The organism is Rhodococcus sp. H29-C3 (assembly GCF_030063405.1).
Classification (GTDB): domain Bacteria; phylum Actinomycetota; class Actinomycetes; order Mycobacteriales; family Mycobacteriaceae; genus Rhodococcoides.
The window spans coordinates 57,672-110,163 of the sequence record NZ_JASITC010000012.1 but is presented as its reverse complement, the minus strand read 5'-3'; the positions used below and the strand labels follow the sequence as shown (position 1 = coordinate 110,163).

Sequence of the window (52,492 nt, the reverse complement as noted above, 5' to 3'; positions counted from 1 at the left end):
CGGGCCCGAGCCCTGGTCGTACCCCCCCCCCCCCCCCCCCCCCCCCGGGGCGATCAGGAAGGTGGCGGGGGACGCCCCCCCTGCTCCCCGCCACCGAGCTCCATAACGTTCCCGATCCGATGAGGCCGCAGGCCACTCGCCACGCCCCGATACTGTGACACCGTGGATTCACACAGTCACGGTCATGGGCACGGACACAGCAACGCACCGGCACCGCTCGGACCCGTCGCCGCACGAATAGTCGTGGGGCTTCTCGTCGCGATCGGAATATGCGTGATCGGCGGTGCAGTTGCACTGTGGCCGAGCCAGCAGAACGTCGACATTCCGCTCCCGTTCAATACCTCCGGTGGTCGCGCGGTCCAAAGCGAAGCGGGCACGATTGTGTCGCAGGACATCGGCCCCTGCGGTAGCGCTTCTTCCGGACGCGTATTCACCGGCAACCCGACGCCACCTGCGAGCGCAGGATACGACTGCCAACGCAGCATCGTCACGATCGACTCGGGACCGAATGCGGGCACGCGCACCCTGATCGAAATCGCCCCGGGCCCCGGCCAACCAGACCTGCGTACCGGGGAAAGCATTCGGCTGGTCCGGCAGACCGATCCCACCGGAACCACCCAGTATTCGTTCAACGACTACGCCCGCGGATTTCCACTCGCCGTCATCGTCGGTGTGTTCGCCGTCGTCATCTGCGTCGTTGCGAGATGGCGCGGATTTCGTGCGCTGCTGGGATTGGTCGTGGCGTTCGGCGTGCTGGTCGGATTCATGCTCCCCGCACTTCTCGACGGCGCACCTGCGATTCCCGTCGCCTTGGTCTCCGGTGCTGTCATTCTGTACGGCGTTCTCTACCTTGCGCACGGCGTCAACCTGCGGACGAGTTCCGCCCTCCTCGGCACTCTCATGTCGATGGCGTTGGCTGCAGTGTTGTCCTATGTCGCGATTCGGATGACCCACCTGACAGGGCTGTCGGAAGAACAGAACACCGACGTTCAGGCCTACATCCAACAAGTCAGCATCACCGGGCTACTACTCGCGGGGTTCATCATCGGATCGCTCGGTGTCCTCAACGACGTGACGATCACCCAGGCGTCGACTGCGTTCGAGATCGCCTCGGCGGATGCAACGACGACGCGACGGCAGATCTTCTCTTCCGCGATGCGCGTGGGGCGTGACCATATCGCAAGCACCGTCTACACCCTGGTGCTGGCGTATGCCGGTGGGGCGCTTCCACTTCTGCTGCTGTTCAGCGTTACCGGCCGCTCCATCCAGGATGTTCTGACCGGTGACGCCGTGGCCATCGAGATCGTTCGATCTTCGGTCGGCGGTATCGCGCTGGCGCTGTCCGTTCCGCTGACTACTGCCATCGCCGCCATGCTCGCCCGGCCGGGCGGACCGCCGGAGCCGCCGGAGACGCCTGCGAAGAAGGCAGGCAGGCACTCTCGCTAGGACAGTCGGCAAGTCATGCGAAGGCTGCCGCGACGCTCTCCGACAACAGATCACCGTGGTGCGTGCTGAGCCCGTTGCGCAAGCCTGCGTCCGCCTCGCATGCCTTTTCCCAATCCTTGTCCGCGAGCGCGCAGACGTAGGGCAGCGTCGCGTTGGTCAACGCGTACGTCGACGTCCGCGGTACGGCGCCCGGCATGTTCGCGACGCAGTAGAACACCGACTCGTGTACCCGGTAGGTCGGGTCGGCGTGCGTAGTGGGAACCGAATTCTCGAAGCAGCCGCCCTGGTCGATGGCGATGTCGACGAGCACCGAACCATGCTTCATACGCTGAACGAGACTGTCGGAGACCAACATCGGTGCTCTCGCCCCCGGTACCAGTACCGCCCCGATCACCATGTCTGCTGCAAGAACGGCCTGCTCGAGCTCGAAGGCGCTGGACGCGACCGTCTTGACGCTGCCGTGGTACAGATCGTCGATGGCACGTAGCGCCTTGACGTCGAGATCGAGCACCGTGACGTCGGCGTGCATACCGTGGGCGATGGCGACGGCGTTCCTTCCCGACACGCCTGCACCGATGACGACGACGTTCGCCGGACGCACTCCGGGCACTCCCCCCATGAGAACGCCGCGGCCTCCACCGCTGGCCATCAAATGGTAGGCACCTGCCTGCGGTGCAAGCCTTCCCGCAACCTCGCTCATCGGCGCCAGCAGTGGGAGTGATCCGTTCGGGGCAGTGACGGTCTCGTAGGCGATTGCGGTGGTGCCCGATGCGAGCAATGCGTCCGTGCAGGGCTTCGAGGCAGCCAGATGCAGAAAGGTGAACAGGACCTGATCACGCCGGAGCAGTGCGTACTCCTCGGCGATCGGCTCCTTGACTTTGAGCAGCAGGTCGGCAGCGTCCCATACCTTGGCAGCCTCGGCGAATATCTGTGCGCCTGCTGCTTTGAAGTCGGTGTCGCAGAAGGACGAACCGACGCCTGCTTCGGATTCGACGATGACTTCGTGTCCGTGCGAGACCAATTCGTGTACGCCCGCCGGGGTGATGGCCACCCGGTACTCGTTGTTCTTGATCTCGCGAGGAATTCCGATCTTCATGGTGGCCTCCTGAATAATGATTCGACGGATTGCCACAATTGTGAATTATAAAGAGAAAGATGACCAACGGATGTGAACATAATTCTGTAGATTGGGCAGATGGGATCGGATAATTCAGCGCATGGCGGGCATGTGGGGCGTGTACCGAACGATGTTCGGCACACGGCAGATGCTCGAAAGGCAACACTCGACGACATCGACCACATCCTCATCGACGTACTTCGGCACAACGCCCGCACGCCCAACAATGCACTTGCGGCGGCAGCGGGTATTGCACCATCGACCGCCCTGGGACGGGTGCGTTCCCTCGTCGAGCGCGGAGTCATTCGCGGGTTCCATGCAGAAATCGATCCCGAAGCGCTCGGGCAGGGCATCCAGGCCATGATCTCGGTCCGACTACAGGCGGATGCCCGACGAAGAATCAACGAATTCGGTGAGCAGGTCGCCGCGCTAGCGGAGACGCTGAACATCTACTTCATCGCGGGCGCAGACGACTTTCTGATCCACGTATCGACGGTAGACACCGCGGCACTACGCAACTTCGTCGTGGACAACCTCAGCGCCCATCCAGCCGTCGCCGCCACCGAGACCATTCTGATCTTCGAGCACATTCGCCCGCGGAATCCGGTTGCCTGAAACTTCGATCAGGGAGCGGGCGGGAAGAGCGGGGGCAAGGTAGGCAGCGTGAAGTCCGGCAAGCCGGGGATCAGGGGCGGTGGAGGCGGAGGTGGCGGTGCGACCTCCGGCTCGGACGATTGCTCCGTCGTTTGATCCTCGGTAACTTGTTGGCGCGTCGGTTCGACAACCTCGGGTTCGGGTTCGACGACCGGAGCTTCCGGAACGGTCTCCACGGGCGGTGGCGGCGGAAGCGGAGCCGGAATCACTGGAGGTGCTGCCGGAGGTGACGTCCCTGCCACGCTCGAGGTGGCCGGCGGTTGCGTCACCGCGGTCTCGACAACAGCGGGTGCGTCCGGACGCGTCACGACGAATCCCGATACGGCGATCACCGCTGCAGCGGCAACCCCGAATACGGACCACGCCCGAATTCGACGTCGTCGACGCACGTCTTCGTCTTCACCGTCGTCTTCTTCGTAGTCCGCGTCCAGCCAGTAGACCTTTTCGAGCGCGAAGTGTTTAGGGGCGGGCGAAGCCGATTCGACTTCCCTCGCATCCGGCACAGCAGTAACGGCAGGCGCGGCAACGATAGGAGCTACAGCCGGGGCTGTCGGCGGATAGAACGGCCGCGCACCCGTATCTGCAGCGGGTAGATTCTTTCGCGCGTTCGCTGTGGTCGGAGTCGTTTCGACAGGTCGAGGCGCGACGAAGCCGGCGGCGGGCGCAGGGTCGGATTCCGGTCGGACCGGCGCTGCAGGAGCGGGGCGCGCCGGCATCGTCCGGGGCTGCACATTCTGCGGGTACTCCGTCGGCCGCGCCGAGAGTGCTGCGCCACGGGCCGAAACAGTTTCCGGCTCGTTCGGAGTGATTGCCGGCAAATGCAAAGATGGGCCGACGCGTTCACGAACGAGCGGAATGCGCGACCCGCCGCCGATGAGAACGACGGCGTCGATCGGGACGTTTGCGTCGATGAGAACACTGCGTGCGAACTCGATGGCCTGATCGATGTGATCAGCGATCAATGCCTCGAAGTTTTCCCGCGAGAGCAGGATCATGCCGCTTTCGTCGGGCAGGCAGACCGCGTCATTGCTCGACAGCCGTTCCTTGGCCACACGACACCGGCGCTCGAACAGGTCCATGTCGGCGGCATCGCTCGGCTTACCGAGGCGTGCGAGCTGATTGTCACGAAGGAATTCGTCGATGAGATCTCCACTGAACGCACTGGAGCGTTGCGTGACGACGACTCGACGGGCGGCCAGGTTCACGACGCTGACGTTCAGACCCGAACTTCCCAGGTCGAACAATGCGACGGTCGAGAAGCCCGCGGCTTCACCACTGACGACGAGGTACTCGAGAACCGCCTCGACCTCGGGCACGAGGCGGTAGTTCTGCAGGTGCTGATTCTCCAGAGCGCGGTGCAGCGTGTCTGCTTGGTGGGCGTCCCGGTATGCGACGCCGGTCGTCATCGACGGTTCGGACTCGGCGGCCAGCGCGCTGATGGACTCGGCGGCCAGGTACTCGACGTGATCGTCGATCGTGTCGATGACTTGATTGTGGAAGAACAACTGTTGAGGGGCTTCGAGCAAACGGGTCGACGAGACGCGAGCATTGGCCGTCTCGTTGCGTGGCTGAGCCATACGCACGGCGTGGGCGCCCATGGACACCCCCAACAACACAGTCATCTCTCTTGCCTCGCTTCGCGATAGACGGTCGGACTCCGATACTCGCCCGAGGGGCCACGCTACCGGGTGTGTGTCCGAAGTGCGGCGCTACCCCGTCAGCGCTGGGGTCAGTTCACATCCGAGCCGTCTTCGACCACGTAACCGTCGTCGTAGTAGAAACCGTCCTCGGTGTATTCGATGCTGCCGGTATCCGGATCGACGCCTGGTTCGACAGGATCGAAGGTGTCCACCGCCTCTGGCGAAGGCTCCGGCTCGGGCGTCGGGATCGGTTCCGGCAGCGCGGGCACACTCTCCGCGAGAGAGGAATTTCCGGCGGGAATCGAACCGGGATCGACTCCGATCCCGGGAGGAGGCGGTGTATTGCCTCGTACCGCGACGATTGCCCAGACCAGCAGGACCACCGCGGCTACTGCCCCCAACCAGGAGGCGTCCCTTATCGACCACTGAATACGACGGGGCGTTGGTGGCGCGGGATCCGATGCCGGTGGGGTCTCGTTCGACCCAACCCAGCGGGGGGTCGCAACAGGGGTCGTCTCCCCAGGTGCCATCCATCCGAGGGGCTTGTCCACAGGTGCCGCCACTACCGGGGCGAGCGCCACCGGAACTGTCCGTATCGGCGCTGTCTCCATCGCCGCCAGTGCCGTTTCCGCATCTGGAGTCGGCAACTGCGTCGAGGGTTCCGCCACGGTGGACTCAGAAACCGCGGTGGGTTCCGGAACCACGGCGGGCTCGGGAACTATGGCGGGCTCGGGAACTATGGCGGGAGGTGTGCTCGCGTCGTGCTCTTCCAGCAGCGTCGCGAGAGTCATCGTGGGAGCGCTCGGTGCGGCTTCGAGCGCTGCACCTTCCGCTATGACCGACATCGGAGAATCCGGAACGACGAGGTCGACGACCCATTCGTGTTCGACGAGTGACTGCACGATCGGCATGTGCGAACCGCCACCGATGAGCAACACCGCATCCGGAGGCGACGGGGCCGCCCAAGCGAGCGTCTGAAGGATCAGCGGGGCTGCGACGTCGTCGAATTCGTTGCGAGTGATCAGCACCGGCCCGTTGTTCGGAGCCCGGACACCCGCAGCCGTGCTGAGCATCTCTTTGAGGTCGCGGAAGAACACGCGGTATTCACGTTCACCTTCCGGGCCGTCTGCGGGGGGAAGGATCTTCTTGGCCATGACGATTTTCTCGACTACCCGGTCGAGTGCGTCACCCGAAAGGATCGGAGTGCGTCGAGTTCGGGTGACGTCGCCTGCCGCTACGTCCAACGTGAGCGCGGTCGTACCGCTCGTTCCGAGGTCGAGCACCAGCAATGCACGGGCAGCCGCGAGCTTTCCGATCGAGCGCGCGTAGGCCAGCACCGCCGAACCCTCGTCGACCATTCGAATGGTGGAGGTTTCACTACTGTCGAGCGAGTCCAGGAGCGAGGCCACTACGTCCGAATCGCGCCCGGTGAGTACGACGTCGTCGAACGGTCCGCAGTCGGCAAGCTTGCCGTTCAGGAGCCAATGGGCTCCCTCGGCGTCTATCGAATCCTCGATGCGGCGCCCGTCTCTGAGGTAAGAGATCCGGACGACACTCGGCTCCACGGCTACGCCGCAGGCTCCACTCACCGGCACTGAGTTCCTTCATTGATTGGCCCGACGAAGCCCTCACTGTACTTCTTCACCCCGCCCACCTCGAGCGCATACGGGCGGGACAAGGCCCCACGCAGCCGTGATGCTCATCTCGATTGAAATCCGAATCCCCGGGAACCCGCTGGTAGGAAACCGATCCGAGAGCAGGCGAACGATTCAAGCCGACGCTTCAAAACAATCTACTATATTGTTTGGGAAGGTCTGGGGAGACAGCTGGGTTGCAAACGTAGGCGTGTTGCAAACCCGCAGTCAGTACGAGGCCATCCGGTCTCGGCAAGTCACGAGATTCAGTGGAGGTTCGTATGGAGACACTCAGTGCTGCAGATGTGGCCAGGATTCGAGAAGTTCTGGACAAATTCGGAAAGCTTCCACTTCCGGCTTCGAACATCGAGGGCTCGGCCGATCTGTACGACAGCGGTCTCACCTCGCATGCCAGCGTCAACGTAATGATCGCTCTCGAGGACGAGTTCGACATCGAATTCCCCGATGCAATGCTGCAGAAGGCCACGTTCGCCAGCATCGAGTCCATCGCCACAGCCGTCGCACAGCTCACGGACTGAGCGCGATGACCACCGCTTACCGGGACACCGTCGACACCTCGACCATGTCCGAGGTACTCACCACGGTGCGTGCGTTCGCCGATGAGGTCGACCGCGACGCGCGATTCCCGACCGAGTCCATGGAGGCGATTCGCCAGGCCGGTCTCCTCGAAGCCGGCATTCCCGTGAACTTCGGTGGCGGCGGCCTTTCCCTCACCCAACTCGCGCACATTGCACGCGCACTGGGCGCAGAGTGCGCATCCTCGGCGATGATCTTCGTGATGCATCAGTCCCAGATACTGAGCATCGTCCGGCACGGGAAGTCCGACGCCATGGAATCGCTGCTGCGTCGACTCGTTCTCGAACGCCCGTTGGTGGCTTCGGCGACCACCGAGATCAACATCGGGGGCGATGTCCGAACCAGCGGATGCGCGGTCGAATACGACGGCGATCGGATCAGGTTGTCGAAAACCGCTCCGGTGATCTCCTATGGCGAATACGCACAGTTCATCCTCGCGACGGCTCGCCGCTCGGCGGACAGCCCTCCGAGCGATCAGGTGTTGGTCGTCTGCGAAAAGCCGAACGTCGTGCTCGAACGCACCGGAGACTGGGACACCCTCGGGTTCCGTGGAACGTGCAGCCCCGGATTCCAACTCGAAGCAACCGCCACGACATCGAGCATCCTGAGTGACAGCTACGGCGATATCTCCGCGCAGACGATGCTGCCTGCCGCCCATGTGCTCTGGAGTGCCGCATGGCTGGGCATCGCGGATGCGGCAGTCGCCAAGTCGCGCAAGTCCGTTCGCAAGGCCGCCAGTCGCACGCCGGGAGTGACCCCGCCGAGTGCACTTCGGCTCGCCGAGCTGTATGTCGTGCACGAGCAACTCGTCGATGCGGTATTCGGCGCGGCAGCAAAGTACGAGGCCATCGCTGACTCCCCCGGAGATCTCGGTGCCATCGGATTCGCGGTGCGGATCAACAACCTCAAGGTGACCGCGTCGTCACTCGTCATCGACATCGTCGGCAAAGCGTTGCAGATCTGCGGCATTTCCGGCTACCGGCAGGACTCCGACATGAGCATCGGCCGTCACCTGCGGGACGCGCACGGCTCCGCCATCATGGTCAGCAACGAACGCATTCTCGGGCACAACTCCCAACTTGCGCTCGTCTACAAAGGTAACTGATGACTGCACACGTCAACCCCACCGAGATTTCCGAACTCGATTCGGCGCGAGCACGATTCCGCGAGGAACTCGTTGCCGCCGAACTCCTCGTACCCAGCTCGGTGGAGGGTCTCTACGGCCGCTCGGGTGAGTTCGAGGACATCATCGACAGAATCGACCAGGTCGTCGACGCCGCGGGACGGTCCGAGCACGGATTCTCGGCTCCGCGATTCCGCTTCCCCCCGGTTTTTCCGCGGGAAGCATTCGAGCGCACCGACTACATCGCCTCGTTTCCCAACCTGACCGGCGCCATCAACACCTTCGACGGTGACAACAAGGCCCATGCCTCGTTGCTCGCGGACCGTGCCGAAGGCAAGGACTGGGATCACCACCTCGAATCCGCAGGCACCATGCTCGTTTCGGCCGCATGCCACCCGTCGTACTCGATGATGACGGGCGTACTTCCGGAAGAGGGCCGGTTGCTCGACATCTACGGTTACTGCTTCCGGCACGAGCCGGCGGTGGATCCCGCACGGATGCAAGCATTTCGGATGCACGAGTTCGTTCGTGTCGGCACCCCGGAGGAGGCCATCGCACATCGCGAACGCTGGGTGGTGCGAGGCATGGAGGTGCTTGCCGATCTCGGCCTCGAAGCCGAAGCCGTCATCGCCAACGACCCGTTCTTCGGACGCGCAGGCCGCATGCTGGCCGCGAACCAACGTAACGAGAATCTCAAGACCGAACTGGTCGTCAAACTCTACGGAGACCTCGACGACGGTACTGCTGTGGTCTCGTGCAATTGCCATCGTGACCATTTCGGTCACACGTTCGGAATTTCCACGGTCGACGGCGAACCCGCACACAGCGCGTGCGTCGGCTTCGGTATGGAGCGCATCGCACTGGCGATGTTGCGCACCCACGGCCTCGACAGCCGAAAGTGGCCCGCTTCCATTTCCCGCTGAGCGAACGACAACTTACAACGAGGGGATCGTCCTGTGAGCACCCGAAGTACGGCAGAGCGGAACACGGACACCTCTCATGTCGACGTGAATCCGCATACCGCCGGCGGAAAGTACTCGACCTGGTTCGGCCCCGAATCGGAAAGCTTGTTCGGAACGGTGCATGTACCCGAGGGGGGGCGTGCACGGGGCGGTGTAATCCTTTGTCCGCCATTGGGTAAGGAACAAGTCGACTCCTACCGCGGCTTGACGTTGCTTGCTCAGAAGCTGTGCGATTCGGGGCTGCTCGTACTTCGATTCGACTACTTCGGCACCGGCGATTCCGCCGGCGATCAGGATTCGGAACACATCGTCTCGCAGTGGATCCGCAGCATCGTCACTGCCGCCGGGTTCGTGCGCTCGAGCGGGGTCGACGCGGTGGCGCTCGTCGGATTGCGCGCGGGCGCACTACTGGGTGCTGCGGCGGTCTCGCAGCTCGGCCCCCTGACCGCAGTTGCCCTGTGGGACCCGGTCGTTCGTGGTCGGTCCTACTTACGCGAGCAGCGTGCCCTGTATTCGGTCGGTGTCACGCAGGACTCCGGGGAGGACGCTCGGGTGTCGATCATCGGTGCCGTGTTGCACCCGAATGTTGTCTCGGACCTCGCGGCTCTCGATATCTCCACGCTCGAACCGATCGACTGCCCTGTCCTTGTCGCCACCCGCCCGGAACGCGCTGACGTCAAGCCCATCCGGACCCTGGTCCAGAAGCAGAACGCCGAAGAGCACACGCTGTCCGATCACGAACTGTTTCTCGAACCTTCGGATTTCGAGGTGGTCATGCCCACCTCGGACATCACCTATCTGGCTCGGTGGCTCTCGGACCGTTTCGACGGCAGTGATGCACCGGTATCCGTGCCACTGCGTGATCACGCCGAGTTCGGCAACGGCGAACGTACCGTGGTCGAGTCGGCACAATCCCTCGGACCGAACGCCCTGTTCGCCATCAGGACCACCTCACCGTCGTGCGCGATGGGCGGACCGACCCTCGTTCTCTACCCCACCGCGAACGAACACCGAGTCGGACCTGTTCGTCTGTGGGTCGAGTTAGCCCGATACCTTGCGGCCGAGGGTGTTTCGGTTCTTCGATTCGATCGCCGCGGCACCGGCGAAAGCGGGCCGGTGTCGGACAACGAAATCACCGAGCTCTACAGCGAAGAGGGCAACGAGGATGCAGTGACGGCAGTGCAGCAAGCAGGCGCCGGACCGCGCAACGTCGTGGTGTCCGGGATGTGCTCGGGTTCTTGGTACTCCAGCTATGCGGCAACCGAACTCGGCGTGAATTCCGCGGTCCTGTTGAACACCCTCGACTGGACCACCAAACGACTCGAGTTCGTCAAACGTTCCTCGATGGTGCATGAGGACAAGGGCTTTGTCGCGTCCGCATTGGATCGCCTGCACCATGTGGGCGTGCGGGTGAAGAACGGCCTGCAGCCTACGATGCCGTATCGCGTGTGGCTGTGGCTCGGTTTACGCGGTCTCATCCAGGTGCCGGAGATTTCTCTACGCAGGTTGGAGTCGGAGAACGTACGAACCACTGTCCTTCTCTCTCCGAAGGACAGTGCATGGTTCGTGGACAATCGCGGCCCGGAGGGAATGCGCCGGCTGCGTAAGCAATCCGACCCCCGATCCGGCTCGACGACGGTCAAGTCCTTCGAGGCCGGCGATCACTCGCTGTACAGCCGCGATTTGCGGGAGACGGTTCGCCGAGAACTCGTCGACGCGGTGAACGAGGCCTTCGACATGGAGATCGGCTTGCCTGCGCCCCCTGTACCCGTGCGGTGGCGGCCTCTGTGAAGCACCGCGCACCGAAGATCGCACCACCGCGACACCACAATCTCGAGCAGCTCGAGTGGTATCCACTCGAACCGGTTCGTTGGGACATGGGCCTCATGTCTCACACGATGCCGATCCAGAAGGTAAGCCCTGCCCAGATCCCCTATCGTGGCGAGACACCGGGCTCGGCCGTCCTGCAGGTACCCGACGAGACTTCGAACGGCAAAAGTTCCGACCGCAACCTGGCACTGAATTCTTTGGCGTTGATGCTGTCCACCGTCATCACCGGTGGCCTCGGGTTGCTGTTCTGGGCTGCAGCGGGCCGCTTGTACCCGGTGGCCGAAGTCGGCAGCGCCTCCGCGGTGATCACCTCCGCGGTGATGCTCTCGACCTTGTCCAACCTGAGCCTCGGGTCGATGTACGAGCGGTTTCTGCCCGATTCCGGTCGACTGGCAAGATCTTTCGTCGTGCGCGGTTACCTGACGATCACTGCGTTCGCGTTCATCCTCGGGTGCGTGTTCCTGCTCGTCGCGCCGGTCGACAAGATGTTCACCAGCACCGCCGAAATCGTCACTTTCCCACTGTTCGTTGCGGTACTCGCGGTGTTCGCGCTGCAAGATCAGACGTCGTCCGGCCTCGGAGTCGCACGCTGGGCAGCGGCGAAGAACGTCTTTCATGCCGTCGTGAAATTCGGTCTGCTTCTTGCGTTGTTCGCGACGGCTCGGAGCACGTCGATCATCGCGGCGTGGGCCATCCCCGCGGTCATCGCGTCCGTCGTCGTTCTTCGCCACATCCTGCGGGCCCTGCGAACCGAGCCGCGTTATCAGTTGGAGCCCAATCTTCCGCCGCGTCGAGAGCTGTGGTCGTACTTCGGATCCGCCTACGGCATCACCGCACTCGGTTCATTGGCTCCGCTGCTGATCCCGATGATCGTCGTAGCCACGTTGGGCACCGAGAGCAACGCGTACTTCTCGTTGACCTGGTCGATCGTCAGTGCCTTGTACATCCTGATCAGTGTCCTCGTCGGCCCGTTCGTCGCCGAGGTCGCAGCACACCCGGATCAGTTCTCGCGATTGACCAAACGTTTCATGACGATGGTCGCCGTCGTGGCGTTGGGTGGTTCGTTCTTTCTCGCGTTCATTGCACCGTTCGGGTTGGGGATCGTGGGGGCGGAGTACCGCGAGAACGGCACGATCATCGTCCAACTTGCTGCGTTCACCATTCCGCTCTCGGTCGTGGGATCGCTCTACGACGGCCTTGCGCGTGTCCAACGAAAGATGCGGCTGGCTGTCGTGGTGCAGGTGATCGCGACGTCGATCATCATCATCGGTTCGCTGAGCTTGTCGTCCTCACTCGGCATCGCCGCTGTCGGCTGGGCATACCTGGCGGCCGAGGGGTTCGGCGCACTCGTGTTGATAGTGCCGCTGATTCGATGGATCAGGCTGTTGGCGCATCGTGACGGCCCGCCTCCCCCGGAAGATCCTCTTCCTCCAGCCCCGCCCGGGCCACGCCCGTATCCGACGGGCATGGCCGAACTGCCTCCGCAGTTCGCGAACGGTGATTACGCCCGCGAGTACAGCACCAGCGGTGCGCATCACATCGATTCCAGGCCTCGCATCTTCGACCCAGGTCGTATCCATGCCCCCTATCGTCGGCCTGCGCCGGAGAGGGGCGCGCCGTGAGCCGAAATGCGATCACGTACAAGGCAACGGCCCTGGACATGTTGCGGTCGGATTCTCGACTGATCGGTGGGCTCGGGCCCGCCGATTTCGGTGGCATCGAACGTGTCCGAGCGCGGCTACGCAAGCTGGCCTCGGCGGGCCCTGCTGCCCGACTGGGCCTGCGGGTCACGCCGTCGACGCAGCAGTGGGCCTACGAACCCGACGCAGTCTGCGCCGAGATGGAATCCGCGCCGCCGATCACGGCGGCGGGTATCGCCGATGCCCTCGTCGAACTCTCGTCGACAGCGTCCGCCGACGTCCCTTTGCGAGGCCGCCTTGCCGGTGAGTACCTCCTGCTGGATCTCTCGCATGGATTGAGCGATGCGTTGCTTCCTGTGGAGCTCTACGCCTACCTGGCCGATCCTTCCGACGATCCCCCGCTCCCCACCTGGGCGACGGCACCCGTTGTGAAAAGCCCTCTGCCACGGGCGTTCAGCAGCTGGGCTGTTCGCAATCCATGCAAGGTCGGTGCTGTTCTGTACGGACGGTTACGTTCCGTACGCCGTGATTCGACGTCGACCACGGCGACCACGGCGACCACGGCGACGACACTCGAGGCGACCACTACGGTACCGGGACGCATCCCATGGACTCGATCACCCGCTGTGGCAATGGCGACGTCACGGGCAGGCGCTCCGACGGCACTTCGCAGCTGGCGTGATCGCAACGCACCAGACTTGTCGGTGGCGTCGATGCTGTGCGGTTCGGTCGCGAATGCGATTGCTGCACAAGGAATCTCCGTTGCACAGTCGCTGACCTTCCTGTTCGATTGTCGTCGCTATCTGCCGAAGAGCGATCTGGTGCTGGGGAACTTTGCGGTCGGGATCGACTTTCCTGGGCTCGATCCCGCATCCCCACATGCCGTACACGGTGCCGTTGCCCACGCGATCGACAACGGACGTCCACTCGCGGGAGGGGCATTGAGCGCGCTGTCGTATCTGCGGACCCGATCGGTGTTACCCGCCATCGCGGTCGATTCCGCTCCGGTGAACGCCGACGCGCGGTTGACGTTCTCCGACCTCGGGCGCGTACGGCAGTTGGACGGCATCGCATGGACCGCCGAACCCGAGGAAAGCCAGTTCTATCCGCTCAGCGAGCCGGCGCTCCCCGATTCCATCGTGATCACCTCCATGCACTTCCGCGATACCTTCCAGGTATCGGCGTCGTTCCACGGCAATGTCTTCGACGTCGAGACCGTCCAGTCCGCCTTGGACGTCGCATTGTCCGATCCCATCGCTATGCTCAGCGGCCAGGAGTGACCACCATGAGTACGCAGCTTCGACAAGTCCGCGCCGCGCTGCAGGGCAAGCCGACGACGGGTCCCGACGCATCGTTGTGGGCGAGGATCGGTTATTGGGCAGGCCTGGCGGTGCTGCAGATTCTTCTCGTCGAATTCGTCGTTGCCGCATCCTGGCGCGGGCTCTACAGCTACCGCACCAGCTTCGTCAGTGAACTCGGTGTCGCGTTCTGCGGGCCGACCGGCAATTGGCCGTGTAGCTCGCTGTATCCGTTGATGAACGTGTCCATCGCACTGTTCGGTCTCTCCCTCGTCGTCGCCGCGACGGCATGGATGGTCACCGGTGTCGTCGACGTTCGCGGCGGGATTCTCCTGTGCGTGGCCGGGTTCGGCGGCATTCTTGCCGGGGTAGTCAATCAGGGCCTGAACTACGGCGTGCACTCGTTCGGCGCGACCGTGTTCTTCGTCGTGGGAAGCCTCGGGCTGATCGTCGCCGGTGGTCACCGCTCGCTCCGCCGCACGATCGGTATCACTGTGACGACTCTCGGCGGGATCGCACTCACCGCGACGTTGTTGTACATCGGTGGTCACAGTGTCGGAATCGGGATCGGCGCCGTCGAGCGAATCGTCGTCTATTCCATCCTTGCCGGGACAGTGATTTTGGCGGTAGCGCATCGCTCGACGGCTCGCCGCATGAAGATCGTGGCCTCCGCTACCACCTCGAATCCCCTCGGAGAACGATGACGCAACGTGTGGACCCGAAGACCATCGAAGTTTCCCGGCTCCCGTCACCGGGCTCGATTCCGCCGCCGAAGAGCAAGCTCTGGTCTCGTCTGCTGAGCGCTGCGGTAGTTGCGGCAACGGTGGCAGTGTCGGGCACGATCGCCTATCGCGAACTGTGGGCGCAGCCGAGCGAGGACAAGGAAGGTTCCACGGCGAGCGGAAACGGCAGCGAGTTCACCGTCTACGACCAGTTCGACGCCGCTCGCGGTAGCGCTCTCGACCCGAGCAAATGGAGTTACGACACCGGCCGAACCGGATGGGGAAACAACGAGAAACAGGACTACACCGACTCGACGGACAACTCGGCTCAGGACGGATCAGGCAACCTCGACATCTCCGCGTTGGACACCGCCGGCGGCTACACCTCGGCGCGGGTTACGACGAAGGACACATTCGAGTTCACCTACGGTCGCGTCGAAGCTCGCATCAAAATGCCTGCGGGCCAGGGACTGCATCCGGCGTTCTGGCTGCTGGGCACCGACATCGATTCCGTCGGATGGCCGATCGCGGGCGAAATCGACGTCATCGAGACTCTCAATGCCGCCGACAACTACCACTCCGGCATCCATGCCCCGCAGGCCGACAGCCTGAACAGCCAGAAGTCGGGCACGTCGGGAATTCCGATCGAACCGCTGTCCGAGGACTTTCACACTTACTGGGTCGAACGGTCGCCGGGCAAAGTCGTCACGGGCATGGACGAGACCATTCTCTCCACGATCACACCCGCCGATCTGACCGGCGGTGACGAATACTGGGTGTTCGACAAGCCGTTCTATCTCCTGTTCAACGTTGCGGTCGCAGGAGACTGGCCGGGACCGACCACTGCACAGACGAAGTTCCCCGCCACGATGTCCATCGACTGGGTTCGTTACCGAACCGACTGAAGCTCTCCGGCACCACCATGGCTGTATCGAAAGGATCTACCCCGTGTTGAACCCCGCACTCGAAAGATTGCAGTCACCGGAATGGGACGGCGCACTCTGGATCGGCGACGTCGACATCGAGCACGAACTGCCCGAGTCCCTGTCCCTGTCGGATGCGGAGGGGTATTCACGTGCACGGCTCCTCGTTCGGCACGGCATGGACCCGATGGGCTTCGTCGAACTTCCGATCGTGGACGGCTGCGTCTGCGTCGACACTCTCATCGACCGCGTGCGCACACTCGACGTCGTCGATCCCGGAGAATCTCCCACTGCCGAATCGCCTCTGCACCCGCTCGCGCCTGCTGTCTCCATCGTGATCTGCACGCGCGATCGGATCGATCATCTGCGTGGGGCGTTGGCCTCGGTGCTGGCGGTGGACTACCCGGACTTCGAGGTCGTCGTCGTCGACAATGCGTCGCCGACGAATGCCACCGTCGACTACGTTCGATCGCTGGCAGATCCACGGGTTCGTGTCGTGTCCGAGCCCATCGCAGGGTTGTCCCGTGCACGAAATACCGGTCTGCGTGCCGCTCGCCACTCCATAGTGGCGTTCACCGACGACGACGTGGCCGTCGACTCGTTGTGGCTTCGGAGCATTGCCCGCGGCTTCCGACGCGGCGATCGGGTGACGTGCGTATCGGGGATCGTCCCGAGCGGGGAGATTCGAACTCACGCGCAGGCCTATTTCGATCGCCGTGTCGGCTGGGCCAGTTCGGTGACCCCTCGGATCTACGACCTCGCGCATCCGCCTGCGGACGTTCCGCTGTTCCCGTTCCAGGTCGGTATGTACGGCACGGGCGCGAATTTCGCCGTCTCCCGCGACCGCATGTTCGATCTCGGTGGATTCGACGAAGCATTGGGCGTCGGATCCCCGACCAACGGCGGTGAGGACCTCGATATGTTTTTCCGCGTGCTCATGGCAGGGGACCAATTGGTCTACGAGCCTGCGTCGATCGTGTGGCATCGTCATCGCGCGGATTCGGACGCGCTCGCGGTCCAAGCTCGCGGGTACGGACTCGGTTTGGGCGCATGGTTGATGACGGTGGCGACGGATCGACGGTCCGCAACTCTCGCGGCACGCGTCGCTGCGCGAAGGCTGGGCAGCGCCGTTCGCTTGTCGGTGAAGATGAGCAAAGTCGCTTCTCCCCCGGACGATCTCGCCGCGGATTTGCCCGACGGAATAGGCCGGATGGAGCTTCTGTCCATCGCGAAGGGCCCAGGTGCATTGCGTCGGAGTCGACGCGAAGGCCGGGTCCGTACACCGTTGTCGGAGGTGAGCCGTGTCCCTGTCCTCGACTGATGTCCGCGACGTCGCCCGTCAAGTGTCGACGTCTCCGCGGCCCGGTATCCGGTTCGCCGACCTAGCAGTTCTTGCCGCCGCCGCGGCGTTGCTGGCGATGGTGCCGCTACCCTCCCCGATTCGTGCTGCACTTCTCGCGGTGACCGTGTTCACCGGGCCCGGATCGGCGATCCTGAGCTGGATCTATATTCCACCGCGGGCTCGACTTGCTGCCGTTCCCATCCTGAGTCTCGCGTCCTTCGTTCTCCTCACGTCGGCCGCTATGTGGGGTTACCAGTGGTCACCTCGTTGGATCACCACGATCGTGGCCTTGGCGCAACTCGGATCCTCGGCGCTGTGGTATCGCAGGCACAGTGAATGGCCGGATATGCAGGGGTGGCGAGAGTGGGCTCGGCAGAGTTTCTCGCGTCAGTCGATCCGCCGGCGCGTACAGAGTGCTGCCGAGATCGTGTGGGATCGAGAATTCCTCCGCCGCAACGTCGCCGGCCTGTTACTTGCGCTGGCCGTCGTGCTGTGGCTGCCCGCTCTGCCGGGGCTCGAAAGCGCCGGCTATTCACAGTTCGGGCTTCTGTCTGCCGGCACCGGCCCCATCTTGGTCATCTGTATGGCCCTGGTGGTCGTCGCCTTTCTGACGGCGGTTCGCCGTCATCAGCTGCGTATCGCTGTCGCTGCGATCGGTGTGGCCATTCTCGTGCAGCGCGTGACGGTGACGCTCGTGACCGATGCTCCGGTGTACGAGTGGACGTACAAGCACGTCGCAGTCACCGAATACATTCTGGCGTTCGGGGCGTTGCCGCCCAATGGAATCGACATCTACTCCCAGTGGCCGAGTTTCTTCGTGGTCACGGCGTGGTTCGCTCAGGTCAGTAACCTCGAAATCCTCTCCCTCGCACACGTCTTCGCACCGATGATTCACGTCCTCACTGCGGTGTTCGTCTATTCGCTCGCCCGGGTTCTGAAGCTCCGGCGACGCGTCGCGATCACCGCGGCGATGATCGCGGAATTGGTGAACTGGGTCGGCCAGGACTACTACGCCCCACAGGCACTCGGTTTCGTTCTGGCCGTGGGCTTTCTGGTACTACTGCTCGCTTCGACGCAACTGCGTGTTGCAGGGTTCCTTGCCATCATCCCGTTCGCGGCGTTGGTACCCACGCATCAACTGACCCCGTACTGGCTGTTCGCAGTCACCGGCGTCCTGCTCGTCACACGGCGGGCCAAGCCGTGGTGGCTCATGTTTCCGCTGGCCATCATTCTTCTGGGGTATCTCTATCCCCGGTTGTCCATCGTCGCCCCGTACGGGCTGCTGTCCGGTTTCGATCCGGTGGAGAACGCAGCGAGCAACGTTCAGGCGCCGGGAATCCTGGGCAAGCAGGTGACCTCCCTGGTGTGCCGGGCCTTGTCTGCGGGTGTATTCGCGCTGGCGATGGCATCGATCGTGTACGCCTGGCGAACCAAGAAGACGTTCTGGGCGCCGATGGTCATGGCTTTCGGCTCGATCGCACTGCTCGCCGGGCAGAGCTACGGCGGCGAAGCTATCTTCCGCGTCTACCTGTACGCCATTCCCGGCTGTGCGTTGCTCATCGCCCCGATGCTGCTCGCCGCCCTCGACATGGAACCCTCAGAGGCCCGTTCCACCCTGGGCAGAGTAGGCACCCGCGCCGCACTGGCAGCTGCGGTTCTGGGAACCGTCGGCGCAGCGACCTTCGGGTTGCAGGGTTACTTCGGCTTGTGGCCGTTGATCATCGAGAATCGCGCGCAGGTCGACCAGACGCGAGATCTGGTCGCGCAAGCGCCCGCAGGCTCGACGTTCACCCTGCTCTATCCCGCCGGCTACCCGATCAGGTCGACGGCAAAGTACGTCGAACAGGCCGAGGCGAACGAGTTGTTCGACGCGCCCCTGAACTATTACGGCCCCGAGTACATGCTCGAGTTCCCCACGGCCGAGCAACTCCAAGCCTTCGACTGGGACGCGTCACAGCGCGACACGCCGTCGTACGTGATTTTGACCCGTCAATCGCTCGAGTCGATGAAGTACTACGGGTTCATGCAGGAGGGTGCTGCGGAGACGTTCGAGCGTTGGTTGAGGTCGAATCCTGCCTGGTCGTTGCGGTCGCAGGACGCTGACACTCTCGTATTCGAGCGGCCAGTAGTTTAAACATTCAATTGGTATGAGCAACGTCTCACAAACAGCATCGCGGATTGTTTACGTGCAGCTTGACAATCACAAAGCATCTTTTAAGGTATATACAGGCTGAAAACAGGATGTCGCGTTCGAAATATCGAACACGCACTCGTCCAGTCTGTGGGATCCGCCGGGGGTCGCGCCGCAGATGTTCCAAGCCTAAGTCGGTCATCGCACTAATACCTGTTTGGAATGGAAATGAACTCCATGAACCCGCGCATCAGCATCGTCATCCCCACTCTCAACGAGGCTGCCAATCTGCGGCATGTCCTGCCGCTACTTTCGCATGACTACGAACTCGTGTTGGTCGACGGCGGTTCCGTCGACGGGACCATCGATGCCGCTCGTGAGATTCGCGGAGACATCCGCATCATCAAGCAGACCCGCAAGGGCAAGGGCAATGCCCTTGCTTGCGGATTCGAAGCCGCAACCGGGGACATCATCGTGATGTTCGATGCCGACGGCTCGGCCAATGCAGACGAGATCCCACGCTTCGTCGACGCACTCCTCGCCGGAGCCGATTTCGCGAAGGGCAGCCGCTTCACCGCGGGCGGTGGAAGCCACGACATCACTCCTCTGCGTCGCGCCGGTAACGGTGGCCTCCACTTGGTCGCGAACACGCTCTTCGGCACCAAGTTTTCCGATTTGTGCTACGGCTACAACGCCTTCTGGCGTGATCTGGTGCCGGTGCTGGACCTTCCGGCACTCGAGCAGGAGCACGCCGAGGGCGAGATGCTCTGGGGTGATGGCTTCGAGATCGAGACCATCATCAATTGCCGTTTCGCCGAGGCCGACGTTCGCATCCAGGAAGTGCCGAGCATCGAGCTCGCGCGGATCTACGGCCAGTCCAACCTCCGCACGTTCTCCGATGGGTTCCGCGTACTCCGCACGCTGTTCACCGAACGCCTACGTGCACGCCGGCTTGCCAAGCAGTCCATCCCGCGTCCGGGCCGCAGCACCAACGATGCGCGTACCGACATGGATCTGGAGTTCGAGGCGTTCGAGGTCTTCGAAGAATTGAATTCGATTCCGCTACACAAGAAATCGGCGTGAGCGAGCTCACCTCGTCGGTCGTCATCTGCGCCTACACGCTCGATCGCTGGGACGATCTCAGTGCGGCAGTCGATGCCGTGTTGGGTCAGTCCACGGCTGCGACGGAACTACTTGTCGTCATCGACCACAACGAGCAATTGTTCGAGCGTGCCCGAGCGGAGTTTCTGCCTCGTAGTTCGGCCGTGAATGTTGTCGAGAACTCGCATCCGCGTGGCTTGTCCGGGGCCCGCAATACCTCGTTGGACCTCGCCTCAGGTGACATCGTGGTGTTCCTCGATGACGACGCAGCACCACGCTCGACCGAGTGGATCGCGTCGATTTCTGCGCATTACGCGGACCCCACCGTCTACGCGGTGGGAGGGTCGGCGCACCCGGTCTGGCCCAGTTCCCGCCCGGCCTTCCTGCCGACCGCGGTCGCGGGAGAACCGGGTGAACTGGATTGGATCGTGGGCTGTACCTATCGGGGCCAGCCCACGACTACCTCGACGGTTCGTAACCTCATGGGCGCCAATATGTCTTTCCGCCGCGCGCCGATCGTAGAGCTGGGCGGCTTCATCTCCGGGATCGGCCGTATCGGGCGTGTTCCGTTGGGTTGCGAAGAAACCGAGCTGTGCATCAGGCTCCGTCAGACTCACCCCGAAGCGCAGATCCTTTTCGACCCGTCGATCGCCGTCGACCACAACGTCAGCGCCGACCGGACGCGGCCTCGGTATCTTCTCTCGCGGAGCTATGCCGAGGGGGTCTCCAAAGCTGCCATCGCTCGGCTCATCGGCCCCGGGGACGCCTTGTCTTCCGAGCGGTCGTACACGGCCAAAATTTTGCCGCGTGCAGTCGGACGCGAAACCGCTGCGGCGGCACACGGAAACCCCGCCCGCTTGTGGGGCGCCCTCGCTGTCGTCACCAGCCTCGGTGCAGCCGGATTCGGTTATGCACGTGGACGATTGAGCCGTATCTCCGGTTAACGGATCTGCGCTCGCTTCACCGAATTGAGCGCGCGCACGTGCCCTGCCGGCTTCGGTCCCCTGCCGGTCAGGGTCACCGTTCGGCTCGCCCCTGCAGCGAGGTGAAACCACGAGTCACTGGTGTCGAATCCGCCGACGTCGATGCATACGTACTGTGCAGTCGAGTCCGTCGACACGGTCAGCGACCACCGACCTGGCTCCACAGGTTCGACCCGCGCGGACAGACCCACATCGTTCTGGCGAACTTGCGTATCACCGATGAGGTGAGTGGCCTCGGCGACTCGAACGCCGGCGAGGTCGTCCAGCTCCACCACGACCGAGGAGAACGTCTGGGTGCCGAATCGATACGCATAATTGACGTCGGCGAACGTCCCGATGACCCGGTCCAGTGCAAGCGTCGTCGAACTGTGTCCCGCGAGTTCGATCGACTGCTCATAGGGCTCGCCGATTCGGCCCGTCGCGCCGTGCAGTGACACGCGAAGAATTCCCAGCAGTGGTTCCGCCGTATCGTCGACCATCTCGATGCTCAGACCGTCGAGACCGTCGTCGACGAGGAACACCCCGATCGGGCTACTGATACGCGCCAGGCTGTACCACGGCGCCTTCGGGTCTCCCGCGGAGTCGAGTAGTCCCCAACCGGCACCCGGAACCAGGTCGCGAAGCGTCAGCACCAATGCACCGCCGCACTCGGATTCGGTTCTGCGCCAATGCGAATAGGATTCGGTGACGGCTTCACACACTGCTGCTCGTCCGTAGTCGAGATAGAGTTCGGCGTCGGTTCGACGGACGAGGTGAGGATCGACCGCGAAAATGTTTCGAACGTAGTGATCTCGGACATCCTCGAAGTCCCAGGACGATCCGCGGTCGCGTGGCACCGCGGACTTCCACTCAGGATGATGACCGGCAACATTGGCGGAGCCGAACATTCGATCCACCGCTCGCCGCTCCGGCGGTATCGAGAACGCCAAGCATTCCGCCGCGAAACGTACACGCGCCGTGCGTACGTCGGCGATCGGTCGCAGATAACCTCCGACACCGAAGTAGTGCGCGATACCGTCACCGACATGGGTGTGCAGTTCACCGGACGTCGACGACGGACTGGACACGACATAGGCGGTGCCGGTGAGGCAGCTCTCGAGAATCTCGGGAATCACATTGTCCAGCAACGGCATCTGCCGATCGGCAGCGGCGATCCCCATCATCGTGGGCTGTTGCTGCGTCTCACTGCCACCACTGACGACGGCCAGAGCCGGGTTACCTCCGATCATCGCGAACAGTGCTTCGAGTTCGCGTTCGACGACCTCGACGAACTCAGGGTCCTGCGGCGGATCAGTGGTGGCGAACATGGCATCCTGCCACACCAAAATGCCCAATTCGCCACAGAGGGACCAGAATTGAGGTTGCTCGTACACCATCGTGCCGACAATGCGGATCATGTTCAGCCCCGCGTCGCGCATACGCAGCAACTCGGCGCGCATGACGTCTTCCTCGACCCACAGGCGTGTCGGATCGAGAGGAGTCCAACAACCGCCGCGAGCGAAGACCTGAACACCGTTGACGCTCAGCTCCACCGACCGTCCGTGCCGAAGCAACTCGGTTCGACGAAAGCCGACCATTGCACTGTGCACACGATCCTCGTCTACGGTCACCGACACGGGATACTGGACGGGCTCACCGTGCGTGTGCGGCCACCAGAGGCTGATATCCGGAATGGTCAAGGACACATCGAAATCCGCGGAATCGACGGCGTAGGAGAACCGCTGGTCGCCGATGTCGAGGGTTACGGTCGACACCGTCTCGTCGAGATCTGCGCGTACTCGCAGCACCCCGTTCTTCCCCTCGACCGTGGTGTGGAACCGACAGTGTCGCGCACGGGATCGTGGCCGTAGCGTCACCGGGCGCCACAAGCCGATCGGGGAAGGAACCGGTCCGTACACGGGGGCGCGGCCGAGCAGGGTGGTGCGTTCGTGCCGCAGGCCCTGCTTGTCCACCAGCGAGGACCGCCAGCGTCCTCGTGACTTTCTACTGCCGAGGACGACGTCCATCGACTCGACCCGCACCGCGATATCGACGACCGGGGAACCGGCCGGGATGTCGAGGGTAGTCGGTACGAACATGGATCGAACCTGAGCGGCCTCCGCGCCGTCGACCCAGATCGTTGCCCTCGTCGCGATGCCCTCGAACGTCAGCGTCGTGGCGATACCACTGGGCACGGACACCGAGGTGGTGAACCACCAGTCGAACGCGTCGAGATCCGGCTGGTCCACAACCGAGGCAACGGTGCCAGGCACGAGGGCAACAGTCCGTTCGGCGTCCTCTGCGAGCTCACCAGGATGCAGACACGATCCTGGTTCGGTCGCAGTCAGGTGCCACTCGGCGCCGTCCAGAAAGTCCTCGAGATCTCTGCTCACCCAGTTATCTTCCACTCACAGAGCGAGCGAGAGAACATCCATCGCCGCACTCCAACTCGCGGTCATCTCCGCGAGTGGCTCTTCGAGTGACACCGCACGCCCGCGCGCGGCGCGGGCCATCCGGAACTGAACAGCTTTTGCGCCCTGAGCCACCTGCAGAAAATGAGGCACGGCCGCGCCGATGCCGTCCACACCCCGAGCCTGGAGGTACCCGCAGAGATCTGCGGCGAGTTCAGCGCTCGCCCCGCACTGGCGAAGCAAACCGAACGACCACAGATGGAAGGCGTCGGGGCCGGACCGCTGCACCAGTGGGATATCGGCGATGACGCGTCGAGCAAGCGCGTCGACGGGGTTGCTCGACGGCCTCCGCGCGAAGTGCGCACGCGCGAGGTCGAGATCGCGGTCACCTACACCGCTCGCAATGGTGTTGCGGCCGAGTCCGATCTGCTCGACGTACGGAAGCAGGACCTCGGGATGCGGAGTGGGGGCGAGATTGAAGACGCCGTCGAAATCTGCGCCCGAAAGCTCGAAGTAACCGCGGTTGTGGAAGTAGCCGAGCACCTTCTCGGTTTCGTCCAGCGAGTTCGGAACGATGGTGGTCTTGGTGTGGTTGTTGCGGTAGCTGGTGCCCGAGGTGTCGGGCAACCAGAAGCCGTCGACCTCCACGGTGACGAGTACACCGTCCTCGAGCCCTTCGCGGATGTGGTCGAGGACCGGACGCCACACGTTCATCTCATGCACGTCGACGCCGTAGAGCATGCGGAGGTCCTCGGACTGCATCTTGACGAAGTCCCACTGCCGACCGTCGCAGCCGGCGCTCAACACGAATGCCAACGCGGGGATCGGATCGGCGCCCAGCGAATGCAGGAGTTCGATCCACAGATCGACATAGCAGTTGGTTTCGGTCCATACCCGGTCGTGGGAGTGGATGGAATGCGTCTCGTACGTCGAGGGGTTCAGGCTCAGCAGGCGTAGTTCGGTGGATGACCGGTGACCTGTTTCGGAAGTGCCGGCGCCCTCCGACGCGACCGCGTCGGCGTACCTGGAGATGACCGAACTGTCTGATGCCACTGTTGCCCCCTGCCGAATGCCTGGATTGCCTGGATTGAGGGCTCAATAGTAAATGGTCGGTCTGTTTAGCGTCCAATTAAAGACTGTATAATTATTTGAGGCGCTGAATCTGGCGTTCGGCCTGACCGATGAGGCGTGACACGACGGGCCGTCGGAAACGGTTGCAATCACACAGCGAGCAGTCGCTTCCCTTGCGGTAATGCTGATGCGCAGTCCGCTGATGACTACACTTGCATACCGCGTCTGAGCTGGCCATAAGCGTGAGTGTAGTCAACATTTCAGTCAACTATTGCCGCGTGCGGCTCATAAGACCGGAGGCGCCACAGTGCGACGCGTTCTACGTGGGTCGGCACTTGTCATTGCATGGGCAATCTTGGTGTGCAGCGTCGCGTTGCTGACCGTTCGCCAGCTGGGAGTGACGCAGATCACACTGGTGGCGCTCGTGGTCGGAGCCCCCTACCTCGCGGTCTTCGCCGCCGTGGCAGCGATCCTGTTCGCCGTGACGCACTCGCGCATCGGCCTGGTCACCGCAGTGACGCTGGTGATAATTCTCGTCGGCGTCCAGGTCCCCCGGTTCATCGCAGACACCGCGACCGCCACCGGGCAGGACATCACTGTCCTGACGGTCAATGTCGCACACGGTGACGCTGATGCTGCAGCTATCGTCGACGAGGTCCGTACGAGCAATGCCGACCTTCTCTCAGTGCAAGAACTCACCCCCGCCGAGGTCGACGACCTCACCCGCGCCGGGATCGACGATCTGCTGCAGTACAGCTTCACCGCCGCTCTCCCCGTCTCGGACGGCACCGGCATGTGGAGCAGGACTCCTCTCACCGACGGCACAAGACTGTCCGACTTCGGGTTCGTACCGGTCCAGGCGAACACCGTCATCGACGGCGTCGCGCTGACCGTGGTGGCGTTTCACGCCATGTCGCCTGCCACACCTCGCGACACCGTGCAGTGGGCCGAGGACCTCGACCGCATGCGCGCCTTGATGGAGTCCTACCCGGGGACAGTGCTGGTGGCCGGGGACTTCAACGCCACGGGCGACCACCGACAGTTCCGCGATCTGGCGAGCGCAGGCTTCGTCGACGCCGCCGAACGGGCGGGTTCGGGATTGTTCCGCACCTTCCCGTCGGACCGTCCGCTGGCACAGCTCGACCACGTGGTGACGAGCGATACGGTCGATGCATTCGAGGTGCACCCTGTACCGATCCCCGATTCCGACCACCTCGCGGTGTCCGCGCGACTTCGACTGCCAGGGCGCGTGAACTAGAACCGCGGCAGCTCGAACACCGGCGGCGGGGGTAGTTGAAACTGTGGAAGCTTCAAGCCCGGCAGACCCGGGATCAGAGGCGGAGGTTCGGGTGCCGGCTCCGGAGCCGGAGCGGGCGTCGGGTCTTCGTACTGCGGTGCCTCGTAGGTCTCGACCGTTTCCGGCGCCGGAATCACCGGCTGGGGTGTCGGCCGGGGCACCGTGGTTGTGGACGGCGCGGGGCGTGTCGTCGACGGCAGGGTCGTCGTAGGTTCGACGTTGTCCGCGGGCGCACTCGTCGAGTTGTCGGAATTGCCGTACCCGAGAGTGAGACCCAGTGCGGCAATGACTGCCAACCCGCCCGCAACGAGCGCCGCGCCACGAACCTTTCGGGTGGACGTCGCAGGTCTGTCGACGGGCTCCGGGCTCAGCCATTCGGGGGCACCGGTGAGCGCCAAAGACGACGCGGCCTCGGTGGCCAGGTTCTCCACCGGCGTCGCGAGCAGGGCGGCGCCCTTGGCTGCGACCGACTCGGGATCACGAGGCGTCACTACCGGCAGTCCGGTCCACGATCTGATGATGGTCTCGACCAACGGAATGCGAGCGCCGCCGCCGATCAGGAACACGGCATCGACGTACTGCGGTGACCGAGTGAGCACATCCCGAAGCAACCGTGCCGAGTACTCGATGGGAACCGTGACGAGCGCCTCGAACGCTTCTCGGGAGATGAGGATGACGCCGCTGTCGCCGGGGAGGCAGACTGCGCCGTTGGCGGACAGTTGTTCTTTCGCGATACGGCACCGGCTGGTGAACTCCGCGATACCGAGTGCTGGGGGTGGCTCCGCCCCGCGCCTGGAGAGTTGGTTGTCGCAGATGAGCCGATCGAAGTCGTCACCGCTGATGTCGGTAGTTCGTTCGGCCAGCAGCACTTCACCGCTCGCGCGATCGATCACGCTGATGGTCAGACCCGAGCTTCCCAGGTCGTACAGCCCGATCGTGCCGAAGTTGGCCAGCTCCCCCGACGCTTCCAGATAGGCCAGAGCTGCCCTGGCCTCGGGGACCAGTCGGTAGTTGTAGAGACGCTGATTCGCCATCGCCTGCTGAATCTCACCGAACTGCTGCTGGTCGCGGTAGGCGACGCCGGTCGCCTCGACTTCAGGGCATCCGTTGCGCTGCGAGAGGACCACACCGATCGACTCGGCGGCTACATCTTCCGCACGGTCCTGCCAGTAAGCATCGACCGTGTCACTGTAGAAATCGAGCCCTTGTCTGCCAGTCTGCCTGCCGGCCGAGTACGGCCGCAGGTCGGGACGAGCCATCCGGACGGCACTCGACCCCACCGAAACACCGAGAACCTCAGTCATGACCTGCCTCACTTGGATGCGCACGTATCGAGCGCACGCCACTGGGACTCGCCGCAGAAAGAGATATAACGATCCACTCCCGGTGCCCCCACTCGGCAATACTGTAGCGCGGCCATTGCCCGATGGCGATCGCCGTAACGTAGACCGCGTGCATATCCTCTTCGTTTGTACAGGCAACATCTGCCGCTCCCCCACCGCCGAACGTCTGGCCGTGGCGTATGCCGCCGAAAGGGGGTTGACGTTGACCGCCTCCAGCGCCGGCACCCACGGGCTGACCGGTCACCCGATGGACCAGTCCGCGGCCACCGTGCTGCGTCAACTGGGCGGGGACGAGGAGGGCTTCGTTGCGCGACGCATCTCGCCTCGAATAGCGGAGGAAGCGGACCTCATCCTCACCATGACAAGCCGCCACCGCGACGCCGTGCTGGCCATCGCGCCTCGTAGGTTGCGCCGGACTTTCACGTTGCTCGAGGCTGCAGAACTGGTGCGATCTTCCGAAGCCACCTCGCTCGACCAGATCGCCGACGCCCGTGCGAAACACTCGGTACCGACCTTGGACATCGAGGATCCGTACAAGCGGGCGCACGAAATGTACGAAGAAATCGGACAACAGATAGCCGATACTCTGCCCGAAATACTTCGGTTGGTATGACTCGCGGTCCGTTTGAATCCCACTCGAAGGGCCTACTTGACCACTGGATACGCATTACCGGTCAAACGTACGGTCCGGTATTTTTCCAGTAGGAAATTCTCCATCGCATGATGCAAGATGTGACACATGCCGATGTATCAGGTCAGAACCGAGGACGAAGTACTCGCCGAAGCCGAGCTTCCGACCGACAGCAAAGCGATGACGTGGGCCGTCCGCATGACGACCGTGCACCGTAAGACCCTTCGCGGGCGGCGATGGCAAGGTCACCGTCTCGTCGGCAGCGTATGGGAGCACCGGTTCGGTGGAGGCCGCAGGACCGCAGCACGCGGCGATGCCACTGCCGGCTGAGCGCCACTCTCTCCTTCTGCGGTAGCGTTCGCAGGTCATTTCCGCGGTAACTTGGCCGGCGGGAATCGGAGTGAGGGTTGATCTACATGCGCGACAAAGTCATCGCGGTATCGGCGGTGGCAATCGCGGGTGTCGCAATAGCCGTCGGACTGACTATCGGAGCGGTGGGTGGAGCGTTCACCGATACGACCACCACGGTGCAACCCCCGGCCCTGCGATCGGATTTGAGCTCCGCTGCGCGCGCCGCCCCGCCCACCGGCATCACCGTCCCGCCGTCGCCGACGTGGAAGGTGGCGGTTCCCACGACGCCCAAGCCCACCACTACGCCCAAGCCCACCACTACGCTGAAGCCCACCACGACTCCCCCAGCAACCACGACTTCAGAGACGACGACGTCAGCCGCGGCCAAGGACAAGACGACTGGGGACAAGAAGACACCCGGGGTGAGCACCACCGAATCGCCGTCGACGAGGGCGACTCGCACGAAAGCCGAGATCACGCCGACGCGCTGAGGAGCTCCGCCTTGGCCTCAGGCGGGCGTGAATCCGATTTCCGATATCTCGGACGCAAATCCGGATGTGTCGGGCGCAAGCTCGGCCACCCACACCAACACGGCGCGTGAGCCCGGAACCACCTCGGTGGGGATGGTCGTCACGCCGCGGCCCGATACAGCGGACCCGAGGACGCGCGTCGAGCTCAGCGTGCCGTTCGGTTCCGGTGGCGTCCGGATCTCGACGGTCGTCCCGGCCACCGGGGTCGAAATCCAGACCGCGTCGAAATCCACCTGATAAGCGAAGTTGACCAGAAGACCGATTCCATTGTTGGTCGTGCCGAAGGGGCTTCGGTAGTTGTCCGTGGACCATGCGGTCGCCGGATTCGCGTCGATGGCCAGTTGTGCATCACCCGGGTTATCGGGGCTGCGCACCGCGGACCACACCTCGGCGCCGGCCGGCAGAATCGGTGCCGGCGGCGGCTTGATCGGCATCGCCGACGGCAGTTCCGGTGCCGCCGCGACGTTGGATACGTCGCCGAGGTTGTTCCCCAATATCGTGGTGGACAGTAACCACCCCAGCAGGCCGAATGCCCCGACCGCTGCGCCTGCGGCGAGCACCCACGTCAATTTTCGGCGCGGCCCTACGGCATCCGCGTCGGGTGGCGCCTCGGTCGGTGGTGCGAAGGGGCTGCGAGACCCGAGCTCCTCGATCACGGCAACGTACGGCGTCATCTCCAGGACGTCGAACTGTCCTTGTCTTCCTCGACCGTGTGCGCGCGCGTTCTCGATGAATCTTCCGATGGCGTCGGGCCTCGGGTCATGGGACTGGATTGTTGCGATCCGGAACAGTGATAGGGAAAAGTCACGACCGGATGTCAGGTCCTTGGCACGCCAGCGGGCGCCCCAGCCGATGGACGGGCGACGCTGCAGCAATCGATACCGGTCCGCAACCACGGCACCGGGCACCTGCGAAGCATTCACTTGCGCCTCCACCCTCGGACTATGTCCCGATGGGGCGATTGTGCTACTTCACAATGTGCATGTCACGGTATTGGCCGAAGTCGGGTAGTGCGACTCCGGTCAAACATATACAGGTGCGTCCCAGGCAAGGCGGACTGTGGTGCCGTCGTGATCGGACGTCACGGCCGTGGTGTCGGCGAGCGCATGCATCAGGGGGACGCCCCGTCCGCGGGTGGCATCGGGCGCATGGACTGCCCACTCACCGTGGTCGCAGATGACCACTTCGATGGAGCCTGTCGCCGGGACGAACTGCGCATGCATGTCCAGTGTCCCCGGTCCAGCAGCTCCGGCATACGCATGCTCGACGCTATTGGCCAGCGCCTCGTAGGTAGCCAACACCACGTCGTAGACACGGTTGGGATCCACTTCGAGGCCGGTCAGCCATTGGCTCAGCGCGATCCGGAGTGCAGACGCTCGATCTGCCTCGGCAGCTTCCCCGTCGAAGTCCAGATGCACGGCGTGATCGAGTGGCGGACTGGAGTTCGGTTCGGTGGCAGGAGGGACCGTCGGGTCGCTCCCACCGAACACAATTGCCATCATTGCTCCGTCATACCCAAAGCGTCAGGATTTACCCACCTGAAGCGCATCCAACGCCTCCTCCACCGTCGCAAATATTCCGAATAGCTGATCGAGCCCGACCAGCGTCAGTGGCCGGCCCGTGGCTGGGCCGTCCGCGACCACGGCAAACCCCGCGGTGTCACCGAGTTTCTGATGTGTGGAGGCCAGCAGCGACATTCCTGCAGAAGCAAGGAATCCGACGTTGGAGAGATCGATGACGAGGGCCGTCGGTTGCTTCCCGCACACCAGCTCGACCGATTCGGTCAGCTGCGGTGCGGTCGCCAAATCGAGCTCACCGGAGACCGTCACGATGGCAGCGGTACCGCGCCACTGAACAGCCACGTCGAAATGTTGAGGGCCGAGCCCTGACTCGTCAAGCGTCACAGTCGACAAACATACCCGAGGGATGCAAGTTCCCTCACCTGGTGTGATTCTCGACGCCGGATACCCTCTCACCTGGCTTCGCTGCCGATTCGCACTAGGCTGAATCGCGATGAGCTACGACAGAATCCCCGCCACCGTCGCGGTCGCCGTCGGCGGTGGGCTCGGGGCGGTGGTCCGCTACGAAATCTGGGATCGGCGCGAGTCCGCGCGATGGCTTCTACTGAGCACGTTTTCGATCAACGTGGTCGGGTGCCTACTCCTCGGCGCCGCGTTGGGATACCTGTCGGGCCGCGCAGCACCGATCTTGCGGCCCCTCGTCATCGGGACGTCCTGCGGTTTCACCACCTTCAGCTTCTATGCGCTGCAGGGAGTCACACATGACAATGCCTGGAATTCGGTCGTCTACATCGTGGTGACGCCCATCGCGGCCGTTGCAGCGCTCGGTATCGGCGCACTCATCACTCGACCCCACGAGTCCGTCAGGTGACCGTCCTCCTCGTCGCCATCGGTGGCGCGTGCGGCGCACTCACGCACTACGTGCTCACCGACTCGGTCACCGATAGTCGACGGGTCCTCCTGCTGACGATGGTCTCCTGCGGAGTGCTCGGGTTCGTCGTGGCCGCGTCGCCCCCGCAGTGGGCCCTCGGCCTCGCTGCCTTCGGTTTCCTCGCCTCGTTGGCGCCGATGTCCTCGGTTGCCCTGTTGACGGTCGGATATGCCCGTCGACGACGGTTTCGAGTGGCGGCACTTTTTCTCACCGCCACTGTCGTAGGTGGGATTGCCTGCGCGATGCTCGGGTACCTACTGTGGCAGTCCGGTGTCACGCTCTACAGCAAACTCTGACTCGCTCAGACGTTCTCGCATCCACCCTGCACGCCGGCTTTCACAAAGCCTGCGAGCTGATACAGGTAGGTGTATTCCCACCGCACGAGCGAAAAGTCATAGGTGCGTGGGACCGGACGCATGGTGACCTCGCCGTCGAAGCACTGCCCGAAGATGAATCGAGCGCGCGGCAGATGGTAACGCCAGCTCACGACGATGACGTGCTTCCAGCCTCGTTCCTGCGCAAGCTGTTGGGTGAAGATCGCTTCCCCACGAGTCGTGCTGGGGACAGGATCGACACACAGCACGGTGTACTCGGCCGTCTTCTTGTCGCAGTACTTCTTCATGACCGGATCCTTGGCACCGTACGGATCCGACAGCACAACGGTGTCGGCAACACCTTGCTCGGCCAGGGACACGCCGTACGCCTCTCGGCCGTCGTGCTCACCGCCCAGGACGATGATCGCGTCGGCAGAGGTCACCGGGTCGATCGCGGCCCTCGTGAACGTCAGGTAGCCGCCGAATCCGATCAGCGAGACAAGTAGAACCGGAAGCATGATGGCAACAATGGCCAAGGGGCTCCGACGAATCACACGTCGAGCCTAATCAGCGAGCCCGACCGGTGCATTTTCAGCGACCAACGTCACCCTGTGGGTCGGCCACGTCAGCAGGCCAACCGACCGCTTGAATGGACCATTCAAGTGGTTGGGCGCCCATCTCCCCGCTTGAATGGACCACCGAAAACATCAGATCGTATGAATGTCACATTGAAGCGATGGGTGGGCCGCCACAAACCCGAGCTCGCCGCATGAATGGACCATTCACGCACCGATCGGCCGCCGATAACGGCGGCCGATCGGTGCGAATAGCTTACTGGCTCGGCTGCGGCAGGTTGCAGTCCGTGACCTTCGGGTTGACGCCTGCGTAGTTGAGCGGGCCTGCGACGACGGTGAGAGCGATCGTGCCGACACCTGCGCAGTTCTCGGGCGCACTGGAGACATATCCGCGTTGGAATACTGCGATACCTCCGACCACAAGCCATACAAGGACGATCAGAGTGACGAACCGCATGATGAAACCCTCCCGTAGCCGACCTTCGGCTACCGCGCATGGAGCGTATACCCCAGCCCTCGGGCCCCAAACCCTCTGCGCTGCCGGGTAAAACTATCTGGCGCAGATCAGCCCGCGACACGAGTGGCGGCGATCGACCCGGCCGGCGAACTCAACGTCACGGTGTCTTCGCCGAGTGTCCATACCGGTGTGGAGTCGAGGAATTCCTGCAGCCAGCGGTCCTGCTCCATGAGCGCATCGTCGCATGCCATCATCGTCGATCCCATCGGACCGTTCGACGCCTCGGCACCGGGTCCGTCGATCACCCCGGCCTCGTTGTTCAGGGCTCCGAAGAATGTGTTGCATCCAGCATTGAATGCGACGGCATCGCCGGTGGTCGCGATCGAGATCTTCATCGAGGTGCCTGGCACGAGCGCATATCCGCTCACCTCGGTCGCCTCGAACTCCTCGAACGTAACCGCGTCGGTATCCGGTTGCGCTCCAGCACTTTCCGAAGTAGTTGCCGAAGCACTCACCAACCCTGTCGCCGACGAGTCGTTGCCCTGACCACATGCCGATATATACGTACCTGCGGCAAACACGAGCGCGATCATCACGCTGTTACGCATTACGACGCCGACTCGAACGAATGTCATCGATGCACTCCCTGGCAGATGCGACGGGCCGGATACTCGTCCGCAAGCACTGTACTGGGATCCGCGCCGGACGAGCACAGCGTCCGTCCGGTTCAATGCAACGGTTTGAGCACCCGACTCGGCACCCAATGCGTGACCGTCTCGCTACGATCCTTCGACATCAGCTCGTAGGTGACTCTGCCGATCCAGTCGCCGTCGACGGTCATCGACCATTCCGTCAAGTCTCCGGGCACCACTTTTCTGACCTCGAACCCTTCCGCGTTGTAGTTGCCGTGATGGTGCGGTGGCTGCGGATAGAGAATCGCCAGGTCGATCAAAACCTTGACCGACGGGGTGAGTACCTCGAAAGGTCGACGCGAATGTGCACCTCCTCTCGATCTACGCGCAACCATTGTTCGACCATACGTTCGAATCGGCTCGTACTCAATCCGGCGTGGTGACATTTCCCAACAAGTGGATGCCCGACTCGACAAGAGGTGCCCTCTCCTGTGACGGTTGTGTGCACCTACGCCCCGATCCGTTTGGAGACATACCCGCATGAAGCTTTCGTCCTTACCCGTCCTGTGCATTGCTGCCGCTGTCTCCGTGGGGCTGGCCGGTTGCGGATCGGACGACAGCGCAGACGCTGCCCCCGAGGTAGATATCTGCGCACAGCTGCAGGACATCGCGGACTTCGAAACTTCCTCGATGAGCACCCTGTCCGGAGACCCGAGCGATTGGCCTGCGATGCAGGCCTCGTTGAAGACGTATGCGGACGGCCTGAGCGAGCATTACGACCCGGCGATCAACGCCGACGATCCCGACGTCTCACCCGATCTCGCGAAGCTCAAGGATGCCAGCGTCGTCGCCACGAGCACTGCCGCCGATGCGCCGACGTACGAGGCTTTCACCGAAAAGTCGACGACGTCGATGGACGCCGACACTGCGCAGGACGCAATGGCGGCCAGCGATCGGGTCAACAAGTACGCGACCGAGAAGTGCGGATTCTCGCTCAGTCAGCCACCTGCTTAGGCCGATATCGGTAGCGAGCCGACACTCGCCTCGACGGCGAGAAGGTACACATCTCGCCGTCGAACCAAAGCCGCCGAACTGTGGGCTCGAGAAGCGGGCTCGAGAAGCGGATTCAGTGGGCGGCGGTCAGTTCGGCATCGGACGACTCCTGTGACGTCTGCCGAATGAAGAAGGACGCTGCGACCGCGACGAGCGATATCACGCCTCCGCAGACGAAGGCGGCCTGGACGCCGGACTCGCTCGCACTGATTCCTTCTGCACCGCCGGCGAGCCTGGATGCAGCGGTATTGGACATGATCGTCACAAAAAGTGCGGTACCTGCTGCGCCGGCCAGTTGCTGGACGGTATTGAGGATCGCGCTGCCGTGCGAATACAGATCCCTGGACAGCGATCCCAGCGATGACGTCATCAGTGGCGTCATGATCAGCGCGAGACCGACCGACAGCAGGACATGGATGCCGATGGCCATCGCAAGCGGGGACTCCGCGTCGAGCGTGGTCATGAGCCACAACGCTGCGCTGACGACGATGGTGCCGGGGACCACGAGTGGTCGGGCGCCGATCCGGTCGAATACTCGGCCGACGAACGGCGCGAGGATTCCCATCATCAGGCCGCCGGGCAACAGCATGAGACCTGTTGTGAGAGTGTCGAGTCCACGCACGTTTTGCAAGTAGATCGGCAGCAGGATCAGTGCTCCGAACAGGGTCATGAGACTGACCGCCAGTAGCCCGAGCCCGATACTGAACGCGGGCGTGGAGAATGGACGTAGATCGAGGAGGGCGCGCCCCTCTTTCTGTCGCGATATCTGCCGGAGCACGAAGACAACCAGTGCAACGGCGCCGATGGCGAGTGGTAGCCATACCGGCACGGGTGACTCCTCGGACGAATGGCCGATGCCGGCAAGTCCGTAGACGATTCCGCCGAATGCGAACGCGGACAGTACAACCGATACGCCATCGAACGGGGGCTTGCCCGTCGCGCCGACATTCTTCACCAGTGCCGCTCCCACCCCGAACGCAACGAGTGCGATCGGCAGCACGAACCAGAACATCGCGCGCCAGGCGAACGAGTCGAGCACGATGCCGGAGATTGTGGGGCCGACGGCAGGCGCGACGGCAATGACGATCGAGATGACCCCCATCATCTTGCCGCGCTGGTGCACTGGGACGAGCCCGAGCACGGTGGTGATCAGCAATGGGAGCATGATGGCGGTGCCACCGGCCTGAATCACTCTGCCCGCCAACAGGAGTTCGAATCCCGGTGCCACGGCTGCCAGCAACGTTCCGGCGCTGAACAAGGTCATCGCCGTGATGAACATCTGCCGCAGGGTGAAACGCTGAAAGAGGTACCCCGTCGTCGGGATGACGACCGCCATGGTGAGCATGAACCCGGTGGTCAACCACTGCGCTGTAGTGGCAGTGATGGCTAGGTCGACCATGAGCCTGGGCAGCGCGACGCTCATGATCGTCTCGTTGAGAATCATCACGAAGGAAGCGACTACCAAGACGGCGATCAACATCTTGCTCGCCGAGGACAGCTCTTCCTCGGGGACGGTGTCTTGTGTCTGCATGAAGGTTCTCTCCGGTTGGTCTCGACAGTTGCGATAGTTTCACGCAGCATGACAGTGACTGTCAATTCGATTCTCGCTGGTAAGTTGACACTGGAGCGACAAGGAGGTGGCCAGTGGGCGCACACAAGACGGACGCTGCCATCAGCGCAGTCCCCGACCTGCGCGAACGACGGCGTAGGGAAACCCGACGTGAGATATCGGAGGCTGCCCTGGACTTGTTCGAGCTTCAGGGAGCTGCCGCCACGACAGTCGACGACATCGCCCGTCGAGCCGGAGTGTCGCCAAGTACTTTCTTCCGGTCATTTGCAAACAAAGAGGAATCGGTACTGATCGCCGATATCGAGTTCGAGGCCGAGTTCACCGAATGGCTCGAGTCCTCGGCTTCGGAGCGCATCACACTCGACGCGATCGAGAACATCTACGAACGCTCTGTCGTTCGATTCGTCACGGCGTCCGAAGACAGCACCGAACGATTGCTGCGGGTTCGACGACTCGTCCTGTCGGACGCTCAGGTGCGATCCGCTGCCTACGCCGCCGACGCGGTGATGCTGGCCTGTCTGACCGAGAAGGTGGCGACGAAACTGGACGTACCTTCTACCGCTCGCCTACTCATCGAGACGGCGGCATTGACCCTCCGAATCGCGGTGGATCGCTGGGCGGAAGTGGTCGACGGGGGTGACGAGTCCGCTGATCTCGTCACTGTTTATCGCGCAGTTCGGTCCGATCTTCGTCGCCTGGTTCGCGACTGAAACCCAGCGTCACCGCCAACGTGCGACGAACCTTCGCTGCCAAGGAGTTTCGACGGACCGACGTGAGTAGTGATCACGCACGTATCGGACGGCGTCGACGTTCGGGATTCCTTCGAGCACGACGGCACATGCGAGCGCTGTCCCCGTTCGGCCGTATCCGCCGCCGCAGGCAATCTCGACCCGCTCGCCCGCCGCTCTGCGGAGTGCTTCTTCCAGCGCCGCCGCCAACTGTGTTCGGTCGAGTGGCAGCCAGAAGTCGGGCCATCGAACCCACCTGCTCGGCCAATCGAACGGTCCCGGATCACGACCCGTCAGGTAGATACCGAACTCGGGTTGTGGTCCGACCGGCAGCGCTGTGCGCAGGCCTCTCCCCCGAATCAGGCGTCCCGACGGCAGTGGCATGACTCCGGTTGTGTCCTCGTCCCACACCGGATCTACCTGGTGAATTCGTATGCTGCGGGGTCTGCGGTGCGCAGGCGTCGACGCATGGCGTCTGTCGACCAGGGCCAGCTGAAGCTGTTGGTGCCGGTTTTGTCGATGAAGTAGCTGGTGCAGCCGCCGATGTTGTAGACGGTGGTGGCCAGGGCGTGCGTTCGGTCGTCGTTGTAGGTCTGTTCGGCGTCGGCCCGGGTGTCGAATACTTTCGCGCCGAGCTCGCGGGTGGTGCGCACGAGGGATCGGATCAGACCCAGCTGTGTTTCGGTGACGGTGAAGGCGGATGCCAGGGTCCCCAGTCCTGGGCCCAGCAGGATCGCGAAGTTGGGGAAGCCGTGAGTGGTGGTTCCGAGGTAGGCCTTGGGGCTGCCGCGCCAATGTTCGCTCAAGCTCAGCCCGTCTGCGTCGAATACTTGTTCTGCCAGAGGCATATCCGTGATGTGGAATCCGGTGCCGTAGATGACGATGTCGGCGGGCACTTCGATCCCGTCGGTCCCGATGACTCCGGTTTCGGTGAGGCGGGCGACGCCGCTCGGGCGCACTGTGACGTCGGCGCGGTCGAGTGTCGGATACCAGGTGTTGGCAAACAGTGGACGTTTGCATCCGAAAACGTATTCGGGAGTGACGATCTCGCGGAGATCGGCATTCCCGATCTGACGTTTGATCTGCCACCGGCCGATGACGTGGGCTATTTTCATGGCGCTGCTGTGCCGTGTTCCGAACGCGACGAGTTCGAGGATGCGGTAGATGACGGCGCGCTGAATGCGAGAGACAGCGGGGCTGTGGCGCAGGAGCCAACGGAATGCGCTGGGCTGGCGGTAGTTCGGCTTCGGGAGCACCCACTGCGGCGTGCGCTGATAGATCGTCACGTGTTCGGCGGCGTCGACGATCTCGGGCACGAATTGCACTGCGGATGCGCCTGTTCCGATGACCACGACGCGTTTACCGGTCAGGTCGACGTCGTGCCGCCAGCGCGCGGAGTGAAAGGTGACTCCGCCGAAGTCGGCCGCGCCGGGGAGATCGGGAACGGACGGTGTGCTCCACGGGCCGGCTGCGCCGATCGCGAGAGTTGCCGTGACATCTCCGGTGTCGGTTCGGATCTTCCACTTTCCGTTCGCGTCGTCCCAGTGCGCGCCGAGGAAGGTGACGCCGAACCGTACGGCGTCGCGCACGCCCCAGCGGTCGGCGGTGTCGACGAGGTAGCGCTGAATTTCCTGTTGGTTTGCATAGAGTTTCGACCAGTCGGCGTTGTGGGCATCGGTGTACGAGTAGATCGGCGAGGGCACGTCGCATTCGCATCCGGGATAGGTGTTCTCGCGCCACGTGCCACCGAACTCGGCGGCTCGCTCGATGATCAGAATGCTCTGCACACCCTCCTCGCGCAGCGCTCGATAGGCGGCGATGCCGGACATACCTGCGCCGACGATGACGGCGTCGTACTCACCGTCGAGAGTGTGGGTCATTCGCATGTGCTCCTCGGTTCGAGACGGTTCAAGTACCATGAGCATTGAAATACCATTGGTATCCGAAAGTCAATCGAAGGAGGCGAAGGCATGGCGCGACTGACCCGCGAGGAGTCTCGGGAAAGAACGCGGGCGGCCCTGCTGGACGTCGCAACCGAGCACTTCCTCGACCGTGGCTACGCGGATACCTCCGTAGACCGGATCGCGGAGGAAGCCGGATACTCGAAGGGCGCCGTCTATTCGAACTTCGGCGGAAAAGACGAACTCTGCCGCGACGTCATTCGGGGGATCCGCGCACACAAGCTGACCGAGGCTGCCCAACTCACCGTGAGCATCACCAGCGTCGATACGTTCGAGTCAGCCGTGCGCCAGTGGTGCGAGCACGCGATAGGCGACCGCCGGTGGGCGCTACTGGAAATGGAGTTCGGCGCGCGTGGCCGCGTAGATCCCGTGATCGAGGAAGAGATCAGGGAGTCCAACCGCCAACTTCGCGCCGCGGCGGCCTATATGTTGGCCGACTTCGCTCGCAGACTCGACGTCGAGTTGGCCGATACTCCCGAGAAGTCTGCCGACATCGTCGTGGGCCTCTGCCTGGGGATCGGGGTTCAACGAGCCTTCGATCCCGATATCTCCATCGAAGACCTCGTACACACGATCGTCAGACACGTGATCACCACCTGACCGGAAAACAGAAACCCCGGGTTCGGTCCCTGTCGTAGCGGACCATACCCGGGGTACTTGTTGCGTGAAGACTACTTGCGTGCGGCAGCCAAATCCAGTGCGATATCGGTGATCAGGTCTTCCTGACCGCCGACGAGTCCACGTTCGCCGACGGCGAGCAGGATCGCGCGGGTGTCGAGTCCGTACTGCTTGGCAGCCGACTCGGCGTGGCGCAGGAAGCTCGAGTAGACGCCCGCGTAACCGAGTGTCAACGTCTCGCGGTCGACCTGGACCGGCCGGTCCTGCAGCGGACGCACGATGTCGTCTGCGGCATCCTGCAAGCCGAACAGATCGCAGCCATGCTTCCAGCCGTTGAGGTCTGCGACGGCGACGAACGGCTCGATCGGGCAGTTACCTGCACCGGCGCCGTGACCGGCGAGCGAGGCGTCGACACGCATGACGCCTTCCTCTACCGCCACAACCGAGTTCGCTACCGACAGCGACAGGTTCTGGTGGGCGTGGATGCCGATCTGGGTTTCCGGGTCGAGGACGTCGCGGTATGCGCGCACTCGCTGGCGTACACCGTCCATCGTCAGACGGCCACCGGAGTCGGTGACGTAGACGCAATGTGCGCCATACGATTCCATCAGCTTGGCCTGCTCGGCGAGCTTGGCGGGATCGGCGAGATGCGACATCATCAGGAAGCCGGACACGTCCATGCCCAGTTCGCGTGCCTTGCCGATGTGCTGTGCCGAGACGTCGGCCTCGGTGCAGTGTGTCGCGACGCGGACGGAGGTGACTCCGAGCTTGAATGCATGCTCGAGTTCCTTCACCGTGCCCACGCCTGGGAGCAGCAGCGTCGTCAGCTTTGCGCGATGAACGACCTCGGCGGCGGCTTCGATCCATTCCCAGTCGGTGTTGCTGCCCGGCCCGTAGGTGAGGCTGTGGCCGGCGAGACCGTCACCGTGGGTGACCTCGATGGCGTCGACGCCTGCACTGTCCAGAGCGCTTGCGATCCGGGCGACGTTTTCCGGGGTGATCCGGTGACGCATCGCGTGCATCCCGTCGCGCAGCGTCACATCTTGGATGTAGAGCGCGGCGCCGTCGTTGGCATTGGGGCGAGTCATCGTGCAGCCTCCAGAGTCTTGTTCTCAGCCAGCTTCTCCGCGACCTGAAGAGCAGCGGAGGTCATGATGTCCAGATTTCCCGCGTATGCGGGCAGGTAATGAGCGGCGCCTTCGACCTCGAGGAACACCGACACCTTCCACAGGCCCGGGCCCTTTTCGACGCCACCGGTGAGGGTTGCGACGGACTCCGCGTCGTCGAGCTGGGTGAACTGGACTTCCTGCTTCAACCGGTAGCCGGGAACATAGGCCGAAACCTTCGCGACCATGTCCAGGACCGACTGACGGATCTTGTCCTGATCGGGGTTCGATACCAGTGCCAGCACCGTGTCGCGCATGATCAGCGGCGGCTCGGCGGGGTTGAGGACGATGATCGCCTTGCCGTGTGCAGCTCCGCCGACCTTCTCGATTGCTTCCGAGGTGGTTTCGGTGAACTCGTCGATGTTCGCTCGCGTGCCGGGTCCGGCGGACTTCGACGCGATCGAGGCGACGATCTCCGCGTAGTGCACGTCCGTGACCGAGGAAATCGCGGCGACGATCGGGATGGTCGCCTGTCCGCCACACGTCACCATGTTCACGATCGGTGCGTCGAGGTGCTCGTCGAGGTTGACTGCGGGCACCACGAACGGGCCGATGGCGGCAGGCGTCAGGTCGATCAGGCGCTTGCCGTAGGGCCGAAGCGCTGCCTCGTTCGCCACGTGCGCCTGGGCGGAGGTGGAGTCGAAGATGATCTCGATCTCGGCGAACTCGGGGTGATCGATCAATCCCTGCACGCCCGAGTCGACGGTGGAGACTCCCAACCGCCTGGCGCGAGCCAGTCCGTCGGAATTGGGGTCGATGCCGACCAATACGGCAATTTCGACGTTCTTGGCGATCCTTTTCAACTTGATCACTAGATCGGTTCCGATGTTGCCCGATCCGATGACCGCAACTTTCGTGCTCATATATTGCCCGCCTTCGCATGTCCGATGTTGGTATGGACGCTATCCACGCTTGTGGCCGGTGCATAGGATCTGTCCCATGGAACGGGACAGTTCGTCATTATTGGAGAGATCGGCTCTGGTGCTGGACTCGTTTCCCGGCGGAACGGCACTTTCTCTCGCCGAGGTCTGCGCTCGGACGGGTCTGCCCAGGTCCACCACCCACCGCGTGCTGGTAAGCCTGGCGGACCTCGGCTGGCTCACGCGGACCGGAAGCAAATTCGAGCTCGGCATGGCTTTGTTCGAACTCGGTGAGCGTGTCGCCATCAAGCACAGTCTTCGATCGGCGGCGCTCCCCTTCATGCAGGACCTCTTCGCCGTGACCGAGCAGACCGTTCACCTCGCCGTCCGAGATCGGTTCGACGCGGTCTACGTGGAGAAAATTCACGGCCGCTCGGCGATGCCGTTTCCCTCGCACACCGGTGGACGGTTGCCGTTGACGTGCACGGCGGTGGGCAAGGCGCTGCTCGCCTCCGAGGACCCGGACGTGGTGGCAGAGGTCCTTGCCCAGCCGCTGCGACGTTGCACTCCGAATTCGATCACCGACCCCAAAAGGCTTGCACTCGAAATAGATTCGGTCCGACGTACCGGCGTCGCATCCGAGCGTGAAGAGTCCGCGATCGGCGGGTGCTGCGTGGCAGCTCCTGTCACGATGGCAGGCAAACCGATTGCAGCATTGTCGGTGTCCGTCCCGAAGGCGCAGTTCAGGCCGGAGTTGCTCGCCCCTGCCGTACGTACGGCCGCGCTGTCCCTGAGTCGAGTCCTCTCCCGTGGGTCGACCGCTCGGGAAAGCTGAGGCGCGCTCCGACTCCACGGTCTACGCTCGAAGCACCACTGAGTCCACACCACCTGGGGGTTCGTTCATGATCGCAGCGCAGTTCGATCCATACGAGCTCCTCGCGTCGAGCAGGCTCGGGGTTCTCGCGACCATCAAGTCCGACGGTCGACCACAGCTGTCGCCGGTCACGCCGTTCTACGACAGGGCGTCCGGGGTAATGCGCATCTCGGTGACGGATGGCCGCGCCAAGACCAACAATCTACGACGCGATCCGCGGGCGACGCTGGAGGTGACGAGTTCGGACGGGCGGTCGTGGGCGACGGCCGAGGGCACCGCAACGTTGCTTGGTCCGGGAACCGATCCGCACGGCGAAGAGGTGGACGCCTTGGTCGACTACTACCGAGCTGCCTCCGGTGAGCATCCGGACTGGGAGGAGTACCGCGCGACGATGGTCTCCGACCGTCGAGTTCTTCTGGTCGTCGACATCGAGCGTGTGTACGGACAGTCCATCGGCTGACCCGAAGGCCGGGCATCCCTCGATCCCGGGCGTCGGCGCATTTCAGGCGCCACAACCAGGAGTTCGTTACTGGTTCGTTACATCTCGGTGGCCGTATCGTGACCGCGAGGTTCCAGCGGAGAGATGTTGCCCTGACAGGGTTGCTGTGTAGAACAAGCACAACGTCGAGGGAAGGTGCCGAAGGATGATTGTTACCGACATCGCCCGCCTGGTATTCAACAAACGCGATTCCGATTCGATAGTTCAAGATGCGCGGTACGCGATCGAAGTGGAGTCCTACTCGCCCTCTTACGCCGTACTTCGAGTGTCCGGCGATCTTGACATGTCCTCGCGAACTGCCTTGACCCACAACCTCGACCGGCTCACCGCGTCGGGTGCGAACGTGCTGATCGACCTGTCCGCGGTGTCGTTCATGTACTCCGGCACGGTCAATACTGTCATCACCTCTGCATTGGCGTCCGACGGCAGCGTGCGCGTGTTCGCTCCCACCCGCCCGGCCCGAATGGTCATCGAATCTCTGGGCGCTGCTGCACTTCTCGTCGACCACCTTCCGTCGTCACTTCTCCCCCGATAAGACCGTTCGTTCAACCGAATCAGGAGGCCCCCATGATAGATCGCGATCTTCCTCGCACCCTCGACTCCGGTAACGCCTCATCGGAACACGATGAGTCCCGGCCGACGTCGTTCCTCCAGATGTTCGTCGACGCCGACCGATCCCGCCCGTCCTCCGATCGCTCGCAGCACCGGATCTTGTAGAGCGCCAAACTTTCGTAGCACTTTTCAAGGCCGAGGCACCCCGCACGTGAGCATGGTGTTCCAATTACGCCTTCTACGGGCGGAATCCCGCGCATATCGGACGTAGCTGGAACACCATGCTCAGCACCACAGGTACTGCGGGCTCAGGAACCGATCGGCCGGAAGCCCGCGCCTGTTCCACCGCGCGCACCGAGCATGTTCACCGATTCGAGAGCCGATGCGTAGACCGTGGGGCTCAGCAGGGGCACTCCGTCGGCGTGGCTGGCGATGCCGACGAGGGTTGTCCCGCTGACCAGTGCGCTTCCCGAGTCCGCCCACACTGTCGTGGTATCGGTCACGAGGTCTGATCCGCGCACTTCCCGGATGGTGCCGCAGGTGACGCCGCTGGCTACTCCGGATTTGCAGACGGGTTGGCCCGGGACGGCTTGTCCGATGCCGGTGACGGTGACGCCGCCTACCGAGGACACCGGGATCACTTTTGCGGGGTCGAGTGCGATGACTCCGTAGTCGGGACCCCAGTGCGAGGCGACGGTAGTCCCGACCGGCCCGGCACCGGGGTTACCGATGAGCGTCACCGGCAAGCCGGGCGAGAGGATGCAGTGACCCGCCGTCAGGCCGACGAGGGTTCCCGACGCGTCGTATCCGACTGCGGCGAAGGAGCATGCGGTCAGATCGTCGAGGCCGCCGGTGGTGACGTATCCCGTTCCCGGTCCGACGATCGCCCCTGGGGCTGCGACGGCGCTCGGCCCGGCGAGTGCTCCTGTGCCGGCAGCGAACGCGATGGCCGCTGCAGCCACCGCTCCTGCGGCCATCGCACGTCTCATTCTCGGCGCCGCCGGCCCGAAGTGACGGTGACGGGAGCCGATGTGTCGGCCTTCTGCGTCGAGACCGGCACACTGGGCCCTCCGGGTTCCGACCACTGCGCAGAGACTGTTCCCGGAGTGACCGGGCTCGGTGTCTGGCGTGCGATGGTCTTGTCGGTTTCGTAGTAGTACGAGTAGCCCTCGCCACCCTTGCGGGTCAGGGGCATCATCGTGAAGACAGCGCCGAGAACGTGGGCGCCGATGGTCTCGAGATTGCCGACGGCCCGGGACACTTCGCTTTCGCTGGTGTGACCGAAGCGTGCGACGATCAGCGCGCCGTCACTGTGCGTGGTGAGCAGTGCGGAGTCGGTGACCGGCAGTAGTGGTGCACCGTCGATGATCACGTAGTCGAAGCGCGTGCGCAGTTCTTCGATGACGCGGCGTGAAGCTTCCGATCCGAGCAGTTCCGACGGGTTCGGCGGCAATGGTCCCGATGCGAGGACGTCGAGTCCTTCGTAGCTGCTGGGCTGGAGGACATCGGAGATGTCTGCTTGCCCGGCGAGGACGGTCGACAGGCCGACCGAGCCGATGAGCCCGAGGTACTTCGACACGCGGGGGCGTCGTAGATCGCCTTCGACGAGCACGACGCGGTGGCCTGCCTCGGCGAGAGCGAGCGCGAGGTTGACCGCGACGGTCGTCTTTCCTTCAGCGGGTACTGCACTGGTGACGACGATGACGCGCGGCGGATGATCGACCTCGAGGAACTGCAGGTTGGTACGCAGTTCGCGGAAGCCTTCGGCGCTCACCGAGTGTGTTGCCCCGAAGGAGACGATCGAGGATTCTTTGAATGCCTTGTCGTAGGGGATGGTGCCGACAAGCGCTGTCTTGGCGGCAGCTTCGAGCTTCTTGCGAGTCTTGATGGTGTTGTCGAGCCGGTCGCGAAGGACTGCGAGCGCGATACCGAGGAGCAGACCCACTGCGGCTCCGAGGGCAAGGTTGCGGGTCGTCTTCGGGCTGATAGGTGAAGCAGATTCCTGAGCTTGCTCGACCACTCGGACGCTCGAGGCAGGCGCGCCGCCGTCTTCGGGGGTTTCGAGCTCACGGACGAGGACTGTCAGCTGGTTGCCGAGTGAGTTCGCGATATCGCGTGCGGTTCCGGGGTTGGTGTCCACGACGCACGTATCGAGCAGAACGGTGTCGGGGGTCGACGTGGCGGTGACCTTGGCCGCCAACTCGGCAGGTGTGATGCCGGTCAAGCCGAGTTCGTCGATCGTGCGGGCGGCCAACGTTTCACCCTTGACGAGCTCCGAGTACGACGCGACGCGCTGCTGCGCGAAGAGGTTGCCCTGGTAGCTTTCGCTCACTGTCGACCCACCGGAGGTGGAGACGAAGACTCGACTGCACGACTGGTAAGTCGGCGTGGTGAGAAGTGAGGCCGCTAGTGCGCCCAGGATGGCGACGGCAACGGTGACGACGATGATCATCCACCGCGTTCGCAGGATCTGGAGGTAGTCCTGGATTTCCACTTGGCTCCCTAATATTTTTCGGTCGAGCTTAAAACTTATGGATTAATGTCTTGGTAGGCAGGCTCACTCGGTTCGTACGGGCACCACTTCCGGCGCAAGAGTGAATTGCACGACGTCGATGCGCCCGTCTTTGAAGCGCGATGAGCATCCGGTGAGGTAGTGGATGTACCTGTCGTAGTTCTCTTCCGACGACAGGGCGATGGCGTGCGGCCGTGCGGCGACGAGCCGCTCGGTCCATTCGTCGAGTGTGCGTGCGTAGTGCGGTCCGAGCGCATGCTCGCGCTCCACGCTGAATCCGGCCTCGGTGGACTTCTTGGTCACCATGTCCGACAACGCCAACTGTCCGCCGGGAAATATCTCGCGCATGATGAACCGTACGAAGTGCGCGTCGTCGCGGGTGAACTCCACCCCGCTGGCGATGACTTCCGCGAGCGGACGCATCACGATGGTGTGCAGCAACATTCGACCGTCTGCGGGGAGAACCGAGCGACACTTGTCGAAGAACGCCGAATACCGCTGGCGCCGAAAGTGTTCGAATGCGCCGATGCTGACGATGCGGTCGACGGGCTCGTCGAACTCCTCCCAGCCCTGCAGACGAATATCCACCGTGCGCTCACTCGACAGGTCTGCCACAGTTTTACGCGCGTGATCGTATTGGTTCCGACTCAATGTCAAGCCGATGACGTCGACGTCGTACTTCTCGGCGGCACGCTTGGCCAACGAGCCCCAACCGCATCCGACGTCGAGCAGTGTCATCCCGGACTGCAGGTCCAGTTTGCCCAGCGCGAGATCGATTTTCGCCAGCTGCGCTTGCTCGAGCGTCATGTTCTCGCGCTCGAAGTACGCACAGCTGTAGGTCATGCTCGGATCGAGGAACAGCTCGAAGAACTCGTCGGACAGGTCGTAATGCGCCTGCACATTGTCGACATACGGCTCGAGTTTTTTGACAGCGCTGGATCGGTTCATCACGCCACGCCTTCCGCGACAGAGGTGATGCCGATTGCTCGGCCTATGGTGTGGGCGCTTGCTTCACCCAGCAGATCTTCGTGTTCAGCATCGATGAGGACGACCGAGAGGTGGCCGCCGACGTACTGTTCCCATTGCTGCGCGCCGTGTGATCCACGGGCCGCAAAGTACACGACGTCACCGTCGTATATTCGGGGTCGGTGTGCTGCTACCCACCGCGGAGCAGCCACTACCGGGGCATACATTCTGCGAAGATGGTCGCTGGTGAGGAATCCGAGTTCACTTCGTGTGTAACGCAATTGCGCCACGACATCCTCGAACGAGGACCCGTTGACTCCCAGTTGCCGCGCCAGATCCTCGACACCGAAGTCGACGGCGTCGGCAGGCATGTCAGTTGGCACGCTCAGCTGCGGGTCGAGCAGTGCGAGTAGCGCGACTTCCTCCCCCGTGCTCTGCAGGACGGTAGCGACGGCATGCGCGATCACTCCACCGAGCGACCACCCGAGCAGGTGATAGGGCCCGGTGGGCTGAACTGCGCGGATCTCCCGCACGTATCGGGCCGCGAACGCGTCGATCGAGGCAGGCGAGGCTTCACCGCTGGCGATGCCGGGAACCTGGAGTCCGTAGAGCGGCCGGTCGGTGACCGAAAGCAACGACAGGTAGCTCCATGCGATGCCGATCGCTGGGTGGATGCAGAACAGTGGCTCTTGTTCGCCTTCGACCCGCAGTGGCAGTACGACATCGAAGACGTCGTCGCCGGCGTCGCCGAGTCCGTCCAGCTTGGCCGCCAACGACGCCGCGGTCGGGTGCGTCAACAGCCAGCTGACGGGGACCGGACGTCCGAGTTCGTCGCCGAGGTTGTCGATCACGCGCACCACCGACAGCGAGTGTCCGCCGAGGTCGAAGAAGTTGTCGTCGACGCCGATACGGTCGGCGTCGATCTCGAGAACTTCCGCGAACGACGCACGCACGCTCCACTCCAGGGGCGTCGACGGCGCAAGATGCACGACGGTCGCCAGCGTGGGTTCGGGTAGTGCTCGCGCGTCGACCTTTCCGGAGATCGACATCGGGAGCGTGTCCACGACGGTGACCGAGCTGGGAACCATGTAGGCAGGAATTGTGCGCGTGAGGAATTCGCGGACAGCGCCGGCATCGGTGTCGCCGGCGATGTAGGCCGCCAGCGACTGATCGTGCCCCAGGACGCAGGCCTGTTCGACGTGGGGATGCCGCAGCAGTGCCGCTTCCACCTCCGCGAGTTCGACGCGATGTCCGCGGATCTTGACCTGCGAGTCGACGCGTCCGAGGTATTCGAGTTCGCGTGTGTTCCGGTGCTCCACCCATCGGACGAGGTCGCCGGTTCGGTAGAGGCGCTTGCTCTTGTCACCCAGCATGTTCGGCACGAAGCGGCTTGCGGTGAGTCCGGGCTGGGACAGGTACCCTTCGGCCAGCCCTGGGCCGCCGAGGTACAGCTCCCCCACCACGTTGTCCGGTACGGGCCGCAGCCGTGCGTCGAGGACGACGGCGTCGAACCCGCGCACCGGTCCGCCGATGGTCACCGCGGCGAGCTGTTTCAGTGCGGGCGTGCAGGTTCCCATGACTGTGGCCTCGGTCGGCCCGTATGCGTTGAACACGGTGCTGCTGTGCGACCAGCGTTGCACCAGTTCGGTATTGGCTGCTTCGCCGGCCATGATGACGACGTCGACGGTCGGTGTGGCCGCCGGGTCGGTGATCTGCAGGACGGTCGGGGTCAGGCACACGTGTGTGACGGCGGTGCTGGTGATGAACAATTCGAGTTCGCGTCCCGCATAGACCTCGGCTGGCACGACTACCACGGCAGCACCGACACCGCAGGCGAGGAGCATTTCGAAGATCGAGGCGTCGAAACCTGGGGATGCGAACTGCAGGACCCGAGATTCGGTATCGACTCCAAACGTATCGCGTTGGCTCTGCACCAGATTCGCGATGCCCCGATGTGTCACGCGCACTCCCTTGGGGGCGCCCGTCGAACCCGAGGTGTAGATGACGTACGCGGTGTCGTCGAGATATGCCGTGTCTTCGACATACGAGCGAGGCAAGACTGATTCGGGGGAACTCGCCAAGCCGTCGACCGTCACCCAGCGTCCACCGACGGGAGCAAGGGACGCCCTGGTGATGCCGGTGACGGGCTGGGCGTGTTCGAGGATTTCCTCGATGCGTGTGGCCGGATGGTTCGGGTCGATCGGCAGGTAACCGGCCCCGCTCTTGGCGACGGCCCACAGTGCCGCTACGAGATCGGCGGACCGCGGCAGCGCGACGGCAACCAGAGTTCCCGGCCGCGCACCTTCAGCGATGATGCTGTCCATCAACACATTCGAGCGACGGTCCAGTTCGGCGTACGTCAGTGATTCGCCGCCGTCGACGACGGCTGTTGCGTCCGGCCAGGTCTGGGCGGCCCGGCGCACGAGGGTGCCGAGGGTGTAGCGATCTTCGGCACCGTCGGTGTGCGAAACGACGTCCGAGCGGGCTGCAAGAAAGTCGAGGCTGCCGAGTTCGATGTCCGGGCGTGCGGCAACGAGTCGGAGCACCGACTCCAGCCGTTCGGCGAGAGCGACGCACACGGACCGTTCGAAGCGGTCGCCGGAGTAACCGAGTTGTCCGCTCAGCCTGTCGACGGTGTGCTCGATGACGATTTCGAGGTCGAACTGGTTCTCGGAGATGTCGATTCGCTGTGGCGATACTTCACCGGTGCCGAGTTCGAAGGTCGGGATCTCCAGCGCACCGACGGCGAGGAGCACCTGGAACAGCGGGTGGGAGTCGATGGCTCTGGTCGGTTCCACGGCTTCGACGACCCAGTCGAACGGTACGGCCGAGTGCGCGAATGCGTCGAGGTCGCGGTCGCGGACGTCGGTGACGAACTGCTCGAATGTCTTGTTCGGTGCCACGTCGGTCCGGAGCACGATGGTGCCGACGAACATGCCGACCAGGTCGTCGAGCGCGGGTTCGGAGCGTCCCGATACCGGGGTGCCGATGGCGATGTCCGCGGTGCCGCTGGCTTCGGCGAGCACGGCGGCCAGGGCGGCGTGGATCACCACGAACAGTGTTGCGCCCAGCCGGTTCGCAAGGCTGCGGAGGTCGGCGAGGGTGGCAGCGTCGAGTTCGAACGCGATGGGTGTCGCGTTCTCCAAGGGGTTCGGGGTACCGGTCGGTAGCTCGAGGTAGTCCGGCAGGCCGGCAAGGGTACGCCGCCAGTAGGCGAGCTGTTCGGCTGCGACCGAGTCCAGCACGTCGTGCTGCCACAGGCGGTAGTCGGCGTAATCGACTGTCAGCGGTGTGAACTCTGGTTGCAGCCCTGCCGCCCTGGCGGTCAGCGCGGTGGAGACGTCGCGCGCGAGCGGTGTGAGCGAGAGTCCGTCGACGGCGATGTGATGGGCGACGACCACCAACGACATCTCACCGACATTGCGTACGACGTTGAGCCGCACGGGGGGCTCGACGGTCAGGTCGAATCCAGTTTCGGCCAGCAGCTTCGCGTCGGCGTGGCGACCGTCGATCGAGGAGACGACGATCTCGGCGTCGAGCAGCATGGCGACCGGGCCGTCCGGGGTGGACGGGTAGACGGTGCGCAGCGGGAGGTGACGCTCGAGCACGTCGACGATCGCGGCTCGAAGAACCGCGAGGTCGGTGTCCGCGGGTAGCGGCAGTGCGAACGCGATGTTGTAAGCGGCAGAGGTGGGGTCGAACCGATTCTGTAACCACACTCGTCGCTCGGCGGGAGACAGGGCCCCGTGATCGCGTGCCTGCGCACGATGCACCAGCGCGGGCGGGCTGACGTACGCCTCCGACAGCATGTCGATTGCCGCGGCGAGGGCGCGGGCGCTCGGCGCTTCGAACAGTGTCCGAACCGGAACGTGGGTGCCCAGCGCGGCGCCGATGCGTGCGGTTGCGCGCGTGGCACTCAGTGAATCACCACCGAGCACGAAGAAATTGGCGTCGGCGGCGGGATCGACGACGTCGAGGGCGTCGGCGAAGATCCCGAGGATGACTTCCTCGGCCAGCGTTCGGGCTGCCGAGTGGTCTCCGGCTACCGGGGCAGGTGCAACCAGCGCGGAGAGGTCGACCTTGCCGTTGGCGGTGACGGGGATGCGATCGACCGCGACGATCACGGCGGGCACCATCGACAGTGGTAGCCGTTCGAGCAACCACGGTGCGAGTTCGCGCTCCTCGGCCCCGACGGCCCAGGCCACGATTCGGCCGTCGCGGACGTCGGCGACCGCACCCTGGACTGCGGGATGTGCGGTGAGGGCGGATTCGACGTCGCCGAGTTCGACGCGTACACCGCGCAGTTGGACTTGCGAGTCGCCGCGGCCACGGTAGTCGAGCACAGCGGATTCCTCGCAGCGGACGAGATCGCCGGTCCGGTAGAGCCGCTGTCCGCTGGGGCCTGCGACGAAGCGCTCCGCGGTCAGTGCGGGGCGAGCGCGGTAGCCGCGCGCAACGCCACTGCCACCGAGGTACAGCTCGCCGACGCCACCGACCGGGACCGGCCGTAGGCGAGTGTCGAGCACGAGTGCATACACGTGCGGCAGCGGTGTGCCGATGGTGACACGATCTCCGGCGTCGAGTGGGTCGGTCAGCGTGGCGACGACGGTGGCCTCGGAAGGGCCGTACGCGTTGAGCATTCGCCGTCCCGGTGCCCAGTCGTCGACCACTGCGCTTCCCAGGACGTCGCCGCCGACGGCCACGGTGGTGACACCGGCAACCGGGGGCACGGTGGCGAGCAAGGCCGGTGTGGAGAGATAGTGGGTGACGGAGTGGGCAGTGAGGAACCGAGCCATCTCGTCCCCGTCGAGTATCTCGGTGGGCGCGAGAACCATGGTGGCACCAGCTCCGAAGGCCAGCACCAGTTCCAGCACGGCTGCGTCGAAGTTCGTCGAGTACCCGTGTAGCACCTGCGAGGAAGCGGTGACGTCGTAGCGCGAAACTACCTGCTGCGCAAGTGCATACACAGCCTCATGCGTCACCGTCACGGGCTTCGGTACGCCGGTGGATCCCGAGGTGTGAATGACATAGGCCGGATGGGCAGGGAGCACTGCCGCAGCGCGGTCGGCGTCGACCAGCGGGCTGTCGTCGAAAGCGTCTGCGGCAGCCTCGTCAAGCCACAGCACGCCCTCTTCGACACCGCCGAAGCCCAGGTGGGTGCCGGTGAGGATCTGCTGGCGTCGCAAAGCCGGGTAGCTCGGATCGACCGGAAGGAACGCAGCGCCGGACTTCACCACTGCCCACAGGGCCACGATGTACTCCGCGGATCGTGCGAGCGAGAGTGCCACGGTGGTCTCGGGTGCGGCGCCGCGGTCGATCAGCAGGCGCGCCAACCGGTTGGAACGGCTGTCCAGTTCGCGGTAGGTCAGCGTCGATTCGCCGTCGAGTGCAATTCGGTCGGGCATCTCGATTGTCAGCACGTCCAGGAGTGTTCCCTTCGCGCTCCGCTCGGGTTGTGAAGGCAGAGACGCGAGTTCGATATCTCCCACCACGACGGACGGGTTCTCCACGACTGCTTCGAGAACACTCACGAAGGCTGCAGCGAAGCGTTCGACGGTCTCCCGGTCGTACAGGTCTTTCGCGTATTCGATGTCGCCCGCGATACCGTCGGCGGTTTCGGTGACGACGACGTTGAGGTCGAATTCGGAGGTGTGTGTGGAGATGGGCAGCACGGTGACCGGGAGGTCCTCGATCGACTGATGGCGGGCATTGTCGAAAGCCAGCATCACTTGGAACAGCGGGTGGCGGTCGAGGGATCGATCGGCGCTCAGGGCGTCGACGATCCGCTCGAACGGCAGGTCGGAGTGTGCGAACGCGTCGAGATCTGCGTGCCGAACGGTCCCGAGGAGTTCGATGAAGGTGCCGCCGCGGTCCACCTCGACCGCCAAGGGCACGGTGCCGACGAACATTCCGACCATGTCGTCGAGCGCTGCGTGCCCGCGACCGGC

At 63.6% G+C, this 52,492-nt stretch carries 49 protein-coding genes (1 of these 49 running past the window's edge); 27 read left to right on the top strand and 22 right to left on the bottom strand.

Going from position 1 to position 52,492, the window contains the following annotated elements:
• Positions 1–162 precede the first annotated feature (162 nt).
• Positions 163–1,446: a YibE/F family protein gene (locus QMK32_RS20675; protein WP_283477146.1), complete on the top strand. Its 1,284-nt coding sequence runs from the start codon at positions 163–165 to the stop codon at positions 1,444–1,446.
• Positions 1,447–1,459: 13 nt separating this feature from the next.
• Here QMK32_RS20675 and ald read toward each other — a convergent pair whose 3' ends face one another.
• Complete coding sequence (gene ald, locus QMK32_RS20670) at positions 1,460–2,542, bottom strand: alanine dehydrogenase (RefSeq protein WP_283477145.1); 1,083 nt, start codon at positions 2,540–2,542, stop codon at positions 1,460–1,462.
• 99 nt (positions 2,543–2,641) lie between these two features.
• Here ald and QMK32_RS20665 point away from each other — a divergent pair, with 99 nt between their 5' ends.
• Positions 2,642–3,178: an Lrp/AsnC family transcriptional regulator gene (locus tag QMK32_RS20665; RefSeq protein ID WP_283477144.1), complete on the top strand. Its 537-nt coding sequence runs from the start codon at positions 2,642–2,644 to the stop codon at positions 3,176–3,178.
• Positions 3,179–3,186: 8 nt separating this feature from the next.
• Here QMK32_RS20665 and QMK32_RS20660 read toward each other — a convergent pair whose 3' ends face one another.
• Together QMK32_RS20660 and QMK32_RS20655 are read right to left on the bottom strand one after the other, a co-directional pair.
• Entirely contained in the window at positions 3,187–4,839 is a 1,653-nt protein-coding gene (locus QMK32_RS20660) for a DUF7159 family protein (protein WP_283477143.1), read from the bottom strand.
• Positions 4,840–4,946: 107 nt separating this feature from the next.
• Positions 4,947–6,446, bottom strand: a complete 1,500-nt coding sequence (locus tag QMK32_RS20655; protein WP_283477142.1) for a hypothetical protein — start codon at positions 6,444–6,446, stop codon at positions 4,947–4,949.
• A 326-nt stretch (positions 6,447–6,772) separates the two neighbouring features.
• Between QMK32_RS20655 and QMK32_RS20650 the strand changes: the two genes are divergently transcribed.
• The 12 genes from QMK32_RS20650 to QMK32_RS20595 all read left to right on the top strand — a co-directional run bounded on the left by QMK32_RS20650 (position 6,773) and on the right by QMK32_RS20595 (position 21,104).
• The gene (locus QMK32_RS20650; protein ID WP_283477140.1) at positions 6,773–7,030 is read left to right on the top strand and encodes an acyl carrier protein; all 258 of its coding nucleotides are present in this window, start codon (positions 6,773–6,775) and stop codon (positions 7,028–7,030) included.
• 5 nt (positions 7,031–7,035) lie between these two features.
• Positions 7,036–8,193: an acyl-CoA dehydrogenase family protein gene (locus QMK32_RS20645; protein WP_283477139.1), complete on the top strand. Its 1,158-nt coding sequence runs from the start codon at positions 7,036–7,038 to the stop codon at positions 8,191–8,193.
• Positions 8,193–9,134: an amino acid--[acyl-carrier-protein] ligase gene (locus QMK32_RS20640; protein ID WP_283477136.1), complete on the top strand. Its 942-nt coding sequence runs from the start codon at positions 8,193–8,195 to the stop codon at positions 9,132–9,134. Before QMK32_RS20645 ends, QMK32_RS20640 begins: the two co-directional genes overlap by 1 nt.
• Before the next feature lie 33 nt (positions 9,135–9,167).
• Positions 9,168–10,964, top strand: coding sequence for an alpha/beta fold hydrolase (locus QMK32_RS20635; RefSeq protein ID WP_283477135.1), 1,797 nt, complete (start codon positions 9,168–9,170; stop codon positions 10,962–10,964).
• Positions 10,961–12,625: a lipopolysaccharide biosynthesis protein gene (locus QMK32_RS20630; RefSeq protein ID WP_283477134.1), complete on the top strand. Its 1,665-nt coding sequence runs from the start codon at positions 10,961–10,963 to the stop codon at positions 12,623–12,625. The genes QMK32_RS20635 and QMK32_RS20630 overlap by 4 nt, the downstream gene beginning before the upstream one ends.
• Entirely contained in the window at positions 12,622–13,923 is a 1,302-nt protein-coding gene (locus QMK32_RS20625) for a hypothetical protein (protein WP_283477133.1), read from the top strand. The genes QMK32_RS20630 and QMK32_RS20625 overlap by 4 nt, the downstream gene beginning before the upstream one ends.
• 5 nt (positions 13,924–13,928) lie before the next feature.
• Positions 13,929–14,645 (top strand): hypothetical protein, encoded by a 717-nt coding sequence (locus QMK32_RS20620; protein ID WP_283477132.1) that lies wholly within the window; start codon positions 13,929–13,931, stop codon positions 14,643–14,645.
• Complete coding sequence (locus tag QMK32_RS20615; protein WP_283477131.1) at positions 14,642–15,568, top strand: glycoside hydrolase family 16 protein; 927 nt, start codon at positions 14,642–14,644, stop codon at positions 15,566–15,568. The genes QMK32_RS20620 and QMK32_RS20615 overlap by 4 nt, the downstream gene beginning before the upstream one ends.
• A gap of 43 nt (positions 15,569–15,611) precedes the next feature.
• Positions 15,612–16,907, top strand: a complete 1,296-nt coding sequence (locus QMK32_RS20610) for a glycosyltransferase family 2 protein (protein ID WP_283477129.1) — start codon at positions 15,612–15,614, stop codon at positions 16,905–16,907.
• Positions 16,888–19,062: a hypothetical protein gene (locus QMK32_RS20605; RefSeq protein WP_283477127.1), complete on the top strand. Its 2,175-nt coding sequence runs from the start codon at positions 16,888–16,890 to the stop codon at positions 19,060–19,062. The genes QMK32_RS20610 and QMK32_RS20605 overlap by 20 nt, the downstream gene beginning before the upstream one ends.
• A 225-nt stretch (positions 19,063–19,287) precedes the next feature.
• A complete protein-coding gene (locus QMK32_RS20600) occupies positions 19,288–20,142 on the top strand; it encodes a glycosyltransferase family 2 protein (RefSeq protein ID WP_283477126.1) in 855 nt (284 codons plus the stop codon).
• Entirely contained in the window at positions 20,139–21,104 is a 966-nt protein-coding gene (locus tag QMK32_RS20595) for a glycosyltransferase family 2 protein (RefSeq protein WP_283477124.1), read from the top strand. The genes QMK32_RS20600 and QMK32_RS20595 overlap by 4 nt, the downstream gene beginning before the upstream one ends.
• On the opposite strand, the gene QMK32_RS20590 is transcribed toward QMK32_RS20595, so the two are convergent.
• Positions 21,101–23,515, bottom strand: a complete 2,415-nt coding sequence (locus tag QMK32_RS20590) for a glycosyl hydrolase 2 galactose-binding domain-containing protein (RefSeq protein ID WP_283477123.1) — start codon at positions 23,513–23,515, stop codon at positions 21,101–21,103. The two genes, QMK32_RS20595 and QMK32_RS20590, sit on opposite strands and share 4 nt — an antisense overlap.
• A gap of 15 nt (positions 23,516–23,530) precedes the next feature.
• Entirely contained in the window at positions 23,531–24,484 is a 954-nt protein-coding gene (locus QMK32_RS20585; protein ID WP_442972278.1) for a DUF1839 family protein, read from the bottom strand.
• Positions 24,485–24,911: 427 nt separating this feature from the next.
• On the opposite strand from QMK32_RS20585, the gene QMK32_RS20580 reads away from it, so the two are divergent.
• Positions 24,912–25,862 (top strand): endonuclease/exonuclease/phosphatase family protein, encoded by a 951-nt coding sequence (locus QMK32_RS20580; protein WP_283477120.1) that lies wholly within the window; start codon positions 24,912–24,914, stop codon positions 25,860–25,862.
• On the opposite strand, the gene QMK32_RS20575 is transcribed toward QMK32_RS20580, so the two are convergent.
• The gene (locus QMK32_RS20575; protein ID WP_283477119.1) at positions 25,859–27,205 is read right to left on the bottom strand and encodes an Hsp70 family protein; all 1,347 of its coding nucleotides are present in this window, start codon (positions 27,203–27,205) and stop codon (positions 25,859–25,861) included. The genes QMK32_RS20580 and QMK32_RS20575 overlap by 4 nt on opposite strands.
• A 148-nt stretch (positions 27,206–27,353) precedes the next feature.
• On the opposite strand from QMK32_RS20575, the gene QMK32_RS20570 reads away from it, so the two are divergent.
• From QMK32_RS20570 to QMK32_RS20560, 3 genes are all read left to right on the top strand, one after another.
• A complete protein-coding gene (locus QMK32_RS20570; RefSeq protein ID WP_283477118.1) occupies positions 27,354–27,857 on the top strand; it encodes an arsenate reductase/protein-tyrosine-phosphatase family protein in 504 nt (167 codons plus the stop codon).
• 126 nt (positions 27,858–27,983) lie between these two features.
• On the top strand, positions 27,984–28,205 hold the full coding sequence (locus QMK32_RS20565) for a hypothetical protein (RefSeq protein ID WP_269301424.1): 222 nt from the start codon (positions 27,984–27,986) through the stop codon (positions 28,203–28,205).
• 86 nt (positions 28,206–28,291) lie between these two features.
• Positions 28,292–28,717 (top strand): hypothetical protein, encoded by a 426-nt coding sequence (locus QMK32_RS20560; RefSeq protein WP_283477115.1) that lies wholly within the window; start codon positions 28,292–28,294, stop codon positions 28,715–28,717.
• Between the two features lie 17 nt (positions 28,718–28,734).
• Here the strand turns inward: QMK32_RS20560 and QMK32_RS20555 are convergent, their stop codons facing one another.
• The 3 genes from QMK32_RS20555 to QMK32_RS20545 all read right to left on the bottom strand — a co-directional run bounded on the left by QMK32_RS20555 (position 28,735) and on the right by QMK32_RS20545 (position 30,618).
• Positions 28,735–29,679 carry a protein kinase family protein gene (locus QMK32_RS20555; RefSeq protein ID WP_283477114.1) on the bottom strand — a complete coding sequence of 315 codons (945 nt, stop codon included), beginning with the start codon at positions 29,677–29,679 and terminating at the stop codon, positions 28,735–28,737.
• Between the two features lie 99 nt (positions 29,680–29,778).
• The gene (locus QMK32_RS20550; protein WP_283477111.1) at positions 29,779–30,255 is read right to left on the bottom strand and encodes an ATP-binding protein; all 477 of its coding nucleotides are present in this window, start codon (positions 30,253–30,255) and stop codon (positions 29,779–29,781) included.
• 24 nt (positions 30,256–30,279) lie between these two features.
• Positions 30,280–30,618: an STAS domain-containing protein gene (locus QMK32_RS20545; RefSeq protein ID WP_283477110.1), complete on the bottom strand. Its 339-nt coding sequence runs from the start codon at positions 30,616–30,618 to the stop codon at positions 30,280–30,282.
• Positions 30,619–30,769: 151 nt separating this feature from the next.
• On the opposite strand from QMK32_RS20545, the gene QMK32_RS20540 reads away from it, so the two are divergent.
• Both QMK32_RS20540 and QMK32_RS20535 read left to right on the top strand, forming a co-directional pair.
• Positions 30,770–31,147: a fluoride efflux transporter FluC gene (locus tag QMK32_RS20540; RefSeq protein ID WP_283477109.1), complete on the top strand. Its 378-nt coding sequence runs from the start codon at positions 30,770–30,772 to the stop codon at positions 31,145–31,147.
• Entirely contained in the window at positions 31,144–31,503 is a 360-nt protein-coding gene (locus tag QMK32_RS20535) for a CrcB family protein (RefSeq protein ID WP_283477108.1), read from the top strand. Before QMK32_RS20540 ends, QMK32_RS20535 begins: the two co-directional genes overlap by 4 nt.
• 5 nt (positions 31,504–31,508) lie before the next feature.
• Here QMK32_RS20535 and QMK32_RS20530 read toward each other — a convergent pair whose 3' ends face one another.
• The 4 genes from QMK32_RS20530 to QMK32_RS20515 form a co-directional block, all read right to left on the bottom strand.
• Complete coding sequence (locus QMK32_RS20530; protein WP_283477154.1) at positions 31,509–32,039, bottom strand: YdcF family protein; 531 nt, start codon at positions 32,037–32,039, stop codon at positions 31,509–31,511.
• A 313-nt stretch (positions 32,040–32,352) separates the two neighbouring features.
• Positions 32,353–32,553 (bottom strand): hypothetical protein, encoded by a 201-nt coding sequence (locus QMK32_RS20525; protein WP_136170116.1) that lies wholly within the window; start codon positions 32,551–32,553, stop codon positions 32,353–32,355.
• 107 nt (positions 32,554–32,660) lie between these two features.
• The gene (locus QMK32_RS20520) at positions 32,661–33,188 is read right to left on the bottom strand and encodes an META domain-containing protein (RefSeq protein WP_283477107.1); all 528 of its coding nucleotides are present in this window, start codon (positions 33,186–33,188) and stop codon (positions 32,661–32,663) included.
• 92 nt (positions 33,189–33,280) lie between these two features.
• Positions 33,281–33,580 (bottom strand): hypothetical protein, encoded by a 300-nt coding sequence (locus QMK32_RS20515; protein WP_283477106.1) that lies wholly within the window; start codon positions 33,578–33,580, stop codon positions 33,281–33,283.
• Between the two features lie 145 nt (positions 33,581–33,725).
• Between QMK32_RS20515 and QMK32_RS20510 the strand changes: the two genes are divergently transcribed.
• A complete protein-coding gene (locus tag QMK32_RS20510; protein WP_283477104.1) occupies positions 33,726–34,199 on the top strand; it encodes a hypothetical protein in 474 nt (157 codons plus the stop codon).
• A gap of 112 nt (positions 34,200–34,311) precedes the next feature.
• On the opposite strand, the gene QMK32_RS20505 is transcribed toward QMK32_RS20510, so the two are convergent.
• Positions 34,312–35,769, bottom strand: coding sequence for an MDR family MFS transporter (locus QMK32_RS20505; protein WP_283477102.1), 1,458 nt, complete (start codon positions 35,767–35,769; stop codon positions 34,312–34,314).
• A 113-nt stretch (positions 35,770–35,882) separates the two neighbouring features.
• On the opposite strand from QMK32_RS20505, the gene QMK32_RS20500 reads away from it, so the two are divergent.
• Complete coding sequence (locus tag QMK32_RS20500) at positions 35,883–36,518, top strand: TetR/AcrR family transcriptional regulator (RefSeq protein ID WP_283477100.1); 636 nt, start codon at positions 35,883–35,885, stop codon at positions 36,516–36,518.
• 9 nt (positions 36,519–36,527) lie between these two features.
• On the opposite strand, the gene QMK32_RS20495 is transcribed toward QMK32_RS20500, so the two are convergent.
• Together QMK32_RS20495 and QMK32_RS20490 are read right to left on the bottom strand one after the other, a co-directional pair.
• Positions 36,528–36,920 (bottom strand): protein-tyrosine phosphatase family protein, encoded by a 393-nt coding sequence (locus QMK32_RS20495; protein WP_283477153.1) that lies wholly within the window; start codon positions 36,918–36,920, stop codon positions 36,528–36,530.
• Between the two features lie 32 nt (positions 36,921–36,952).
• Entirely contained in the window at positions 36,953–38,416 is a 1,464-nt protein-coding gene (locus QMK32_RS20490; RefSeq protein WP_283477099.1) for a flavin-containing monooxygenase, read from the bottom strand.
• Between the two features lie 90 nt (positions 38,417–38,506).
• Here QMK32_RS20490 and QMK32_RS20485 point away from each other — a divergent pair, with 90 nt between their 5' ends.
• The gene (locus QMK32_RS20485) at positions 38,507–39,097 is read left to right on the top strand and encodes a TetR/AcrR family transcriptional regulator (RefSeq protein WP_283477098.1); all 591 of its coding nucleotides are present in this window, start codon (positions 38,507–38,509) and stop codon (positions 39,095–39,097) included.
• A 71-nt stretch (positions 39,098–39,168) separates the two neighbouring features.
• On the opposite strand, the gene dmpG is transcribed toward QMK32_RS20485, so the two are convergent.
• Together dmpG and QMK32_RS20475 are read right to left on the bottom strand one after the other, a co-directional pair.
• Entirely contained in the window at positions 39,169–40,203 is a 1,035-nt protein-coding gene (dmpG, locus tag QMK32_RS20480) for a 4-hydroxy-2-oxovalerate aldolase (RefSeq protein WP_186628685.1), read from the bottom strand.
• Complete coding sequence (locus QMK32_RS20475; RefSeq protein ID WP_283477096.1) at positions 40,200–41,144, bottom strand: acetaldehyde dehydrogenase (acetylating); 945 nt, start codon at positions 41,142–41,144, stop codon at positions 40,200–40,202. The genes dmpG and QMK32_RS20475 overlap by 4 nt, the downstream gene beginning before the upstream one ends.
• 76 nt (positions 41,145–41,220) lie before the next feature.
• Here QMK32_RS20475 and QMK32_RS20470 point away from each other — a divergent pair, with 76 nt between their 5' ends.
• The 4 genes from QMK32_RS20470 (at position 41,221) to QMK32_RS20455 (ending at position 43,231) form a co-directional block, all read left to right on the top strand.
• Positions 41,221–41,976, top strand: coding sequence for an IclR family transcriptional regulator (locus QMK32_RS20470; protein WP_283477095.1), 756 nt, complete (start codon positions 41,221–41,223; stop codon positions 41,974–41,976).
• Positions 41,977–42,043: 67 nt separating this feature from the next.
• Positions 42,044–42,475 carry a PPOX class F420-dependent oxidoreductase gene (locus QMK32_RS20465; RefSeq protein WP_283477094.1) on the top strand — a complete coding sequence of 144 codons (432 nt, stop codon included), beginning with the start codon at positions 42,044–42,046 and terminating at the stop codon, positions 42,473–42,475.
• A 184-nt stretch (positions 42,476–42,659) separates the two neighbouring features.
• Positions 42,660–43,049, top strand: coding sequence for an STAS domain-containing protein (locus tag QMK32_RS20460; RefSeq protein ID WP_283477093.1), 390 nt, complete (start codon positions 42,660–42,662; stop codon positions 43,047–43,049).
• Between the two features lie 32 nt (positions 43,050–43,081).
• Positions 43,082–43,231, top strand: a complete 150-nt coding sequence (locus QMK32_RS20455; RefSeq protein ID WP_283477092.1) for a hypothetical protein — start codon at positions 43,082–43,084, stop codon at positions 43,229–43,231.
• Positions 43,232–43,374: 143 nt separating this feature from the next.
• On the opposite strand, the gene QMK32_RS20450 is transcribed toward QMK32_RS20455, so the two are convergent.
• The 4 genes from QMK32_RS20450 to QMK32_RS20435 form a co-directional block, all read right to left on the bottom strand.
• The gene (locus QMK32_RS20450) at positions 43,375–44,043 is read right to left on the bottom strand and encodes a S1 family peptidase (protein ID WP_283477091.1); all 669 of its coding nucleotides are present in this window, start codon (positions 44,041–44,043) and stop codon (positions 43,375–43,377) included.
• A gap of 8 nt (positions 44,044–44,051) precedes the next feature.
• Positions 44,052–45,560 carry a tyrosine-protein kinase domain-containing protein gene (locus QMK32_RS20445; RefSeq protein ID WP_283477090.1) on the bottom strand — a complete coding sequence of 503 codons (1,509 nt, stop codon included), beginning with the start codon at positions 45,558–45,560 and terminating at the stop codon, positions 44,052–44,054.
• Positions 45,561–45,623: 63 nt separating this feature from the next.
• Complete coding sequence (locus QMK32_RS20440; RefSeq protein ID WP_283477089.1) at positions 45,624–46,526, bottom strand: cyclopropane mycolic acid synthase family methyltransferase; 903 nt, start codon at positions 46,524–46,526, stop codon at positions 45,624–45,626.
• Positions 46,526–52,492: the 3' portion of a non-ribosomal peptide synthetase gene (locus QMK32_RS20435; RefSeq protein WP_283477088.1), read on the bottom strand. The gene runs 3,918 nt beyond the window's last position; the window shows 5,967 of its 9,885 coding nt (coding positions 3,919–9,885); its start codon lies beyond the right edge, outside the window; it ends in the stop codon at positions 46,526–46,528. Before QMK32_RS20435 ends, QMK32_RS20440 begins: the two co-directional genes overlap by 1 nt.

Coding starts and splice junctions, on each gene's coding strand:
- ald (WP_283477145.1), bottom strand. CDS start 2,542: ATGAAGATCGGAATTCCTCGCGAGATCAAGAACAACGAGTACCGGGTG.
- QMK32_RS20665 (WP_283477144.1), top strand. CDS start 2,642: ATGGGATCGGATAATTCAGCGCATGGCGGGCATGTGGGGCGTGTACCG.
- QMK32_RS20660 (WP_283477143.1), bottom strand. CDS start 4,839: ATGACTGTGTTGTTGGGGGTGTCCATGGGCGCCCACGCCGTGCGTATG.
- QMK32_RS20650 (WP_283477140.1), top strand. CDS start 6,773: ATGGAGACACTCAGTGCTGCAGATGTGGCCAGGATTCGAGAAGTTCTG.
- QMK32_RS20645 (WP_283477139.1), top strand. CDS start 7,036: ATGACCACCGCTTACCGGGACACCGTCGACACCTCGACCATGTCCGAG.
- QMK32_RS20640 (WP_283477136.1), top strand. CDS start 8,193: ATGACTGCACACGTCAACCCCACCGAGATTTCCGAACTCGATTCGGCG.
- QMK32_RS20620 (WP_283477132.1), top strand. CDS start 13,929: ATGAGTACGCAGCTTCGACAAGTCCGCGCCGCGCTGCAGGGCAAGCCG.
- QMK32_RS20615 (WP_283477131.1), top strand. CDS start 14,642: ATGACGCAACGTGTGGACCCGAAGACCATCGAAGTTTCCCGGCTCCCG.
- QMK32_RS20600 (WP_283477126.1), top strand. CDS start 19,288: ATGAACTCCATGAACCCGCGCATCAGCATCGTCATCCCCACTCTCAAC.
- QMK32_RS20575 (WP_283477119.1), bottom strand. CDS start 27,205: ATGACTGAGGTTCTCGGTGTTTCGGTGGGGTCGAGTGCCGTCCGGATG.
- QMK32_RS20565 (WP_269301424.1), top strand. CDS start 27,984: ATGCCGATGTATCAGGTCAGAACCGAGGACGAAGTACTCGCCGAAGCC.
- QMK32_RS20560 (WP_283477115.1), top strand. CDS start 28,292: ATGCGCGACAAAGTCATCGCGGTATCGGCGGTGGCAATCGCGGGTGTC.
- QMK32_RS20550 (WP_283477111.1), bottom strand. CDS start 30,255: ATGGCAATTGTGTTCGGTGGGAGCGACCCGACGGTCCCTCCTGCCACC.
- QMK32_RS20540 (WP_283477109.1), top strand. CDS start 30,770: ATGAGCTACGACAGAATCCCCGCCACCGTCGCGGTCGCCGTCGGCGGT.
- QMK32_RS20530 (WP_283477154.1), bottom strand. CDS start 32,039: ATGCTTCCGGTTCTACTTGTCTCGCTGATCGGATTCGGCGGCTACCTG.
- QMK32_RS20525 (WP_136170116.1), bottom strand. CDS start 32,553: ATGCGGTTCGTCACTCTGATCGTCCTTGTATGGCTTGTGGTCGGAGGT.
- QMK32_RS20520 (WP_283477107.1), bottom strand. CDS start 33,188: ATGACATTCGTTCGAGTCGGCGTCGTAATGCGTAACAGCGTGATGATC.
- QMK32_RS20515 (WP_283477106.1), bottom strand. CDS start 33,580: ATGGTTGCGCGTAGATCGAGAGGAGGTGCACATTCGCGTCGACCTTTC.
- QMK32_RS20510 (WP_283477104.1), top strand. CDS start 33,726: ATGAAGCTTTCGTCCTTACCCGTCCTGTGCATTGCTGCCGCTGTCTCC.
- QMK32_RS20505 (WP_283477102.1), bottom strand. CDS start 35,769: ATGCAGACACAAGACACCGTCCCCGAGGAAGAGCTGTCCTCGGCGAGC.
- QMK32_RS20495 (WP_283477153.1), bottom strand. CDS start 36,920: ATGCCACTGCCGTCGGGACGCCTGATTCGGGGGAGAGGCCTGCGCACA.
- QMK32_RS20490 (WP_283477099.1), bottom strand. CDS start 38,416: ATGACCCACACTCTCGACGGTGAGTACGACGCCGTCATCGTCGGCGCA.
- QMK32_RS20485 (WP_283477098.1), top strand. CDS start 38,507: ATGGCGCGACTGACCCGCGAGGAGTCTCGGGAAAGAACGCGGGCGGCC.
- dmpG (WP_186628685.1), bottom strand. CDS start 40,203: ATGACTCGCCCCAATGCCAACGACGGCGCCGCGCTCTACATCCAAGAT.
- QMK32_RS20475 (WP_283477096.1), bottom strand. CDS start 41,144: ATGAGCACGAAAGTTGCGGTCATCGGATCGGGCAACATCGGAACCGAT.
- QMK32_RS20470 (WP_283477095.1), top strand. CDS start 41,221: ATGGAACGGGACAGTTCGTCATTATTGGAGAGATCGGCTCTGGTGCTG.
- QMK32_RS20465 (WP_283477094.1), top strand. CDS start 42,044: ATGATCGCAGCGCAGTTCGATCCATACGAGCTCCTCGCGTCGAGCAGG.
- QMK32_RS20460 (WP_283477093.1), top strand. CDS start 42,660: ATGATTGTTACCGACATCGCCCGCCTGGTATTCAACAAACGCGATTCC.
- QMK32_RS20455 (WP_283477092.1), top strand. CDS start 43,082: ATGATAGATCGCGATCTTCCTCGCACCCTCGACTCCGGTAACGCCTCA.
- QMK32_RS20450 (WP_283477091.1), bottom strand. CDS start 44,043: ATGGCCGCAGGAGCGGTGGCTGCAGCGGCCATCGCGTTCGCTGCCGGC.
- QMK32_RS20440 (WP_283477089.1), bottom strand. CDS start 46,526: ATGAACCGATCCAGCGCTGTCAAAAAACTCGAGCCGTATGTCGACAAT.